68 protein-coding genes and 3 tRNA genes (2 of these 71 cut by a window edge) are annotated in these 56,467 nt (G+C 30.9%); 30 read left to right on the forward strand and 41 right to left on the reverse strand.

From position 1 onward, the window contains the following. Positions 1–281, forward strand: partial view of a hypothetical protein gene (locus tag ACW9W4_RS01700; RefSeq protein WP_457760801.1) — the 3' portion only. 211 nt of this gene lie to the left of the window's left edge; the window shows 281 of its 492 coding nt (coding positions 212–492); the start codon falls outside the window, past its left edge; it ends in the stop codon at positions 279–281. 65 nt (positions 282–346) lie between these two features. Here ACW9W4_RS01700 and ACW9W4_RS01705 read toward each other — a convergent pair whose 3' ends face one another. The 3 genes from ACW9W4_RS01705 to ACW9W4_RS01715 form a co-directional block, all read right to left on the reverse strand. Next, entirely contained in the window at positions 347–673 is a 327-nt protein-coding gene (locus ACW9W4_RS01705; protein WP_457760802.1) for a hypothetical protein, read from the reverse strand. Positions 674–751: 78 nt separating this feature from the next. After that, on the reverse strand, positions 752–1,906 hold the full coding sequence (locus ACW9W4_RS01710) for a PAS domain-containing sensor histidine kinase (RefSeq protein ID WP_457760803.1): 1,155 nt from the start codon (positions 1,904–1,906) through the stop codon (positions 752–754). A gap of 176 nt (positions 1,907–2,082) precedes the next feature. After that, on the reverse strand, positions 2,083–3,978 hold the full coding sequence (locus tag ACW9W4_RS01715; RefSeq protein ID WP_457760804.1) for a DUF4377 domain-containing protein: 1,896 nt from the start codon (positions 3,976–3,978) through the stop codon (positions 2,083–2,085). A 290-nt stretch (positions 3,979–4,268) separates the two neighbouring features. Between ACW9W4_RS01715 and ACW9W4_RS01720 the strand changes: the two genes are divergently transcribed. Then, positions 4,269–4,619, forward strand: coding sequence for a DUF1722 domain-containing protein (locus tag ACW9W4_RS01720; RefSeq protein ID WP_457760805.1), 351 nt, complete (start codon positions 4,269–4,271; stop codon positions 4,617–4,619). 272 nt (positions 4,620–4,891) lie between these two features. Here ACW9W4_RS01720 and ACW9W4_RS01725 read toward each other — a convergent pair whose 3' ends face one another. Then, entirely contained in the window at positions 4,892–6,001 is a 1,110-nt protein-coding gene (locus ACW9W4_RS01725; RefSeq protein ID WP_457760806.1) for a hypothetical protein, read from the reverse strand. A gap of 99 nt (positions 6,002–6,100) precedes the next feature. Between ACW9W4_RS01725 and ACW9W4_RS01730 the strand changes: the two genes are divergently transcribed. The 3 genes from ACW9W4_RS01730 to ACW9W4_RS01740 all read left to right on the forward strand — a co-directional run bounded on the left by ACW9W4_RS01730 (position 6,101) and on the right by ACW9W4_RS01740 (position 7,585). Then, on the forward strand, positions 6,101–6,400 hold the full coding sequence (locus ACW9W4_RS01730) for a hypothetical protein (protein WP_457760807.1): 300 nt from the start codon (positions 6,101–6,103) through the stop codon (positions 6,398–6,400). 142 nt (positions 6,401–6,542) lie between these two features. Beyond that, positions 6,543–7,019, forward strand: coding sequence for a hypothetical protein (locus ACW9W4_RS01735; RefSeq protein WP_457760808.1), 477 nt, complete (start codon positions 6,543–6,545; stop codon positions 7,017–7,019). Further along, positions 7,016–7,585, forward strand: coding sequence for a hypothetical protein (locus ACW9W4_RS01740; protein ID WP_457760809.1), 570 nt, complete (start codon positions 7,016–7,018; stop codon positions 7,583–7,585). The genes ACW9W4_RS01735 and ACW9W4_RS01740 overlap by 4 nt, the downstream gene beginning before the upstream one ends. A gap of 173 nt (positions 7,586–7,758) precedes the next feature. On the opposite strand, the gene ACW9W4_RS01745 is transcribed toward ACW9W4_RS01740, so the two are convergent. After that, positions 7,759–7,833: transfer RNA gene (locus tag ACW9W4_RS01745), tRNA-Val, on the reverse strand. A 79-nt stretch (positions 7,834–7,912) separates the two neighbouring features. Between ACW9W4_RS01745 and ACW9W4_RS01750 the strand changes: the two genes are divergently transcribed. Further along, on the forward strand, positions 7,913–8,929 hold the full coding sequence (locus tag ACW9W4_RS01750) for a glycosyltransferase (RefSeq protein WP_457760810.1): 1,017 nt from the start codon (positions 7,913–7,915) through the stop codon (positions 8,927–8,929). 45 nt (positions 8,930–8,974) lie between these two features. After that, positions 8,975–10,390 (forward strand): amino acid kinase family protein, encoded by a 1,416-nt coding sequence (locus ACW9W4_RS01755; protein WP_457760811.1) that lies wholly within the window; start codon positions 8,975–8,977, stop codon positions 10,388–10,390. Positions 10,391–10,539: 149 nt separating this feature from the next. Here the strand turns inward: ACW9W4_RS01755 and ACW9W4_RS01760 are convergent, their stop codons facing one another. Beyond that, the gene (locus ACW9W4_RS01760; protein WP_457760812.1) at positions 10,540–10,746 is read right to left on the reverse strand and encodes a hypothetical protein; all 207 of its coding nucleotides are present in this window, start codon (positions 10,744–10,746) and stop codon (positions 10,540–10,542) included. Positions 10,747–10,843: 97 nt separating this feature from the next. Here ACW9W4_RS01760 and ACW9W4_RS01765 point away from each other — a divergent pair, with 97 nt between their 5' ends. Genes ACW9W4_RS01765 through ACW9W4_RS01775 form a run of 3 tightly spaced genes read left to right on the forward strand, consistent with a single transcriptional unit; the run spans position 10,844 to position 12,552 of the window. Next, positions 10,844–11,758, forward strand: coding sequence for a branched-chain amino acid transaminase (locus ACW9W4_RS01765; RefSeq protein WP_457760813.1), 915 nt, complete (start codon positions 10,844–10,846; stop codon positions 11,756–11,758). 40 nt (positions 11,759–11,798) lie between these two features. After that, positions 11,799–11,960 carry a hypothetical protein gene (locus ACW9W4_RS01770; RefSeq protein WP_179362911.1) on the forward strand — a complete coding sequence of 54 codons (162 nt, stop codon included), beginning with the start codon at positions 11,799–11,801 and terminating at the stop codon, positions 11,958–11,960. Positions 11,961–11,997: 37 nt separating this feature from the next. Further along, positions 11,998–12,552: a class I SAM-dependent methyltransferase gene (locus ACW9W4_RS01775; protein WP_457760814.1), complete on the forward strand. Its 555-nt coding sequence runs from the start codon at positions 11,998–12,000 to the stop codon at positions 12,550–12,552. A 2-nt stretch (positions 12,553–12,554) separates the two neighbouring features. Here ACW9W4_RS01775 and ACW9W4_RS01780 read toward each other — a convergent pair whose 3' ends face one another. Continuing rightward, the gene (locus ACW9W4_RS01780; protein ID WP_457760815.1) at positions 12,555–14,354 is read right to left on the reverse strand and encodes a sensor histidine kinase; all 1,800 of its coding nucleotides are present in this window, start codon (positions 14,352–14,354) and stop codon (positions 12,555–12,557) included. Between the two features lie 178 nt (positions 14,355–14,532). Between ACW9W4_RS01780 and ACW9W4_RS01785 the strand changes: the two genes are divergently transcribed. Beyond that, positions 14,533–14,904, forward strand: coding sequence for a response regulator (locus tag ACW9W4_RS01785; protein ID WP_457760816.1), 372 nt, complete (start codon positions 14,533–14,535; stop codon positions 14,902–14,904). A 44-nt stretch (positions 14,905–14,948) separates the two neighbouring features. Here the strand turns inward: ACW9W4_RS01785 and ACW9W4_RS01790 are convergent. Together ACW9W4_RS01790 and ACW9W4_RS01795 are read right to left on the reverse strand one after the other, a co-directional pair. After that, positions 14,949–15,022: transfer RNA gene (locus tag ACW9W4_RS01790), tRNA-Lys, on the reverse strand. 59 nt (positions 15,023–15,081) lie between these two features. Next, on the reverse strand, positions 15,082–15,684 hold the full coding sequence (locus tag ACW9W4_RS01795) for an SRPBCC family protein (RefSeq protein ID WP_457760817.1): 603 nt from the start codon (positions 15,682–15,684) through the stop codon (positions 15,082–15,084). A 96-nt stretch (positions 15,685–15,780) separates the two neighbouring features. Here ACW9W4_RS01795 and ACW9W4_RS01800 point away from each other — a divergent pair, with 96 nt between their 5' ends. Then, positions 15,781–16,305 (forward strand): hypothetical protein, encoded by a 525-nt coding sequence (locus ACW9W4_RS01800; protein ID WP_457760818.1) that lies wholly within the window; start codon positions 15,781–15,783, stop codon positions 16,303–16,305. Here ACW9W4_RS01800 and ACW9W4_RS01805 read toward each other — a convergent pair. From ACW9W4_RS01805 to ACW9W4_RS01830, 6 genes are read right to left on the reverse strand one after another with little or no spacing between them, the layout of a single operon-like run. After that, positions 16,295–16,738: a COX15/CtaA family protein gene (locus ACW9W4_RS01805; RefSeq protein ID WP_457760819.1), complete on the reverse strand. Its 444-nt coding sequence runs from the start codon at positions 16,736–16,738 to the stop codon at positions 16,295–16,297. The genes ACW9W4_RS01800 and ACW9W4_RS01805 overlap by 11 nt on opposite strands. Positions 16,739–16,749: 11 nt before the next feature. Then, entirely contained in the window at positions 16,750–17,718 is a 969-nt protein-coding gene (locus tag ACW9W4_RS01810) for a plastocyanin/azurin family copper-binding protein (RefSeq protein ID WP_457760820.1), read from the reverse strand. 12 nt (positions 17,719–17,730) lie between these two features. Continuing rightward, a complete protein-coding gene (locus ACW9W4_RS01815; RefSeq protein ID WP_457760821.1) occupies positions 17,731–19,257 on the reverse strand; it encodes a cytochrome c oxidase subunit I in 1,527 nt (508 codons plus the stop codon). A 49-nt stretch (positions 19,258–19,306) separates the two neighbouring features. Further along, entirely contained in the window at positions 19,307–19,738 is a 432-nt protein-coding gene (locus tag ACW9W4_RS01820) for a cupredoxin domain-containing protein (protein WP_457760822.1), read from the reverse strand. A 2-nt stretch (positions 19,739–19,740) separates the two neighbouring features. Then, positions 19,741–20,001, reverse strand: a complete 261-nt coding sequence (locus tag ACW9W4_RS01825; protein WP_457760823.1) for a heme transporter CcmC — start codon at positions 19,999–20,001, stop codon at positions 19,741–19,743. A 55-nt stretch (positions 20,002–20,056) separates the two neighbouring features. Beyond that, complete coding sequence (locus ACW9W4_RS01830; protein WP_457760824.1) at positions 20,057–20,680, reverse strand: histidine phosphatase family protein; 624 nt, start codon at positions 20,678–20,680, stop codon at positions 20,057–20,059. A 51-nt stretch (positions 20,681–20,731) separates the two neighbouring features. Between ACW9W4_RS01830 and npdG the strand changes: the two genes are divergently transcribed. From npdG to ACW9W4_RS01845, 3 genes are read left to right on the forward strand one after another with little or no spacing between them, the layout of a single operon-like run. Next, positions 20,732–21,403: an NADPH-dependent F420 reductase gene (npdG, locus tag ACW9W4_RS01835; protein WP_457760825.1), complete on the forward strand. Its 672-nt coding sequence runs from the start codon at positions 20,732–20,734 to the stop codon at positions 21,401–21,403. Positions 21,404–21,415: 12 nt separating this feature from the next. Further along, positions 21,416–21,649 carry a hypothetical protein gene (locus ACW9W4_RS01840; RefSeq protein ID WP_179362895.1) on the forward strand — a complete coding sequence of 78 codons (234 nt, stop codon included), beginning with the start codon at positions 21,416–21,418 and terminating at the stop codon, positions 21,647–21,649. After that, a complete protein-coding gene (locus tag ACW9W4_RS01845) occupies positions 21,633–22,034 on the forward strand; it encodes a pyridoxamine 5'-phosphate oxidase family protein (protein ID WP_457760826.1) in 402 nt (133 codons plus the stop codon). Before ACW9W4_RS01840 ends, ACW9W4_RS01845 begins: the two co-directional genes overlap by 17 nt. On the opposite strand, the gene ACW9W4_RS01850 is transcribed toward ACW9W4_RS01845, so the two are convergent. After that, positions 22,015–23,199, reverse strand: a complete 1,185-nt coding sequence (locus ACW9W4_RS01850) for an aminotransferase class I/II-fold pyridoxal phosphate-dependent enzyme (protein ID WP_457760827.1) — start codon at positions 23,197–23,199, stop codon at positions 22,015–22,017. The genes ACW9W4_RS01845 and ACW9W4_RS01850 overlap by 20 nt on opposite strands. A 44-nt stretch (positions 23,200–23,243) precedes the next feature. Between ACW9W4_RS01850 and ACW9W4_RS01855 the strand changes: the two genes are divergently transcribed. Next, positions 23,244–23,318 (forward strand) — tRNA-Arg (locus ACW9W4_RS01855). A gap of 42 nt (positions 23,319–23,360) precedes the next feature. Continuing rightward, complete coding sequence (locus tag ACW9W4_RS01860) at positions 23,361–23,852, forward strand: hypothetical protein (protein WP_457760828.1); 492 nt, start codon at positions 23,361–23,363, stop codon at positions 23,850–23,852. On the opposite strand, the gene ACW9W4_RS01865 is transcribed toward ACW9W4_RS01860, so the two are convergent. Continuing rightward, a complete protein-coding gene (locus tag ACW9W4_RS01865; protein ID WP_457760829.1) occupies positions 23,816–24,409 on the reverse strand; it encodes a hypothetical protein in 594 nt (197 codons plus the stop codon). The two genes, ACW9W4_RS01860 and ACW9W4_RS01865, sit on opposite strands and share 37 nt — an antisense overlap. Positions 24,410–24,528: 119 nt before the next feature. Here ACW9W4_RS01865 and ACW9W4_RS01870 point away from each other — a divergent pair, with 119 nt between their 5' ends. Next, a complete protein-coding gene (locus tag ACW9W4_RS01870) occupies positions 24,529–24,768 on the forward strand; it encodes a hypothetical protein (RefSeq protein ID WP_457760830.1) in 240 nt (79 codons plus the stop codon). A gap of 59 nt (positions 24,769–24,827) precedes the next feature. Here ACW9W4_RS01870 and ACW9W4_RS01875 read toward each other — a convergent pair whose 3' ends face one another. Further along, positions 24,828–25,664: a hypothetical protein gene (locus ACW9W4_RS01875; protein ID WP_457760831.1), complete on the reverse strand. Its 837-nt coding sequence runs from the start codon at positions 25,662–25,664 to the stop codon at positions 24,828–24,830. Between the two features lie 144 nt (positions 25,665–25,808). Between ACW9W4_RS01875 and ACW9W4_RS01880 the strand changes: the two genes are divergently transcribed. Continuing rightward, positions 25,809–26,456 (forward strand): SDR family oxidoreductase, encoded by a 648-nt coding sequence (locus ACW9W4_RS01880; protein WP_457760832.1) that lies wholly within the window; start codon positions 25,809–25,811, stop codon positions 26,454–26,456. A gap of 2 nt (positions 26,457–26,458) precedes the next feature. On the opposite strand, the gene ACW9W4_RS01885 is transcribed toward ACW9W4_RS01880, so the two are convergent. Both ACW9W4_RS01885 and mtnA read right to left on the reverse strand, forming a co-directional pair. Next, positions 26,459–27,097, reverse strand: coding sequence for a PqqD family peptide modification chaperone (locus ACW9W4_RS01885; RefSeq protein ID WP_457760833.1), 639 nt, complete (start codon positions 27,095–27,097; stop codon positions 26,459–26,461). Positions 27,098–27,133: 36 nt separating this feature from the next. Continuing rightward, positions 27,134–28,192: an S-methyl-5-thioribose-1-phosphate isomerase gene (gene mtnA, locus ACW9W4_RS01890; protein WP_457760834.1), complete on the reverse strand. Its 1,059-nt coding sequence runs from the start codon at positions 28,190–28,192 to the stop codon at positions 27,134–27,136. Between the two features lie 83 nt (positions 28,193–28,275). On the opposite strand from mtnA, the gene ACW9W4_RS01895 reads away from it, so the two are divergent. Further along, the gene (locus ACW9W4_RS01895) at positions 28,276–29,181 is read left to right on the forward strand and encodes an NAD-dependent epimerase/dehydratase family protein (RefSeq protein ID WP_457760835.1); all 906 of its coding nucleotides are present in this window, start codon (positions 28,276–28,278) and stop codon (positions 29,179–29,181) included. Positions 29,182–29,221: 40 nt separating this feature from the next. Next, entirely contained in the window at positions 29,222–30,241 is a 1,020-nt protein-coding gene (locus tag ACW9W4_RS01900; protein ID WP_457760836.1) for an SIS domain-containing protein, read from the forward strand. Here the strand turns inward: ACW9W4_RS01900 and ACW9W4_RS01905 are convergent. From ACW9W4_RS01905 to ACW9W4_RS01965, 13 genes are all read right to left on the reverse strand, one after another. Next, positions 30,238–30,816, reverse strand: coding sequence for a GNAT family N-acetyltransferase (locus ACW9W4_RS01905; protein ID WP_457760837.1), 579 nt, complete (start codon positions 30,814–30,816; stop codon positions 30,238–30,240). The genes ACW9W4_RS01900 and ACW9W4_RS01905 overlap by 4 nt on opposite strands. A 90-nt stretch (positions 30,817–30,906) precedes the next feature. After that, entirely contained in the window at positions 30,907–32,088 is a 1,182-nt protein-coding gene (locus ACW9W4_RS01910) for a DegT/DnrJ/EryC1/StrS family aminotransferase (protein ID WP_457760838.1), read from the reverse strand. Continuing rightward, complete coding sequence (locus ACW9W4_RS01915; protein WP_457760839.1) at positions 32,085–32,828, reverse strand: cytidylyltransferase domain-containing protein; 744 nt, start codon at positions 32,826–32,828, stop codon at positions 32,085–32,087. Before ACW9W4_RS01915 ends, ACW9W4_RS01910 begins: the two co-directional genes overlap by 4 nt. After that, positions 32,825–33,499 carry an SDR family oxidoreductase gene (locus tag ACW9W4_RS01920; RefSeq protein WP_457760840.1) on the reverse strand — a complete coding sequence of 225 codons (675 nt, stop codon included), beginning with the start codon at positions 33,497–33,499 and terminating at the stop codon, positions 32,825–32,827. Before ACW9W4_RS01920 ends, ACW9W4_RS01915 begins: the two co-directional genes overlap by 4 nt. Positions 33,500–33,504: 5 nt before the next feature. After that, positions 33,505–34,071 carry a D-sedoheptulose 7-phosphate isomerase gene (locus ACW9W4_RS01925; RefSeq protein ID WP_457760841.1) on the reverse strand — a complete coding sequence of 189 codons (567 nt, stop codon included), beginning with the start codon at positions 34,069–34,071 and terminating at the stop codon, positions 33,505–33,507. A 2-nt stretch (positions 34,072–34,073) separates the two neighbouring features. Further along, positions 34,074–34,907, reverse strand: a complete 834-nt coding sequence (locus ACW9W4_RS01930) for an N-acetylneuraminate synthase family protein (protein WP_457760842.1) — start codon at positions 34,905–34,907, stop codon at positions 34,074–34,076. 50 nt (positions 34,908–34,957) lie between these two features. Then, positions 34,958–35,761: an SDR family NAD(P)-dependent oxidoreductase gene (locus ACW9W4_RS01935; RefSeq protein ID WP_457760843.1), complete on the reverse strand. Its 804-nt coding sequence runs from the start codon at positions 35,759–35,761 to the stop codon at positions 34,958–34,960. Then, positions 35,748–36,590: a sugar phosphate isomerase/epimerase family protein gene (locus ACW9W4_RS01940; protein ID WP_457760844.1), complete on the reverse strand. Its 843-nt coding sequence runs from the start codon at positions 36,588–36,590 to the stop codon at positions 35,748–35,750. Before ACW9W4_RS01940 ends, ACW9W4_RS01935 begins: the two co-directional genes overlap by 14 nt. After that, positions 36,583–37,101: a KdsC family phosphatase gene (locus tag ACW9W4_RS01945; RefSeq protein WP_457760845.1), complete on the reverse strand. Its 519-nt coding sequence runs from the start codon at positions 37,099–37,101 to the stop codon at positions 36,583–36,585. The genes ACW9W4_RS01940 and ACW9W4_RS01945 overlap by 8 nt, the downstream gene beginning before the upstream one ends. Further along, the gene (locus ACW9W4_RS01950) at positions 37,098–38,609 is read right to left on the reverse strand and encodes a capsular polysaccharide export protein, LipB/KpsS family (RefSeq protein ID WP_457760846.1); all 1,512 of its coding nucleotides are present in this window, start codon (positions 38,607–38,609) and stop codon (positions 37,098–37,100) included. Before ACW9W4_RS01950 ends, ACW9W4_RS01945 begins: the two co-directional genes overlap by 4 nt. 2 nt (positions 38,610–38,611) lie before the next feature. Next, positions 38,612–39,328 (reverse strand): glycosyltransferase family 2 protein, encoded by a 717-nt coding sequence (locus tag ACW9W4_RS01955; RefSeq protein WP_457760847.1) that lies wholly within the window; start codon positions 39,326–39,328, stop codon positions 38,612–38,614. After that, a complete protein-coding gene (locus ACW9W4_RS01960) occupies positions 39,329–39,952 on the reverse strand; it encodes an HAD family hydrolase (RefSeq protein ID WP_457760848.1) in 624 nt (207 codons plus the stop codon). Between the two features lies 1 nt (position 39,953). Next, complete coding sequence (locus tag ACW9W4_RS01965; RefSeq protein WP_457760849.1) at positions 39,954–40,505, reverse strand: hypothetical protein; 552 nt, start codon at positions 40,503–40,505, stop codon at positions 39,954–39,956. A gap of 126 nt (positions 40,506–40,631) precedes the next feature. On the opposite strand from ACW9W4_RS01965, the gene ACW9W4_RS01970 reads away from it, so the two are divergent. Beyond that, positions 40,632–41,696: a class I SAM-dependent methyltransferase gene (locus tag ACW9W4_RS01970; RefSeq protein ID WP_457760850.1), complete on the forward strand. Its 1,065-nt coding sequence runs from the start codon at positions 40,632–40,634 to the stop codon at positions 41,694–41,696. Positions 41,697–41,707: 11 nt separating this feature from the next. Here the strand turns inward: ACW9W4_RS01970 and ACW9W4_RS01975 are convergent, their stop codons facing one another. Then, positions 41,708–42,439 (reverse strand): glycosyltransferase family 2 protein, encoded by a 732-nt coding sequence (locus ACW9W4_RS01975; protein WP_457760851.1) that lies wholly within the window; start codon positions 42,437–42,439, stop codon positions 41,708–41,710. Between the two features lie 104 nt (positions 42,440–42,543). Between ACW9W4_RS01975 and ACW9W4_RS01980 the strand changes: the two genes are divergently transcribed. Continuing rightward, the gene (locus ACW9W4_RS01980; RefSeq protein ID WP_457760852.1) at positions 42,544–43,308 is read left to right on the forward strand and encodes a hypothetical protein; all 765 of its coding nucleotides are present in this window, start codon (positions 42,544–42,546) and stop codon (positions 43,306–43,308) included. On the opposite strand, the gene ACW9W4_RS01985 is transcribed toward ACW9W4_RS01980, so the two are convergent. After that, positions 43,286–43,498, reverse strand: a complete 213-nt coding sequence (locus ACW9W4_RS01985; RefSeq protein WP_457760853.1) for a hypothetical protein — start codon at positions 43,496–43,498, stop codon at positions 43,286–43,288. The genes ACW9W4_RS01980 and ACW9W4_RS01985 overlap by 23 nt on opposite strands. 99 nt (positions 43,499–43,597) lie before the next feature. Here ACW9W4_RS01985 and ACW9W4_RS01990 point away from each other — a divergent pair, with 99 nt between their 5' ends. Further along, positions 43,598–44,584, forward strand: coding sequence for a GHMP family kinase ATP-binding protein (locus ACW9W4_RS01990; protein ID WP_457760854.1), 987 nt, complete (start codon positions 43,598–43,600; stop codon positions 44,582–44,584). Here ACW9W4_RS01990 and ACW9W4_RS01995 read toward each other — a convergent pair. Then, a complete protein-coding gene (locus ACW9W4_RS01995; protein WP_457760855.1) occupies positions 44,577–45,068 on the reverse strand; it encodes a D-glycero-alpha-D-manno-heptose-1,7-bisphosphate 7-phosphatase in 492 nt (163 codons plus the stop codon). The two genes, ACW9W4_RS01990 and ACW9W4_RS01995, sit on opposite strands and share 8 nt — an antisense overlap. 88 nt (positions 45,069–45,156) lie before the next feature. Between ACW9W4_RS01995 and ACW9W4_RS02000 the strand changes: the two genes are divergently transcribed. Then, positions 45,157–46,092, forward strand: a complete 936-nt coding sequence (locus ACW9W4_RS02000) for an NAD-dependent epimerase/dehydratase family protein (protein WP_457760856.1) — start codon at positions 45,157–45,159, stop codon at positions 46,090–46,092. A 4-nt stretch (positions 46,093–46,096) separates the two neighbouring features. On the opposite strand, the gene ACW9W4_RS02005 is transcribed toward ACW9W4_RS02000, so the two are convergent. Continuing rightward, on the reverse strand, positions 46,097–47,047 hold the full coding sequence (locus ACW9W4_RS02005) for an NAD-dependent epimerase/dehydratase family protein (protein ID WP_457760857.1): 951 nt from the start codon (positions 47,045–47,047) through the stop codon (positions 46,097–46,099). 23 nt (positions 47,048–47,070) lie between these two features. Continuing rightward, positions 47,071–47,955: a dTDP-4-dehydrorhamnose reductase family protein gene (locus tag ACW9W4_RS02010; protein ID WP_457760858.1), complete on the reverse strand. Its 885-nt coding sequence runs from the start codon at positions 47,953–47,955 to the stop codon at positions 47,071–47,073. A gap of 84 nt (positions 47,956–48,039) precedes the next feature. On the opposite strand from ACW9W4_RS02010, the gene ACW9W4_RS02015 reads away from it, so the two are divergent. From ACW9W4_RS02015 to ACW9W4_RS02035, 5 genes are read left to right on the forward strand one after another with little or no spacing between them, the layout of a single operon-like run. Then, complete coding sequence (locus tag ACW9W4_RS02015) at positions 48,040–49,239, forward strand: glycosyltransferase (RefSeq protein WP_457760859.1); 1,200 nt, start codon at positions 48,040–48,042, stop codon at positions 49,237–49,239. A 53-nt stretch (positions 49,240–49,292) separates the two neighbouring features. Beyond that, on the forward strand, positions 49,293–50,525 hold the full coding sequence (locus ACW9W4_RS02020) for a methyltransferase domain-containing protein (protein WP_457760860.1): 1,233 nt from the start codon (positions 49,293–49,295) through the stop codon (positions 50,523–50,525). 25 nt (positions 50,526–50,550) lie between these two features. Beyond that, the gene (gene wecB, locus ACW9W4_RS02025) at positions 50,551–51,636 is read left to right on the forward strand and encodes a non-hydrolyzing UDP-N-acetylglucosamine 2-epimerase (RefSeq protein ID WP_457760861.1); all 1,086 of its coding nucleotides are present in this window, start codon (positions 50,551–50,553) and stop codon (positions 51,634–51,636) included. Positions 51,637–51,689: 53 nt separating this feature from the next. After that, positions 51,690–53,030 carry a nucleotide sugar dehydrogenase gene (locus ACW9W4_RS02030; protein WP_457760862.1) on the forward strand — a complete coding sequence of 447 codons (1,341 nt, stop codon included), beginning with the start codon at positions 51,690–51,692 and terminating at the stop codon, positions 53,028–53,030. Positions 53,031–53,052: 22 nt separating this feature from the next. Beyond that, entirely contained in the window at positions 53,053–53,997 is a 945-nt protein-coding gene (locus ACW9W4_RS02035; RefSeq protein ID WP_457760863.1) for an NAD-dependent epimerase/dehydratase family protein, read from the forward strand. A gap of 2 nt (positions 53,998–53,999) precedes the next feature. Here ACW9W4_RS02035 and ACW9W4_RS02040 read toward each other — a convergent pair whose 3' ends face one another. The 3 genes from ACW9W4_RS02040 to ACW9W4_RS02050 all read right to left on the reverse strand — a co-directional run. Then, entirely contained in the window at positions 54,000–54,911 is a 912-nt protein-coding gene (locus ACW9W4_RS02040) for an NAD-dependent epimerase/dehydratase family protein (RefSeq protein ID WP_457760864.1), read from the reverse strand. Between the two features lie 34 nt (positions 54,912–54,945). After that, a complete protein-coding gene (locus ACW9W4_RS02045; RefSeq protein WP_457760865.1) occupies positions 54,946–56,130 on the reverse strand; it encodes a glycosyltransferase in 1,185 nt (394 codons plus the stop codon). Between the two features lie 96 nt (positions 56,131–56,226). Beyond that, positions 56,227–56,467: the 3' end of a glycosyltransferase family 2 protein gene (locus ACW9W4_RS02050; protein ID WP_457760866.1), read on the reverse strand. It continues 650 nt past the right edge of the window; the window shows 241 of its 891 coding nt (coding positions 651–891); its start codon lies off the right edge, out of view — the gene reads right to left on this strand; it ends in the stop codon at positions 56,227–56,229.

Consider the following 56,467-nt stretch of genomic DNA (forward strand, 5'->3'; position numbering starts at 1 on the left):
TCAATTTTGCAATGATGGCATTTAAAATTAAGAGAATGCAGATGATGAATTCTGTCAAATCAAACTCATCAGCCGTATTAGGTGGAGCATTTGCAGCATTTACACCAGGATGTCCTGCATGCACTGCACCTTTAGCAGTAATTTTAGGTGCAGTTGGAGGATTATCATTATTTCCAATGCAGGGATTAGAATTAAAATTCATTTCAGTAGGAGTTTTAATTTTTTCAATTTGGTGGATTGCAAGAGGGCTACAAAGTAAAAGTTGTTGTAAAATAGGATAAAAATTAATCCATTGAACTCAGCCACCAAATTGGGGATAGAAATGAACACAGATAGGAATGAAAAATTAGATTAGTTTTCTAAGTACAGATAATGCCACACCATGTCTTTCAGGTGTAATCCATAATCTCTTGTATACAGAAAAGTCAGTTTCAAGAACGATTGCTTTTTTCTTTGTAGGTCTTGTTGCATCAAAATGAAACCAATCTCTAAAATTATTAGAACCAGATATTCTTAATCTACCTGAAAATAATCCCATCTTTTTCTCAGAGATTTTTCTAACATGTGATAATTTTACATCTTTTTTACCCCAAGGTAGACACCAAGATTTGAATCGTATTTTATCTTCAAAAATTTGAATGTGTTTATCATGATATAGAGGAGTTTTTGACATACTTTGTTAGAAAATTTTCCAAATTAAAATGAATCCTATGGATTCACCTACCTTTTTGGGGATGAAAATGGACGCAAATTATTCTAAAGGTAACAATATGTGAATCTCAGCTCCCTTTCCTCTTCCCTCAGACTCTGCCCAGATCTTACCATTATGATTATCGACAATACCTTTACAAATTGCCAAGCCTAAACCAGTGCCTCCACCTTCACGAGTAATACTGTTGTCAACCTGATAAAATTTTACAAATATTTTATCTAGTTTTGGACGGTTGATTCCAACTCCTTGATCTTTAATTACAATTTTTGCATAAGAGCCATTCTTGTTCAACTTGACATGAAGTTTATCCCCATCTTCTGAATATTTTATTGAATTTGAAATAATATTTGTCAAAACTTGCTTAATTCTGATCTTATCACATAGACATGCAATATTTCCTTGTAAATCAGATATGATTGAAATATTTTTTTTCTCTAAAAGAGGATACATACTAGAAATTGATTCATTGACTATCTCATGTAAATTATGAATTTCTTTATAAAATAATAATTTCTTAAGTTCCATTTTTTGAGCATCCAAAAGATCACTAATCATATCTAGAAGGGTAGAAGAACTTGATCTAATTATTTTAAGTTTAGATTTTATATTTTCATTCATACTTCCATATTGTTCTGCCAAAATAAGATCAAGGTATCCATTTATTGGAACTAGAGGTGTTTTTAATTCATGTGATACCATGCCAATAAATTCACTTTTTTGTAAATCTTGTTTTTTAAGTTGCTCTACTTGTTTTAAAATTAAATCATCTTTTAATTTTAATTCATCGTAAAATTTTGTCATGTCTCTTAGTACAGTATTACTTCCCATTAATTTTCCATTTTTGTCATACAAATTAATGGCATTTAGTAAGACTGGAAAAATACTACCATCTTTTCTTTCTAGATAAATTTCTACATCTAAAGATGTTCCTTTGCTCTTCCAATTTTCAAAACATTCATTCATGGTAGACAAACTTTTTTCAGCAGTGTGATCAAAAATGGTTTTCCCAATTATTTCTTTTTTTGAATAGCCAAGATTTTTTGCATATGATTTGTTACAAGAAATAATTATTCCTTTTGTATCTACAGTCCTATAAAGTCCAGGAGATTCTTCATAAAGATTCTGGTATATTTCTGGTAAATTTAAATCACTATTATTCTCAAAATTAACTTCAATCTCTTTGCTTTCTACCATGGATAATTTTACATATTTTCATACATTATAGTCTGTATGTTATTTTCAATAACATTGAACAAATTAGGCATAATATGGGCCCACGGGGATTCACCTACCAATTTGGGGGATAAAAATGGACGCAGATAGAAGTAAAATAATAATTTTTGAGTTCATCTAATCTAATTCATCTTAGATTATTGTGAACTAAGATGCTCTACCATTGCAGTACAGTGATCAGTCATGAATGCATCTAGATTTCCAAGTTTTCCAGTCCATTGTAAAATTGTATTTGTGGTGCAAGTTTCAATCGGTGTAGAATCAGATGAATCTAATGCACTTTGAGCATTTTTCATTACATCTAATGTGAATATTTTGTTTGTTTCAACATGTTTTTTTGTTGCTAAAAGTTCAGTATGTCCTGAAATTAGAACTTCAAAATCAATGGTTTGCAAAGTATCATGGGTTTGCAAATAAAGATCAATGTCAGGAGTAACTCCAAATGCTCGATATGGAGATTCTCCAGGTCTCATCAAATCATCAAGCATTGCAATTTTTTGTTCTGGCAATAAAATCAGCAAGTTTCCTTTAGAATGAAAATCACCCAAGTTGTAAAGTTCAATTATTTTGTTGCCAATTTCTAATCTGGTATAATCACCCTCAACTATTTGATTTGGAATTGGTCTGTCGGGATTATTTTCTTCTTTTAAAAGTTCTGTAGCATCTTTGTGAGCAATGTAAGTTATGTCAGAGGGAAATATTTCTCCTGCAGCACCAGTATGATCTTGATGATGGTGCGAGTAAATCATGTGAGTTATTGGTTCATCAGTTACATCTTTTATTGCATCAAGATATTTTTCTCCTATTGGGGAAGGTGCATCAACTGCAACTACCCCCTGTCCCGTAGTCATAAACATAGTCTGATATCCACTTGAGACTAACCAATACACGCCATCTGCAATTTCTAAAACAGAATAACCCTTTTCAGGATCAGATTTTAACGGATTTGATGTGTAACTAAGAATATTCTCAAACAAAGATGGAACTTCATCAGAGTCAGTTAGTGTAATGTCAGTACATTCTCCAACATGGTTTACTGCAATATGATTTGATTCTATCATACACATGTTACCATATGTTTTGCCATCAATGCCACATACTGGTGCATACTGTAATGTACATGCAAAAACGGGATAGGATGTCTGCCATCCACGTTCTAGGAATTTTTGTTTGGATTGGTCATTTACACATGCAGGGGAGCCATCATGAGATTTGAAAATTAGATTTGTTCCTTCTGAACAAATTACATCAGAGGCAGCAATTCCTGCATTTCCTTGTTGTGATGGTCTAAGGTAAGGTTGCTCTTTTCCATCCATGACACAGACTTTTCCTGGATAAATTCCAGGTCCACATCGGTCATTTAATACACAAATATTTCCAAGTGGAACAAATCCAGGAGCACAAATATTTTTGTATGGAATATGTTTTGCAAATGATTTTTTATCAAGGATTTCTACAAGTTCATATTTTTTACTTGATGCATCAGCAGGGGGGTTTGAGATATCAGTTACTTTAACTGAAATTTGATAAGATTTTCCTTCAACAAAGTCAAATCCTTCAATAGAACTATAGAAATTCTTCCAATCAGAATTAGTGTCTTCACGAACTTTCATGCATTTTTGTGGACCAACACCTACACAATCAACCAAGTTAGAGTCAACGAATAGAGTTTTGATTTCAGACGGAGTTTCTAATCCCAGATCTATACGTACTTGTTTCCTCATTTGATCAAGTTCAACTTTTGGAATATCAAGACTCACCATTTTTCTAATCTGATTCATCAAGACTAGTCCTTCTTGATCATGAGATAATTTTCCTCCTGTTTCTTCAAATGCATAATATATTTTCATAATCTCTAGGCGTTGGTTTGTATCATCCTCATCAGGATTATTCATCCAATTCTCAACCATTACTTTTAACTCCTGTTGGGTTACTGAAGGATTTTCATTTACTTTAGTTTCATCTGCTAGAGATTCCTGCATTCCCACAATCCCAAATAACACTAGAGGTAGCACAAACCAGATTAATTTCATATCATATCTGAGAATAAATGCTTTAAATGGTTTGATGAAAACCAATTTTTACCAACTTCTAATCACTTACTCTTGAAGTTGATGATAAACGTACATCAATTAACAATTAGCACTAGAAAAAGATATTAAAATTCTTCAAATACTGTAGAAAAATTTTTTGTGTGATGAGCCAAAAATCATTAAAATTTTCAGATGTTAGGAATTACGTACTAGAAAGATTCGAAGATGTAAAAACCAAGCCATCTATGAATAAACTAATAAAATTTCATACTTTTAACAAATTTCTTTTCATGGCATGTAGCCAGATAGAATTAAATAAATTAGGAAAAATTGTTGCAAATCAAAAAAAACTGCACATTGAAGACATGTTAGATAGTTATGAGAAACACCTAAAGAGTATTTTATCCAAAATACCAACTCGATCAAGACATGCAAATGTATTACGAAGGATGTATGGTCATTTTAATAAAAAAATACCAAAAACTGAACAGAAAACAATAGAACATTTAATTTCTGAATATCAAAAAGACAACATAACACTAAGTGATGTATTACACAAACTAAGAACCATAACATTTGATATTGATAATATGTATGTTGTAAAACAATCATATTTTCTTTTATTTGTAAATAAAATTTAGATGTTTTATCACAACTAGGAATACTTTAGAAAACATGGTCTCATTTTTCATCTTTTTAGATTCAATTCTATAGAGGCCAGATACTGTTTTGGGGAATTAAAAAGACGCAAAGTGGAATCCAAAAAGGTTTGAACCATTTTTGTAGATAAAAAAAGATTCGATTCAACTTCACGGGGATTCACCTACACCATCTTGGGAATAGAAATGGACGCTGATAGGCATGAAAATTGAGTTTAGAAAAATAAAAAAATAGATTGCTTTGAAAAGAAATATCATCCCTTTAGTTGTGATGTTCCTCGGTTTGTCTGATATCTCCCAGCAGAACTTGATATTGGAACTGACTCCAAATGTGCAGGATCAATTCCTGACTGCTCTGAGCTAGTTCTCTTTGCCTTTCTGTCACTAATTACAAAGAATCCTACAGCTGCTGCAACCCCAAGTCCAGATATACCATACATTGTAATTACCTGCATGTCATCTTCTTTTACAATAACTGGTGCATCATCCTGAATTGTGAATACCTCAACTTTTCCTATCCTAGATTCGCTGACATATCCTTCAATGACAATTGTTGCATCATCTTGGGACTCTATTGAGCGAATTGAATACTCTTCTCCGTCAATTGTAAATTCCTGATACATCTTTTTGTCTTCACAGAATCCAAGGTATACTGTGCATATTCCCATTGAATAATTGGTAATTACTGTGCCTGAAAACTTGAAATCTACAGTCTCACTCATCTTGGCAGTAGGATCAAACATGGATTCCCATCTATGTAGTGGAAATTCAGAAATTCCTGCAGCATCAATTAGGGGGCTCTCAAGTATCCCCATTGCCTCACTACCAGACAAATATTCTAATGCCGTACCATGAGATACTGCAAGAACACTGCTTGGAGAGTTGATATCATATTCTCCAAATTCAGTATCTACAGGTATCACTCCCTCAATTGAGAATCCCCTCCATTGAGAATCCAAAGTACTTGAATCTCCAACATAGTGGTTCTGAATTGTAGGGTTTAGTATTATTCTATACTCTATACCGATTGATTTTTCCTGCACTGATACAAGTGCAGAGTATTTTCCAGAGATATCAGTAACCTTTGCAAAAGATTTTTTCTCTAGTTCTGCATTTATCTGAGATATGATAGAGTTAGAATTTGTTTTGTCAAGATCAAATGATACCTTGATGCCGTTACCCATCAATCTTTGTAGTTCTGCATCACCATCATAGGTTATTGTAATTATTCTTGTAAATTGATATGTTGGGATAAATTCGTCTGAATCTTTTGCAATTGCTGCATCCAGTTGTGCAGCATACACATGATTAATAGATGATGCAGATAACATCAACATCAAAAATACTACAAACACTTTGTACATGTGTCATATAGGTTACAATTACATAAAACACTAGCAAGAAATTATTTTTATTGAGAAAATGATTTGGGTTTTTTATCACATGTATGCAATTACACTCTCATGCAAAAACAATCTGTTTTGTTAACAGGAGTATCACTTGCATTGCTAGTTGTTATGATACAGCCAGCCTTTGCACAGTATGATATTTCTGAAAAGGGACTATATGAAGGAATGAAAGACTCTAGAATCAAAGTAGAGATTGCAACACATAAAGATGCAACAGGTTCTGGCACTCCTGTATTTGCAGCTGATGGAATAGTTGGAGCATCCATCTTGTCTGCGGGAGTTTTTGGCGGAGTTGCAACAACATTCTTTCTTCGAGGCAGAAAAGGCAAGTATGCCGCAATGGGAAGGGGTTAAACCCCTCTTTTTTAGGCACAAATTTTTGCTTCTATTTAAGCAATAATTTTTTTTCCAAAAATAACAAAGGGTAGAATTTCTTAAGTAAGATTTTGACCTATATCATGGTACAATGCCAAACCAGTTTTCCCAACTATTATGCATGGATACAATTCGAGACGCAAACAACAATCTTGAACCAGGTGAGAGAACAATGCTTGCATGTGAGAACAAGCTTCCAAGACATGCAATAAAGTCAGCTCTTACAATAAGCAAGGATCATGACCATACCTTGTGGATTGAGCTGTATGAACACAGCCTTGCAGAAAAAATAATAGACATCTACAGTGATCCAGTAAAGCGCAAGATTCTATTGCACATTGACAAACCAATTGCAAAAGATGAGCTTCTTGAAAAATGCGGAGTCTCATTGTCTTCAGCATACCGCAAGTTCAATGAGCTGTTACATGACGGATTCATCTTGCCTGTTGGATATACAAAATCAGAAAAACGTGTTAGAGTGTTTGACAAAATAATTTCAAAGGCAGAGTTTAGTGTATCAACTAAAATCAGCCAGATAAGATTGCAGGTAAACCTATCACGTTTGCCCACAGCAAAATTAGGAGTAGTCTACCCATGACTGCAATGGAGACTCTCCTTGCCACTCCTTTTGAGAAAACATTTACAGATTTTGTAGACAATGATGATATCACAAAAATCAAAAATAATTTATTTGAGCAGTATCAGATAACACTTGCATCATCACTGAAAGACTTTGAAAAGTTTGAGTGTATCACAGAAAAAATTATGGGCCATGACGGCTCATCAACAATCAAAAAAACATTAGATAAGATATGTCATCAGGAACCCCAATCAAAACATAAAATAGAAATCAAAGATGAGTCACTAAAAAACGCAATCTTAAATGCTTATGATGATCCACTCAAAAAACACATCATGGATATTGCATTTGATTATCCTCTGACTCTATGGGAGATTGCATCAAGGGTAAGATATGGCAGCTTTTCATTATCTGAGAACATATCATATCTGATATCTCACGGATTACTCACAACACTTGACTTGAAGGATTCTGATGAGAACAAAAAATACTATTCAACAATTGATGATATCTCAGTAAAAATTGATGAGAGTGAGTTTCGTGTTTATGTCACCATTAATGATATCTCTGAAGAAACTCCATAGACTAGTTTTCATTTTCTTTTTCTGAAAAAAAAAGTCAGTCATAAAGTATACTCTTCTTAGGTATGAATCCGTTGAGACTTGAACCCTTTTAGAAAAAGAAAAACTCCACTGGCAACACATGTATCAAAATCTAATTTCTCTTTTGGGCCCACCCCCCATATTGGGAACAAAAATGGGCCCACGGGGATTTGAACCCCGGATCTTCGCCGTGTAAGGGCGACGTCATAACCGACCTGGACTATGAGCCCAGAAACCTACCTTGTTAAAATCCATTTAAACTTTGAGACAAGAGAAAATCTAGAAATTTGATAAGAAATCAAGAAAATCATGAATGATTATAGTTTTTTTTCCAGCCCAATTGGATTAGGTCATGTAACTCGAGACATTGCAATTGTAAACAATTTTGAAAACATTTCAACAGATTTTATCACTGGAAGCGGTGCTGCAAAAATTCTAAAAAAATTAAATTTCAAAGTACAAGATCTTTACAATCCACCATCTTTCATTATTGAAAATGGAACTTTAAAGAATCCAGCAAAATGGTTGTGGAATTATTATCAATATTATAGAGATTGTAAAAACATTTCAGAAAAATTACTTGAAAACAATAAACCAGATTTGTTAATTAGTGATGAAGATTTTGCATCACTAACTGTTGCACAAAATATTAAAATCCCAACAGTATTAGTCACTGATGTTTTTGAGACACGTTTCACTAAAGGCATAGCATCATTTATAGAAAAAAAAATGAATAAATCAATGCAAGAGATTATAAAAAAATGTGATGTTGTAATATTTCCAGAAAATGGAGATGACTATGACAATGTCAAAATGGTAGGCTCCATAGTCAGACAAATTAATTCAACTAGAGATGAATTAAGAAAAAAGTTTTCTTTTGAAAAAAAGACCATACTCATATCAATTGGTGGTACAAGTGCAGGATTATTTCTAATTGAAAAATCACTACAGAGCATCTCAAAAATTAATCAAGAGCTAGACATAGTTTTAGTTTCAGGACCAGCAGTAAACAAAAAATATGAAAATGTAAGAAATCTAGGATTTGTGGATAACTTACATGAATTAATTTTTGCAGCAGATGTAATCATTTCATTGGCAGGGAAATCAACTATAGATGAGGCTAAGGCATATGGTACTCCTGCAATATTCATTCCCATAAAGGGACATTTTGAGCAAGAAGATAATGCAAAGGAACTAGGTTTTGTTTTTGAAGATCTAGACAGATTACAAGAATTAATTTTAGAGAAATTAGAAGAAAAACGAATTCAAGTAAACACAACAGGTGCAAAGATAGCAGCTGAAATTATTCAAAAATTAACAAAATAACAATCAAATGCTTAATAGAAGGCGATTTTGATTTGATAAAGTACTATGACTAAGCTAATAGTTGCCAAATTCGGTGGCAGTGCACTAGGTCCAAATGGTGAATTTATTCCAAAAGTTATTCAGAGAATTGATAAATTAAAAACAGACTCTAAAGTTATTGCAGTTTTTTCAGCACCATTAACAATTTATGATGAAAAAAAACGTTCATTGACTGATGTTGTGTTAGAGCAGGGTAGAAATGCAGAGAAAGGAGAAAAACCATCTTTAGATATTGTAAAATCAACTTATCAAAAAATTCTTGGTAAAGTAGATGAGAATAACAAGGAAAATTGTATAAAAACAATTGATTATCATCTAGAAAAAGCACAAAGTGCACTAGATGAGGCCTATACCAATAAAGAATTTGCAAATGAAGTACGCTCTAAAGCATTAGCATTTTCAGGGGAGATTTTGATGTCTCACGTCATGAATCATATTCTACGAAGCAATGGCATCAAATCTGAAGCAGTGAAATTTGATGATTGGCCAATAATTACAGATAAAAATATAGAATTTACAAATTTTCTTGCTGCAGAATCTAGAGAGAGAATGAACAAAACCGTAGATCTTGTAGAGAATAATGAGGTAGTTACCATAGGTGGATTTATTGGAAAAACCATAGAGAATATCACTACAACATACGAGCGTGGCGGTTCAGATAGAACAGCGGCTGATCTAGGGATATTATTTCATAAAAAATATGAAACCAGCATTGATTTTGAAAAAGACAGTTCAGTGGTTTCAGCAGATCCAAAAATTGTTAATTCTGATCTAAGAGAAATTACTCAATTGTCATATAACGAGGCAAGACTTGCAGGAATGTTTGGAATGAAAATTTTAGATCCAATTGCAATTAAAGAAATTGTAGAAAATGGTGTAGACATACCAATTACTATCACTAATATGAAATTTCCAGAAAAAACTACCACTATTAAGAGAAATTTAGAGGAACAAAAAGGACACCCAATAAAAATAGTTACAGGAAAAGAAAACTGTGCTATTTTTAGAATTGAGACAAGTGCTATCCAAAAATTATTAACATCTCTAGAAAAAGACAAACATTATAGTGAATTTGTAATTCTATCACCATTTACAAAAGATGGAATTGAATTTTCAAGAATATTATTTTTAGATGGAGAATATGTAAAAAGAAATGAAAAATATCTTTTAGCATTTGATTCACTTGCTACTATCACATACAACAGAGGAGTCATTACATTAATCGGAGATGAAATGTGGAGAGTTCAGCAAGTTGTATCTAGAACTAGTGCAAAAATTGGAGAATCTGGACTAAACATATTGAACATGGATGCACAAGAAGAAACATCACGAATAATTATTGTTGTAGAAGATACACATGACAATATTGCAAAAGCCATCAAGGCAATACATCAAGAAATATCAAACATAAATTTTGAATAATGTAAAGTGGCGTTACGGGCTTTCACCTGTAAACCGCCATCATGGGTTTATTCTTGGACCTTTATCTAGAGTTAGTCCGGCGTTACCCAAAACACGCGATACTACAAGTTGAAGTTTCTAGTATATAGACCTGATCCATATAGGTCTGTTCACATACGCTCAGCTACATACCAAAGAACGATACCTATACCCAACAAGGCATACCACTTGTAATTCCTTTTATTCATGAAAATATTTGCTGAGCCTAAATCTTCATCTTTGTATGCAGTTAATCGAATTTTTCTCATTTCAAATGCCTGACCAACTAAGCCTATCACAAGTAAAATTATTCCAGCAAAGCCCAAAATCCATTCCATGGTAATAATTTACGACTAATCAGATATGTAGTTTAAGATGGCTCAAAATCAATAAGAAAAATAATTCTTTAAATTAGCATAGATTTTTTGCTCTCCTATGAAAGAGATTGGTAAAATATGGATGAATGGAAAACTAGTCCCATTCAAAGATGCCAAAGTTCATGTTTTAACTCACGCATTACACTATTCAACATCAATTTTTGAAGGAATTAGATGCTATGATACCCCAAATGGATCTGCAATTTTTAGATTACCAGAACATGTTGATAGATTTTTCAAATCTGCAAAACTATATTCTATGAAAATGCAATTCTCAAAAAAAGTAATTTCAGATGCAATTGTAAAAACAGTTCAAGTGGGAGGACTCAAAGAGTCATACATTAGGCCACTGGCATATTATGGATACGGAACAATGGGATTAACTCCTACTACAAACAAAGTAGATATTTCAATTGCTTGCTGGGAATGGAAGATGGGAGAATCAAAAGCAGGTAAATTTTCTGGAGCAAAATGTAAAGTATCTAGTTGGGCCAAAATAGATTCAAGATCTCAGCCAATGCAAGCAAAAGCTGCATCAAACTATGCAAATGCTGCACTTGCAAGAATGGAAGCATTAGAAAATGGATATGATGAAGCAATCATGTTAAACTATCATGGCAAAGTTGCAGAGGGTAGTGCTGAAAATATTTTCATAATTAAAGACGACATTATTCAAACTCCTCCACTTTCAGCTGGTGGATTAGAGGGAATCACCAGAGATAGTATTATTCAGATTATCGAAGAGAATGGTGGATTTGTAATTGAACGTGATTTGGAACGAGATGATCTTTACAATGCAGATGAAATTTTCATGACAGGTACTGCAGCAGAAGTAAAGTCAGTAACTCAGATAGACAAAGTAAAAATTGGAAACGGAAAGATGGGCAATATTACCAAAGCACTACAAAAATCATTTACTGATGTAGTCATGGGTAAAGATGAAAGATTTTTGCCTTGGTTGACATTTATCTAAATTCCATGAAGTTTTTTACCTGCAATAAGGACTAGAAATTATGGATTCATGCTCTCCAGGAGAAACACAAGAAATTTGCTGGTTTTGTAGAAAAGGCCGTCATGATGATTGCATGAAGGAAATTCCCACACAAGGAAAATCAGATGGACCTCATGATTGTACATTTGATACAAAACTTATCCCTTGCAAATGTCAGCACTAACAACTAATATCAAATACATCTTTGTTTGAAAAACACTATGAGTTACAATGAAGAGTTTTGGAATAGATATTCAGATGAGAATGAATCAAGATATAATGAAGAATTTGCAAAATTTGTGAGAGATTTAGCTACATCATTACGTTGTGCAAGTGTTTTGGAGATTGGTTGCGGTACAGGAATAGATCTAAGACTATTTCCAGACACAATTCAATTTGGAGGTATTGACCTAAATGATCATGCATTAGATATTGCAAAAGAAAAAGTACCAAATGGGAATTTCAAAAATGGGTCGATAACTAATCTGCCTTTTGAGGATTCGTCAATAGATTTTGTTTTCACTCATGGATTAATGAATTATCTAGATGATGATACATTAGAGAAAGGAATTGCAGAAATGTTCAGAGTTTCAAGACGATGGATAATGAATTGTGAAAAATTTGATGAAATTGAAAAGCAGATCGATGAGAATCAAAAATCACGCAACATGCAAAATAGATGGTTAAACTATAAAGTCAAATTTGTCAGCAATGTGGATATGCATGAAGATATAGAACCAGATAAACCCAGATTTACATTACTAAAAAAACTATAATTTTATTTTGATTGTAGTTTTACTTGCGATATTGTAAGAATTTTAGGTAGAATTATTGTAAAAGTAGTAGGGTTGTTTTCTATAGAGATTTCTCCCTGATGCTGCTCAACAATATTTTTACAGCTGGCCAAGCCTAATCCAGTACCTTTTTGCTTAGTTGTAAACAAAGGCTCAAAGATTTTAGATTTGTTTTCATCAGAAATCCCCTCTCCTGAATCAATGAATTTTAAAACTGCCAAGTTACTTTGTTCAGATATTTTAATTTCAATTTTTCCACCATTAGGCATTGCTTGAATTGAATTAACTATTAGATTGATAAACACGGCATCAAGTTTGACTAAATCACAGTCAATATCTACATCATTTTTATCCAATTTAATTTGTACATCATTTGGAATATTCACTTTATCTATAGAACTTTGAACAAGTTCCTTTAATGAAACATTTTTCAGATTTAGAGGAGAGTTTCTAACATAGCCTAAAACATCATCAACTTGATGAGAAATTCTATCAATGCTTTTTTCAATTAAGTTTATACGTTTTATGACAGTCTCATCTGATAATTTTGAATCGGCTGGTGATTGTTTGATTAAATCAAGAGACATTTTCATTACGGATAGTGGGTTTCTCAAATCATGTGCAAGACGACCAGATAATTCACCTATTGCAGATAATCTTTCAGATTTTAGAATTTGATGTGTTTTCTCTTCAACAAGATTTTCTAAATTATCCCGTTGTTCGATGAGTTCAGTTGTTCTCATTTTTACTAGACGTGAAAGATTTTTGTTAATTGTGAGAACTATGGCTGCAAAAACTCCCAACATTGCAACAATGCCCAACATTATTGTTTGATTTGAAGAGTCTGGATCAGTTTCAATAAATATTGAATGCACTAGAGCCATGAGAATTACCATACAAACTATTGCTAATGTTAATGGAATTCCAAATTTAGTAATGGTTTCAAACTGTACATTTTCAGAAAAAAATATTGAACTATTTTGTTCTCCTGGAATATTTGCAATTTTTAGACGAATGTGAAAAGCAAAAACTATCAGAACATAGGTGTAAAGCCATAACAAATCAACAGGATGTCCATCATAGTATGTTCCATCAAGTTCTGCAAATAAGAAAAATGTGTCAGCTATTGTATAAATAATGAAACCAAACAAAATTAACATCCATGAAAGACTTGCTCCCTGTTTTGTAAGATACATGATACCAACAATTGCTGGAACAACTTGAATAGCACCTAAAATTGGATATGAAAGGGCGATTGAGGTTGCAAATATTTCTTCTCCAAACATATCATCATATGCAGCTAAAACAGACGGAATCAAAAATGAAATGGACAATCCAATTGCAAAAAGCCAAACATTTCGTCCAGTTTTTCTTAAAACAGGTTTCAGGGACATGAATAGAAAAATTGTCATTAATGGATAAGCTGCAGTATAGAAAATATCGGCCTCAGATGGAAATGGGGCTCCTTCCCACACATGATCATACAATTGCCAAATTTGTTCGGCAATAAACCAAAATGCAGCAGCTATAGCAAATAAAATAAATCCTTTTGCCTGATAGCTGTTTCGTTTGTAAAGTTTTATTGCAAGTAAGGAAGAATAAATTGCAACTAATGCTGGAAGAATTGCATATGCAGGAATTGCAATATATGAAAATTGAGTATCATCTAGAAAAGGTCTCAATTGATAGATTGCAGTAATTGCAATCATCACTATAACTAAACCAACAATAGTAGTCTTGTTACTATCAAGTGCAATTTTTGATATAGTATCTTTTTGACTCATTTCATGTATCCTCTTAACTTCATATCTTTTCCAAAATTTCTAGCATATACGTTTTCAAGTAATTTCAATTGCATTTTTCCTTAAAAACCATTGACAAAATCCATAGATAATTTGTAATGTGTCATATTTTTTACTTACGTATTATTTAATAATAAAGTATGAATATACTATACTGGGCATGGGTAGAACAATACTAGTAGTAGAAGATGATGTAGATTTGATTGGAATCTACAAAGAAATTTTAGAATTACATGAATTTGATGTAGATACCGCATTTGATGGTGAAGAAGGAGTTAAAAAATACATAGAGAAAAGACCTTCTCTTGTAATAATGGATGGGGATATGCCCATTCTTGATGGATATCAAGCATTCAAGCAGATTAAGGAAATAGATGCAAATGCCAATGTCATTATCGTAACTGGTTTCTCAGAGTTTGAACCTAAAAGTCAAGAAGCAATCAAGGAAGGGTTGATCAAAGTAATTTCAAAACCACTTGGGATTGATGAACTACTAGAGTTGGCAAAAAAATATACAGAAATTAAAGTATAACAATAATTTTATTTTTCAAAAAAATTACTTATAGAAATTAAAAGCGGGTCTAAAGGGATTCGGACCCTTGACAACCGGATTAAGAGTCCGGTGCGCTACCTGGCTGCGCCATAGACCCACCAAAATAGATATGCCCAGAGTTGTTATTAATCTTAAGATTTTAAAATAAATGAAAATTTAGTTTTGTGTTTTAGCTTCAATTTCATTGTATTTTTCAATGATTGCAGTAAGTGCAGTTGAAACTGGAACATCATTCATCTTTTTCTTTTCGGCTAGAAGTTTCTGGTATGCATCTAGTGTAATGTATACTGGAATTGAACCGTTTCCTTCTAGCAATCCTCTAACGTTGTAAAGAGCAGTTTCCATTCCTTTTTCAGCAGATTTTGCAAATTTTGCTTTATCCAAAATTGCTCCCAGAGGACCAAATGGCATATCATAGTCTACTGACATGGTTACTCTTGTAAGATTATTACCTAATGCTTTGAATTCATTGGTAATTTGCCAGTTCTTGAAAGGACCTTCAATTTGCTTGGCAGTGATTCTCTCGTTTTTAATGAATTCAGTTGTTTCACAATCCCACTCTAATCGTTTTCCGCTAAAGTCACCGATAATTCTAAAGGTTGTACCAACACCCATTCCTTCTTTAATGTCCATAGGAACGACTGTCATGCCTACTGTGTCATTTTTGATTTGATCAGAAACATGTTCCGGTCTTGCAAAATAGGTGAAAACATTCTCTACAGGTGTTTTGATATCGATTGATTTTGTTACGAGGGTCAACGATTGAGTTTCTTGCCAATAAGGATTTAAAGGTTTTGAAGATTTTCCTATAAAAATTGATTTACAATATATTCATCAAGTTTGCAGATATTTTAAATGGCAAAAAAGCGATCAGTTTTCTTGATTTTTCTTTTAATATTTTCATCGTATTCTGGATTGGATTCAGTTTATGCGCATTCTATGTTTAATTCTGCAGAACAATCACTTGGAGATTACAGAGTTCAAGTAGGGACAGCGCCTGAATTTCCACAAATTGATGAGCCATCTCAATTTCTAATCAAAGTGACAAAAGGATTTGATTATGAAGAAGTTGATAATTTTACAATGGGAATTAGAGTATACTATAACGATCAACAAGTAGATGCAATTCCCCCTACATTTGTAGAAGGTTCTCATTGGGATTTTGATTATGTCTGGAGAAACATAGGAAATCATATTGTAAAAGTTGATTTGTATGACATGGAAGGATCGAACAGAATTTTGACTTATACATTCAACATGGGAACACAAAGTCCATTTGGAATACTCTTCATAGGTGCAATAACTACAGGCGCTTTTGTATTTTTAGGAGTAATGTTGTATATTTACCTGCCAAAAATATTAAAAAAATCTAAGCGGTAATAGATTTTGAAGATTTTGCTATTCTAAATGCAAATAATACAGTTAGTAATACCATAGCAAATAACCAAATCCCTATCCCTAAATGAATTGCAACCAGAACTGCGTGAAGTTTAGTATCAATTACCAATGCACCTAATGTAATTTGAGTAATGACTAATCCAGTTGCAAGGGAACTGGTGATTTTGATTTTCATGTCAGAATTCTTGTTGATAAGACTTGCAACCATAGTTGCAATTACTAATGCCCCAGTAGTTGCAGCAGTTGTTCTATGAACCCATTCAACAAGATATTCTTCAGAAGGCATTACGCCGTTTGGACATAATGGCCACTCAGGACAAGTTAACCCAAGTCCTGCTGCTGAAATATATCCACCAATAAACATCAGCGAATACAAAACAATCAATGTTGTTAATGCAAGATATTGTATTGCCAATATTTTCTATTCTAATTTACTGTTATTATACCTGTCATCCAAGGATGTACCATACAATAGTAAGGATACTCACCTGCATCATCTAGTGTAACTGAGAATGTACCGCCAGCCATAAACAAGCTACTATCAAAGATTCCATCAGGAGCTCCTGGTAATCCACTTGTAACGGTATGAGCTGCAGAGTCATCATTTGACCATGTAATTTCTTCACCTGCTGAAACTGTAACATGATATGGAATATAGCATTCATTTGTTTCATCACATCCCGGAACTCCGGAACCATCTGGAAGAGATATTGTACCATCAAATGCTACAGGTTCTGGGGCCATTACTTTTTCCATTACCTCTGGTTCGGGAGTCATTTCTTTTTCCATTACTTCTGGTTCTGGTACTGCCTCCATTACTTCTTCTTCAACTGAAACATCTCCTACAATGATTTTACCTACCATTCCTTGTTCTCTGTGACCTGGAACTGTACAAATGTAATAGAAAACTCCTTCTTCACCTGCAATATACTCAGAAGTTCCACTTTGACCTGGTTTTAGTGGATTTGACGCTGTTGCAACTTCACTTCCTGCAACAACGCCTCCAAAGCCTTCATCTAAAGTTGTTACACCAAATGAGTGGAAAGATTTTCCTGCATTATCTACATTAAAGATTACTTTGTCTCCAACTGCCATTTTGATTGTTGGATTATTATCAGGTTCTCCAGGTAACGCGTTAAATGCCAAAGTCCTAAAGTCAGATGATTCAATAAAATGAAGATCTTGTGTCATAGTTGCACCAGTGTGTGCTGCCGGACCTGCTGTTGCTGAATCACCTGCCATCATTGCTACAACTGGGGCTGGTTCTGAAATCCAATAGTCCCACATTGAAAAGAAAATTACTCCACCAACAAGACAGATACCTAACATGATAATCATCATTTTTCCAGTTCTAGCTGGAGTTGTTCTGTAAATTTGGGAATTATCGTGACTCATTTCATATATCTCCTAATGTGATGGGTTCTTTGCCTCAAATGGATAGTAGTACTTGCCACCGACTCCAAATGGATCTTCGGTATTTGCAAGTTTTCCTTTTCCAGAACTGTAAATCATGTTTGCTAAGAAGATTGCCATACTGACACCAATAATCATTGCTCCTACTGTTGCAATTTGGTTCATAGCAATCCATTCTGGGATTGGCGGATAATCAAAAATTCTTCTTGGCATTCCATACAAACCAAGTACGTGTTGTGTAAAGAATACTAGAACAGTTCCTACAAAGGACATTACAAAGTGAACTTTACCCATCGTTTCATTGTACATTCTTCCAGTTACATATGGGAACATGTAGTATAGGAAACCTATTGATCCAAATGCAATCGTACCCATCACAAAGAGATGGAAGTGACCTACTACCCAGTATGTATCGTGTGTTGTAAAATCTAATGGCATAGCAGCGTTTGCAACACCACCTGCACCTGCAGAGAAGAATAATGCAATACCACCAACTGCCCACATCATTGGGGTTGAGAATTTAATTCTACCATTCCACATTGTTGCTACAAAGTTGAATACGTGCATAGCAGATGCAGGAACTGCTGCAAGAGTTCCTACCATAAATACAGTTTTTTCAGTAAATGACATTCCGGTTGCGTACATGTGATGAGCCCATGAGGAGAAACCGACAATAGATAACAGAACAAATGCAAAGACACCAGAGTTGTAACTGTAAATTGGTTTTCTTGAAAATCTTGGAATAATTTCATACATCATACCAATTGCAGGAATTACCAACACATACACTTCAGGATGGAATGTAAACCAAAACAAGTGGGCATATGCAATTGGATCTCCACCCATTGCAGGATTGAAGAATCCACTTACTCCAAGTCTATCAGTTAACAACATCAAAAGTGCTGCTGCAAATGTTGGAATTGCAACAAGGATAATCAAAGATGAGGATAAGAAAGACCATGCTAACAATGGAACCTGACCAATTGACATGTCAGGATGTTTACATTTGAGAATTGTTACTACAAAGTTGATTGCACCAAGTACTGATGAGATACCTAAAATTTTTAATCCAAATATCCACATGTCAGCAGCTGGACCAGGTGCGCTAATAATAGAATACGGAGGTGTTGCATACCAAGTAAAGTCTGCAAATCCTAACCAGATGAGTGCACCAGCTGGAGGAATCATCCAAAATGCAATTGCATTAAGTTTTGGATAAGCCATGTCTTTGTATCTGACCATAATTGGAACATAGTAGTTACCAACTGCAGATGCAAACGGAATGATAAACAAGAAAATTAACGTTGTACCGTGAACTGTAAAAATTCTGTTAAAGGTCATAGCATCACCAATAATTTGTGCACCAGGTAAGAACAATTCTGCTCTAATTGCAAGAGCTAAGGAACCACCTAAGAACAAGAATGCTAGTGATGAAATTAGATAGAGTAAACCAACATCAGTGTGATGTGTTGAGAACATTATTTGCCAAATTGGACGTGGCTTTTGTAATTCTAGAACCATTAGATAATCTCCTCAGAGTTGGACATTGAAAGTTGTGATAAAAGCGTTGTCAAGCCTTTGGATCCTCCACAATTAAAGTTCCACGCATGTTATAGTGAATTAATCCGCAATATTCTCTACATTGAATATCATGAGTTCCTGCTTCAGTTGGAGCAAACCATACAGTGTTTACTCTACCAGGAATTGCATCCATCAAAACAACATAATCGTGAATGTTAAAAGAATGGTTTACATCTTTAGAATGAATTTCAAATTTGTAAGCTTTACCAACTTCAACATGTAGTTCTCCAATTTCTTTGGTACCATCCTCATGTTCAAAAGTCCAGAACCATTGTTGTCCTGTTACAATAATTATTTTAGCATCTTCAGGAACATGCTCTACTAATCTTTCTGCTTCCCAAGCTTCTGCTCCAACCCAACACATCAATGCCACTACAACACCTACGTAAATCCATTCTGGCCAATTAGAGTGTCCGCCCATTATTACCAGTCCGTGCCCTCATATGGGGTTGGTTTTGCGTTTGGATGAGATTCTCTGAATCTCCAGCATTGCCAAATGATTGTTCCAGATACAACTGCACCTACAGTAAATCCAACTGTCATTAATCTATAAAATAAATTCCAAATAACCACTCTACGGTCAAGATACTCTCCTGGTTCATCACCTGCAGCAAATGCTAAGTCTATAGCTGGCACTACCATCAAAACTGCCAATACTAAGAATAACCCAACGAATTTCTTCATAGCGATTGAATGACGTGGTCAATAATTTCTATTTAAGGGTTTTCAAGATTATTATCTACCAACCCTGATCGAATCGAGATGGATGCATTACGTTAAGTCCAGATAGTGAGAATTTTTGTTCTTTTTCTCTAAAGATGTTAAGAGAAGCATTTGCAATGATTAATTCAAAAAGATTGGTAGGTGATAAATCTACAATAGTTGAAAGCATTGCTTTGATTGGATCCATATGAGTTACAAGAACTACATTTTCATCAGGGTGCTTTTCAATTACATGATCTACAATTCCTAAAACTCGTTTTTTGACTTGATCAAAAGTCTCTACTCCATTATGAGCAATTTCTAATTCTCCATTATAAAATTTCATAAAAACATTACCATGACTGGTAAAAATCTCATCATATGGCATTCCAGTAAATTTTCCCATGTCAAGTTCAATTAATCGCTCATCAATTGTTACATCAATTGAATTATGTTTACCAACAATTTCTGCAGTATGTTTTGCTCTTTGTATAGGACTGGAATAAATTGCTGAGACATTCATGTGTTCTAATAATTCAGCAGTATGTTCTGCTTGTTGAATTCCAGTATCAGTTAATGGGACGCCTTCTGTTCTTCCAGCTAGTATTCTCTCAGTGTTATTTGTTGCCTGCCCATGTCTAAGGAAGATAATCTGTCCCAAATTGATCGATTTTCAAATAGAGATAATAATAACATTGTCAGATAGATCATCATGAAAGTTGGAATTATTGGTGGAACCGGTGGAATGGGCAAAGGTTTTGCTCTAAGATGGTCTCAAAACAATGATGTCATAATTGGTTCAAGAGATGCTGCAAGAGCATCTGAATCAGCTCTAGAATATACTAATCTTGCAAAAGAAGCATTTGGAGAAATTAAAGGAACAATTAGTGGAAACGATAATGTTTCAGTTGCAAAAGAAAGCGATGTTTTAATTTTATCAATTCCGTATGAAAATATTGATACAGTATGTTCAGGAATATTATCACAAGTAAAAGATAGTTGTGTGGTTGTATCACCTATTGTTCCAATGACAAAGACTGATGTTGGATTTGAGTGTGTCTCAATTAAAGACAACAAACCATTTTCATACAAACTAGTTTTAGAACATATGAAAGATAAATCAAAACTTGTATCTGCATTTCATGTAATTTCTGAAAAAAAGTTAATCAATCCAACACTGGAATTAGATTATGATATCTTTGTTTGTGGAGATGATAAAGAATCAGTTGCAGTGGTTAATGGTTTGATTGATGAAATCAAAGGATTAAGAGCAATTTACTTGGGACCAATCGAGTTATCATATCTTGCAGAAATGTCTACACCATTACTACTTAATGCAATGATTAGAAACAAGATAAAGAATCCAGGTATCAAAATTATCTAAGTCTCATTTATCATGAGTCACGAATATTATAGACGTGGTAAAAATTGGTTTACTGCAATTGGTTTGCTTTTCTGTGTTATGGGAGGAATAGTTCTCATACAGCAATTACTCATATGGGGAATAGATTTTGTTGAAGATTTTTTATTTAATGCAGAATTTACAAATGAAAAAGTGTCAGTTGCAATGCTATGCTTTGGGATTTTTATGATAGCGTTAGGGTTTAGAAAACATGAAGAAAAGAGATGAATTTCTTAAAGATCAAAAGATATTACGATTAGCAACAATTGGTAAAAATAAAACTCCCCATATTGCGCCTGTCTGGTATAGATATAGTGGAAAAAAATTCTACATTGGGACAAATACTAAAACACAAAAGGCACAAAATGTTAAGAAAAACCATAGAGTCTCATGTTGTGTAGATGTCGGAGTAAATGCACCAAACATTTACGGAGTACTAGTACAAGGAAACGCTAATCTTATTTTAGAAAAAACAAAAGTCAAAAACATTGCAAAAAAAATTCTATCAAGATATTTTAAAGATTTAGAGAACAAATCAGCAAAGAAATTACTAGATGATACTGATTGTATCATAGAAATTGTTCCTGAAAAGTTTACTGTTTGGAATTACTAACAAACTCTTCAATTTTGTTCATTGCAGAATTTAACACTTCAAGATTTGGTAAATACACTAATCTAAAATGTCCACTTCCATATTGTTCACCAAATCCAGAACCATGAACAGTAAGTACGCCTTTTTGTTCTAGCAGTTTAGTTACAAACTCCTTATCAGTTCCAAATTTGTTATCTTCAATTTTTGGGAATGCATAAAATGCACCTTTGGGATTAGAACATGACAAACCAGGTATTTCATTTAGTCGTTTTACAACCAAGTCTCGATGTTTTTTCATTTCTGAAACAAACTTACCAATGTATTCTTGAGGCCCTCGTAAAGATTCCAAAGCGGCATACTGAACAGGAAGGCTGGTTGCAATTCTTACTCTTGCTAGTTTTGGTAAATGTTCTCGTAACTCGACAAGTTGTGGAGATTGGTTAAATGCAATATATCCAATTCTCCATCCAGACATTAGATGGACTTTGGAGAATCCATTTAGAACAATTACAGGTGAATCACCAGCAACTTTTCCAATTCCTACAAATTTTTCATCAAATACTATTTGATCATAAATCTCATCACAAATTATGTAGAGATTATGCTGATTTGCAAGATCTACAAGATCTTTGAGTGCTTTTTCATTGAATACAACTCCAGTTGGATTATTAGGACTAATCAAACAGATAGCCACAGTCTTTGATGTAATTTTGGATTTAATGTCATCAATAATCGGTATAGAATTATTCAAGTCTACTGCAAACTCTACAGGAACTCCACCGTGTAATCTAACATAGGAAGCATATGGTGGATAGTAAGGTCCAGGTAGTAATACCTCATCACCTTCTTCAACAATTGAAGATATCACCATATCAAGTCCTTCAGAAACTCCATTTGTGATTAGAACATCATCAGCATTAATTGAAAGTCCTTTAGCGTTTTCTTTTTTGGCAATTTCTTGTCTTAATTCTAAAAGACCTTCAGATGAAGAGTAAAAATTATTTCCGTTGTTAATTGCATCAATCAAAGCTTGTTTTACATTATCAGGAGGCTGAAATCCAAATTGTACTGGGTCACCAATGTTGAGATAATCAACTTTCATTCCTTTTTGTTCAACTTTTCTAGCGGCTAGAACAATATCTCTAATTGCATATTCAACTCCAACTACTTTTTTTGATACCTTCAAAGTATCTAGACAGATATTTAGACCCGTTAAAATCTTACTTGTTTGGACTCGTTGCACAGTCTGGATAGTGCGAGCGGCTTCGAACCGCTAGGTCGAGGGATCGAAGCCCTCCGAGCCCTTTAGATTATCTTATAAAGTAAATTATTTCTCAACATGGTGAAATGAAGATATCTCCATTCAAACTGGGACTAGTATTAGTAATAGTTGGAATAGTGTGGACGGCATTTATTTTTGATGAAACTGAAAAAAAATATGATTCAATTATACTAAAACAATCAAATTCTTTTGAAGTAAAAACAGAATTTTTTGGAATAGATATTGGATATTACAAATTATTCATGCCTGAATTTTCAGGAGAGGAGATTTTTGTTCAAATATTAGATACCAAAGAGAATGTAATTGCAGAGCAAATGGTAAAAACAAAATTATCAGTAGGGTATTTTGATTTTAATGAAAATGGAGAATATACATTAAAGATTACAAATATTGCCAAAAATCAAATTGACATACAAACAGAATTTGGAAATACAAACTCTCAAAAAATGCTTCCATCAGGAATAATGGTTCTTGTTGGTGCTTTAGTAATGATGACTATGTCATATATAAAAATAAAAAATTATAAAATAGAGCAACCAGAAGAAAATATCTCATAGATTTGGATACATTGTATAGTATGTCCAAAAAACAATACTAGATTAAAAATTAACCAAGTGGTAAAAAACAAAAAGGCTACAATGGAGAAGGGTAGAAATATTTTGAGTTTAGTATGTTCTCTATTCTTTAATATCAAAACGGCTCCAAGTGATGCAAGTACTAGTCCTAATTCCAATGGTTGATGAGACCATGAAATTAATCCATCAATACCAAATACATCATGAGACAAAGAATCCCCAAAACCTGAAATGATTTGTAAAATAGAACCTGCAATGACTAGTTTAATTCCAGTTTTTAGAGAACCATGTATTGATTTTCTAATGATCAACATGCTTCCCATAATTGCAGCACAACTAGTCATTGAAACTCCAAAGTATACTACAATGTGAGAGGGACTCCAGAAAAATTCTGGTTCTTTTTGAAGATGGGAAATAGCATCCCAAAATCCTGCTGAAACAATTACAATTGGACCAATAACTGCTAAAATTGAAACTAGTGAAACAAGTGTACTTGATTGTGCAAATGTAGAATTTACTAGTCTTGTAATTAGTTTCATTTTGTTTCTACAATATCATAGAGCTATTTGAAATATTGTAAAGATATCAATTAGAAAAATTCAATGCTGTGGGTAATTTCATGAATTAACTATATTAGATAAAACAATGTGAGAAAAACATGAGTCCAGGAATAGGATTAATGAAAAGACGCCTAGAAAAAGAAAAGGATGCAATTGCACTTGCAATTTCAGGTGTTGCCAAAAAATATGATGCAAAACCTGATGATATCAAAACACTTGAGACAAAGTATCATGACGATGCAGGTGATTGGTATGTTGCACTAGGATGGGATGAAAAAAAGGCAATCATTAAGATGGATTCAGTATTAGGAACTATAACAGAAATTAAAGAAATCTAAATAGTAAAAATATTCTAATTAAATCACAATTTTAGTAAAAAAAATAAAAAAATGTTGGATTATTTGAGTTCCTGAATATTCTTAATTAGATTATTCATCTCAAAAACCATTTTCTTTTGTGTTATAACATCCCTTGATTCCAAAAATTTACTTTGAAGTTCTGATAAAGAATCTCTTAGATCATTAATTTTTGTAGGTTTTTGTTCTAAAACAACTCTCTTTATTGGAACTGATTGTTCAGAGCTAATCTGCACTTTGGATATTTTCTCATCACATCCATAACATGGTGATTCCAAATCATTATCATATCTTGGCAATTTTCCGTTAATGTCAAAATATGACTGAATTTTAGCATCTGCAAGATTATGCTTTACATTGAGATCGCGAACGATATTTTGCATTTCAACTTTAGGCATCTTTGCATACTGAACATATTGTTTCATGGCTTCAGAAAATGTTCCACCTCGTTTGAGAACAGAGTCTCTTGCATCTTTTGCTAGAGTGATTTTTGCTTGAAGATAATCAAATTGATCCCAAAATATCCCATGATCTGTAGCATTTAGCTTTGAAACATAGCTTGCAAAAGCATTCTTTGGCGTGAATGCTTTGTAACTTTGATTCATTCTTTGAATTTCTTCTTCTAAAGATTTTTCAGCAATAATTCGTTGCTCATCAATGAACTTTTGGTGAGCATTACGGGTTTTTTCAATCTCTTTTGCTTTTAGAAACTGTTGTTTTGAGAATTCTATTTTTGCAAGTATGTCTTGTGAGATAGAACTATTTTTTATTTCATCACCGTCAATTCTATTAAAATCAGACTGTGCAAAGGCATTAGGTATCAAAACAGACATTGTAATCACGGCAGTGAGAACTGAGGCGTAAAGTAGATTCGTCATTAATTTGAGAAATGAGAAATTGTTTAAGAGCTATTCGTAGAAATTCATAGAATTAATCATACTAATTGTTTTAATATGACATTCCAAGCGTGATTTAAGAAAAGGTGCTAAAGAAATTTAATTATCAAAATTTTAGAGAATAGTATGACTAGAGCAATTGTTCTTGGAGGCTCACGTGGAATAGGGAAAGCAATTTCAGATGCACTAAAATCAATAGATATTGATGTCTTTGCAACATCAAAAAAAGACATTGATACATCAAATTTAGATAGTGTAAAAGAATTCTTAGAAAAAAATACTCAAACAGATATTCTAGTTCTAAACACAGGAGGTCCTGCTCCAATACCATTTAATGTAATCACAGAAGAGGATTGGAATCTATATCACAATCAACTATTTTTAGGATTTGTTACTATCTTGCAAAATATTAAAATTAACGATGGAGGATACATCTTTTTAATTAGTTCTAGTGTAATAAAAGAACCAAATGCAAAATTAATAATTTCATCAGCATATCGTGCAGCCTTTTCGGAAGTATTCAAAGTATTAAGTAAAGAATACGCTCAAAAAAATATTAGTTGTGTGAACATTGCACCAGGTCCAATTAACACAGATAGAACTCAGAAGTTAATAGAAAATATTCAAGAATTTGAGAAAACATTACCTATGAAAAGATTAGGAGAGCCAGATGAGATCGGAAACTTTGTAAAATCAATAATTGAAAATAATATAAAATATCTTTCAGGAGTTACAATAAACTTTGATGGCGCAAATTCAAACTATATTTTTTAAGATTATTTTTTAAATTCAACATTTGGAGTGTCTTGCTGACCTGCAATTGCAATTAATCCACCATCACGTAGTTGCTGTAATAATTGCATAACTTCTTTCTCAACTTGTTTTCTTTGCAATCCAGTTTGTTGAGCAAATACTTCAACTAGTTCTGTAACTTTACGTTGACCATTACAAGACTTCCAAAAGTCAACAATTGCTTGATTGACCATAAATCCTTGTTCATGTTCATTAGCTAGTACCATTGAACCATCATCTTGTTGGACTAGTTTTCCAACTCCTTGAGGTAATGCAGTTTCATAGTTAATTGGGGCAGGTGTATTCATTGCAGCACCCATATTTTTGATCTTCATTTTTCCTTCTTCAGTCATTTTATCCATTGACCATGCAGGTTCCCATACAATGTCAATTTTTACATTATTTACTCCAGGAACTTTTTTAGCAAATCTTGTTGCATCCTCAACTAGAGTCTCATGTAAAGGACAACCTTGTGTGGTCATTGTCATTTTGATATTAACATCATTATTTTCAGTAACATCAATTCCATAAATTAATCCCATTTCTACAATGTTTAATGGAACTTCTGGATCCATGCATTGTTTTAAAGAATCCTCAATTGCTTGTGGAGAAACTGTACTCATATTGTATACGGCAGTTTGAAAATCAATAAAAACTTTCTAATTATTAGCTTCAAATAATTTTGGGATTGATTCCTCATATGGGGCTTTAGCCACACCTTTTTCAGTGATTATTCCTGAAATTAGTTCAGGAGGAGTCATATCAAATGCAGGATTGATTACTCCAATATCATCAGGAGCAGTTTTTCTATCACCAATGCCTGTAACTTCAGATCCATTTCTCATCTCAATTATTACATCTTCAGCCTTTGTTATGAGATCAATTGTAGATAATGGTGCGGCTACATAAAATGGAATTCCGTGTTGTTTAGCCATTGTTGCTACCTGATAAGTTCCAATTTTGTTAAAGACATGACCAGTCTTTACAATTCTATCAGCACCAACTACAACCTTGTTTACTAGACCATTTGCCATTGAATAACCGACTGCTGTATCAGGAACCAAACTAACATCAAATCCATCATGTTTCAACTCAAATGCTGTTAATCGTGAACCTTGTTGAATTGGTCTAGTCTCAGTTGCTATGACTTTGACATTTTTTCCGCTCTCTCTTGTAGCTCTAATTACACCCAATGCAGTTCCATATGCAACAGTTGCCAATGCACCTGCATTGCAATGAGTCATTATAGTATCATTATCATCAAAAAGAACAGAACCATTTTTACCCATGGCTTTGTTAATCTCAATATCTTCTTCTGCCATTTTTTTAGCAGTAGAAATTACTATTTCTCTAATTTCTTCTACTGTTTCTCCAGTTTTTGCAACATTCATGATCTTTTCTAATCCCCAACCCAGATTTACTGCAGTAGGTCTAGTTGCGAAAAGAATTTTTCTTGCATCTTCTAGATCTGAAAGTAATTCTTCTTTTGTTGTTGCCTTACTTTGTAAAGCAGCTAATCCCAATCCAAATGCTCCAGAGACTCCAATTGCAGGTGCACCTCTAACTATCAAAGTTTTGATAGCATTTGCAACTTGGTTAAAATCATCATATTCTACAAAAATTAGTTCATTTGGTAATTTGGTTTGCTCAATCATTATCACTTTGTTATCTTTCCATTCAACAGTTCTCAGCGATGAATCAATTGCAACTTTATCCATAAATAGCCTGAAAATTAGGCTTTTTAAAAATCAATAGGAGTAAAACAATCACAAAATATAGTCCTATTTTATAGCACAACATTATGAGAATTCTGATTACAGGGGGAGCAGGTTTTATTGGAAAATATCTTGTAAGATATCTTTTTGAAAAGGGTCATATTGTAACAATTTTTGATAATTTTTCCAATTCTACAAAAGATTCTATTTCTTATCTTGTTGAACTTGGTGTTAAAGTAATAGAGGGAGACATTAGAAAATCTCTAGATATTCAAAATGCTATAAAAGACCAGAATATCGTAATTCATCTAGCTGCAAAAATTTCAGTATCAGAATCAATAAAAAATCCTACAGAGACACTTCAGGTTAATGTGGATGGAACTAGAAATGTTCTTGTTGCTTGTGAAAAAAATAATGTCAAAAAATTAATTGCAGCATCGTCAGCAGCTGTATATGGAGAAGGATCATCTAATGTTAAATTAAATGAAGGGTCAGAGACAAATCCAATTTCTCCTTATGGAGAAAGTAAAGTAAGAATGGAACAAGAAATAAGAGACTTTGAATCAAAACACGATATTGATTGCATCATATTAAGATTTTTTAACATTTATGGTATTGGGCAATCACCTGAATATGCTGGAGTCATAACAAAATTCATGAAAAAAATTAAACAAAATGAGCCACTGGAAATATTTGGCGATGGCATGCAGATAAGAGACTTTGTTGCAATAGATGATGTAATTTATTCAATCCACAATGCGATATTACATGGGAAATCTGGAACATATAATATTGCAAGTGGGAAAATTGTTACGATACAGGAGCTTGCAGAGTTAATGGTTTCAATTTCTGGAAAGAGATTAGAGATACAACATGTTACTGCATTAAAAGGTGATATTAGGAATAGCCAAGCAGACATATCTCTTGCAGAAAAAGAGTTAGGATATTCTCCTAAATTTGAATTAGATAAAATCAAAGAATTACTAGAATAAAGTAGACATTTTATTACTAGTTATTTTACTGGTTTTTAGATTGCTTGATCTAGTTACATTAGAAAAGGTGGATACTCAGAAAATGTTTGCAGTATATGATAGATGGCCTCAAATTGCAAGGGAATCATTTGAATCAGATCAAGATTCGGTTAATTTTGATGTCATTAATCATATAGTATTTGCAGGAATGGGAGGATCGGGTACAATAGGTGATGTCTTTGCATCCATTTTATCAAAATCAAAAATTCATGTAAATGTTGTAAAGGGATATGTTTTACCCAAAACAGTTGATTCAGATACTTTGGTGGTGGTGACAAGTGTCTCAGGAGACAGTGTAGAGACTTTATCAATTTTAGAGCAGACTCTAAAATTGAATTGTAAAATTATTGCTTTTTCATCAGGCGGTAAAATGTTAGACTTTTGTATAAAAAACAAGATTCAACATAGAATTGTCTCTCAATATCATTCACCTCGAGCATCATTTACAAGTTATTTGTATACAATATTGAAGTTGTTACATTCTACCCTTGGAATTAAACAAGAAGAGATCTTGGAATCAATATCAGAGTTAGAAAATCTTAATGAAGAGATCAATTCATCAAACTTGACTAATAGTAACTCAGCACTTAATTTAGCTGAATGGATTACCGAATTTCCCATAATTTATTATCCTTCAGGTTTACAATCAGCCAGTATAAGATTTAAGAATTCACTTAATGAAAATGCCAAAATGCATACTTTTGCAGAAGATGTAATTGAAGTGTGTCATAATGGAATTGTGGCATGGGAAAAAAAATCAAATGTTCAACCTATTCTGATAAAAGGTCAAGATGATTATATCAAAACTAAAGAAGTATGGGGTGTACTAAAAGAATTTTTTAAAACAAACAACATAGAGTGTAAAGAAGTAACTTCGATCAGCGGTAGCATTCTATCAAAAATCATAAATTTGATCTATCTTCTGGATTACGCTACAATATACAAAGCTGTTTTAGATGAAATTGATCCTTCTCCTGTTAAATCAATTGATTTTGTTAAATCAAAATTAGAAAATAATTAATCTTTTAATTGAAGATACTCTTCTCGTAATAGTCCAAAAACAATAGCATCAGTTCTGTCACCTTTATAATCTAAATAATGATCTCGTAGTAATCCTTCTCTTTCATACCCCATTTTTTCTGCCAACATAATTGATGGAAAATTTAATGGATTTGCATATCCTGTCAATTTATGTATTTTTAAACTTTTAAACAAAAAATCCATCGCAAGTTTCACAGATTCAAAGCCATATCCTTTACCTTGAAATTCAGGATTAAGACCATATCCAAGGCAACATATTTTTTTCCTAACATCAATATCAGTAATTCTAATAGTTCCAATAATTTTCTCTTGATCTTTTAATTGTATGCACCAATAATGTTCCCCCTTATTCATTCTAGATATCATTTTGTCGAGTTGTTGTTTAGTGTCCTCAATATTTTTAGATGCAGGAAATTCCAAATAATTAAAAAATTTAGGATTTGTAGACCACACATGCATATCAGGTAAAATAGATTTTGTTATTTTTTTTAGATTAATTAAATTAATTCTATTTCCATGTAAATCCTCAAAATTAAAATTTTTTTGTTCAGTCAACAGTTTACTTATTTTGATGCTATTAAAAAAGATTAATAGTTAATTAAATTTAAAATATTATGATTTTTTAGAATATAATGATAAAACATATTATTTTTCTTTAAAATATTTCAACGTTTTAATCAAAGCATTTTGTTGTATTTTTCTTTCATCACCATCTTTTTGATTAGTTGTAAAAAGCATCAGTTCTTTTTGAAGTTTTTCAGCTATGGGAGCTTTTCCATATCCTATTTTATTTTCATAAAAAGCAGGTTCATTATACAATACTTGTAATGCAGCATAAATCCCATCACCACCAAATTCAATGTATTTTTTTCTAAAATCTTGCCAACTAATTCCTTTAGTTTTGCCAATAAAACGTGCCGGAAATGTATAGTAGGAATTTTTGTATTCATTTTGAATGTGTGCAGGTACAAGAAAATCATTATTTTCTTTTAATATTTCTAAATAATCATCTGCCATTTTGACTCGAAGATTTACAAATTCTTCTAATCTCTCACATTGTGCAAGACCTACGGCCGCACACAATTCAGGCATTCTATAATTATATGCCATCATATTGAATCGTTTCCAGTCAGGATCCTGGAATTTATCACGTGAAATTCTTACTTTACCTGATTCAGCATTAGTATTTTTGTACCCTACTCCACCAAATTGTCTCATCTTAGTGGCAATTTCTTCATTATTTGTAACAACAATACCTCCATCACCAGTTGAGAGATGTTTAGAGTTCTCAAAGCTCCAACTTCCAACATCTCCAATAGTACCAGATTTTTGACCTTTTTCATCAGTTGCAAAAAAACATTGAGCAGAATCTTCTAAAACATATAATGAATTTTTTTGGGCTATTTCCATTATAGATTTCATGTCACACATTCCTCCAAACATATGAACAGGCATCAAGGCTTTAGTTTTTTTAGTGATTTTTTTTTCTATATCATCAGGATCAATCAAAAAAGTGTCAGACAGAGAATCGGCAAATACAGGAGTTGCCCCACATTGCCACACTGCATAACCACACATTGCAACACTTAGTCCAGGAATAATGACTTCATCTCCAGGACCAACTCCAAATGCATTTAATGCCATATGTAATGTTGAAGTACCTGAATTTGCAGTAATTGCATATTTCACATCATGAATTTTAGCAAATTTTTTCTCCAATCTTTCATTCATAGAACCTGATTCAGATGCACCAAAACCACTGTCGAGAACTTCATCGATATACTTCCTTTCATTACCAGTGAATCTCCAGCCCTTATTTTCGTTCATTGTATTTTTTCATTAAATTTAATTTTATTTTCTAAAAAATCTGCGTGCCTAAATAAATTAATCTTAACAATATTTTCATTTTTTTCTAAAAATTTCACAATTGTTTCACCATCATCTAAAATATCAAGATGTTCATATAGTTTTCTAAAAAATTCTAAATCTTCTACATAATCTAAAGTCAATCGAATATTCTTGTTTTGTTCATGAGGTTTTAATATCACAAAATCAGATTTTAAATTTGCTTTTTCAATAAATTTATCAATAACATCCGTGTCAATTGAATCAGAATTTGCAATAGTGTATAATTTTTCCACAGCATTAAATGTCATAGCATATGTGAAAAAACCAGGGACTATATTTTTTGTATATGTGATTAATTCTAATGAAGACGATGTTAATTGGTCAATAGATCTTATTCCAATATCATAATCAAAACATAGATCATCTCCATCTACAATCAAAGCATTTTGAATTTCAAATGTTTTGAAACAATCATGCCAACGTTTAATTTTATTTTTTAAAGAGCCTCGAAAAATAGCAATAGAGTGTTCTTTAGCTATATCTACAAATACATCATCTGAAGGATCAGTACTAGTAGTCAATATAACAAAAAAATTTGTTTTTTTTGCTCTTTCTATCACAATATCAATCGAACGTAAATTATTTTTTACGATCTTTAGCGATTTGTTAGGAAGTCTAATAGAACTGTTTCTTATTGGAATAAAAACCGCATTAGTCACCAAAATGAATAACCACCATCGATGGTGAATCCACTTCCCGTAACATATGAAGATTTTTCACTACATAGGTATTCAATTAATCCATTGAGTTCAGTTTTTTTCATCATACGTTTCATTGGTATATGCTTTGAAAGAGCAGAAACAAATTTTTTCTTTTGATTAAATAAAACACCTCCAGGAATTATATAATTTGCTCGAATATTTGGAGCAAGATGGATTGCCAAATATTGCGTCAAACTTGCCACACCAGCTTTTGATACACAATAACCTACATCCTTGTGTGAACCATCATAAAGATCGGGTCTAGGTGAAAGAGTTCCATAAACTCCAGAGAAATTTACAATTCCACCATTTTTGTTATTTCGTGCAAATTCCCGACATACAGAAAATAGTGAAGTTAGATTTACATCCATATATTGTGAAAAGGATTCCAATGTAGAGTTAAACAAGGTATTTTTTTTTCTCTCATTATCGACATGATCATTTAAGGCAAAGCAATTTACAAGATAATTTGATTTATTTTTCTTAAACCAATTTTTTACAAATAATTCATCAGTAAGGTCATGACCTAATTGTAAATCCACCTCAATTATTTTATTATTTTTTTTTAGGAATTTACAAAGTTCTGAACCAATTAGCCCTTGTGAACCAGTTATAGTAATTGTATTCATAATTATTATTTACCTACTATCTTTTCTACATTTTCACATATAATATGATAGATAACTCGATGTCCCTCTTGTATTCTAGGAGTTGAAGATGATGCTACAATAATTGGAATATCTACCAAATTCTTTATTGTTCCACCTTTATTTCCAAGCAGTCCTATTGTAATTGCACCATTTTTTTTTGCAGTAATTAATCCTTTTTTTATATTTTTAGAATTTCCACTTGTTGAGATTCCAATCACTACATCTCCAGGAGAAACTAAACTTTCACATTGCCTGCTAAAAATAACATCAAATGAATAATCATTTCCCAAGGCGGTCAATATTGATGAATCAGTTGTTAATGCAATTGCAGGATAGCTTTTTCTTTCTTTAAGAAATCTTCCAATTAATTCAGCTGCTATATGTTGTGCATCTGCTGCACTACCACCATTTCCAAATAAAATAATTTTGTTACCATTCTGAATACAATTAACTATAGCATTTACAGATTTTTCAATAATTGAAGTTAACTTGGAGAGATCACTTATTGTTTTAGAACTAGAAATAATTGACTTGACAATATTATTTTTCATTTTTATGCTAGAATATCCCTTAATTTTTTCTGTGCAGGTAGCTCAGAATCCCAGATTCGTTTCTTGCCATCACCTAATATTTTATCAATTTGTCTAATCCCACGAATCATCTGTTCTAATCCTTTAGGTTCTAATGATGCGGATTGATCAGAACCATACATTGATCTATCTAAAGTAATATGTCGTTCAATTGATGTAGCACCCAAAGCAACTGCCGTATGGCAAACTAAGTATCCTGCAGTTTCATGACCGCTATATCCAACATTGCATTTAAATTCATTTTGTAAAGTCTGAATCATCCTAAGATTTGCTTCTTCAATAGGCATAGGATATGCACTGTGTGAATGCATTAGTTCAAAAGGACAATTAAATTTTTTAAAAATTTTAACAGCTTTTTCAATATCTTTCATAGTACTCATTCCAGTTGAAATAAAGGTATGTTTGCCTTCTTCTGCAATTACTTCTAAAAGTTTTTGATGAATTAGCATGGCAGAAGCTACCTTGTTAAATTTTGTTTTAAATTTTCTCATCTGAATTTGACTATCAACATCCCAACAAGATAGATACCAGTCGATTTTTTTCTTTTTACAATAGTCATCAATAATTTTAAATTCTGCCATAGAGAATTCTAATCCTAACTTTTGTTCTCTAGTGGTAGTACCCCATGGACTTTCTCTTACAGAATCCAAAGTCTCTTTAGAATATACTTTTTCAATAGTTCTTTTTTGAAATTTTACAGCATCGCATCCTGCATTTTTGGCTACATCAATTAATTTTTTGGCAATATCGATATCACCATTATGATTAATTCCAATTTCAGCAACAATGAAAACCAATATTAGAAATCAATTAGTCTTGTGTTATAAAATTTGTGTCAAAATAAAAATTACCAGATAGTCCACCCTCCATCAATTACAATATTTTGACCAGTGATGTAAGATCCTAATTCAGTAGCCAATAGCAGTATTCCTCCCTTAAGTTCCCAAGGTTGGCCAGTACGATTTAAAGGAGTCATGGATTTCAATTCTTTTTCAAACCATTTTTTTCCAACAAAAGTACCAGGTCGTGGGAAGGGTCCAGGACTAATACAATTTACTCTAATATTCCATTTTGAACAAGAAACTGCAAAATATTTTGTCATTTGGATCATTGCAGCTTTTGAAGCATTGTAAGCAACTGCATTTCCCATATTTGGTTTATTACGATATATTTTAAAATTCGGTGAAACCATTCCATACATAGAACCAATATTGATAATACTTCCACTATCAAGAGTTCTCATTTTTTTGATAGCTAATTTTGTAAAATAAAATGGAGACGTAACGCCAGATGTTAATGTATCTTGAAATTCATCCCAACTAGTTTTTTCAAATTGTACAGTTTTTGGCCAAGTAAACCCATTATTGATTAAAACATCAATATTCCCATCATAATGTTTAAAAAAAGTATCAATTGAATTTTGTGAATTCAGATCTACTTTTTCAAATTTTACTTTTATTTTGTATTCTTTTACTAATTTTTTTGCAAATTTTATACCTTCATTTTCACGTTGTCCAATCAAAACAAGATTAGACCCCATTTCTCCAAGAGCTTCAGATATAGATGCACCTAAATGACCAGAGCCGCCAGTAATAACAGATGTTTTATTTTTTAAAGATATTAAATTTTTAATTTTTTTACTTTGAACCATTATTTACAGTCATAATCATATTATTAATAAAGTTAAGACTATTTTGTAATACTCTAAAATTATCAGAATTTTTATTTCTATATACTTGAAATGATATGGGACCATTAAAATCTAACAAATCTAAAGATTGAAACACTTCATGAAAATTTACATCCCCTTTTCCCAATGAGAAAGATCTATCTTGAAATTTTCTATCTTTAACATGAACAGAACCTAAATAATTTGAAATTTCGCGTAAATGTTTTCTAGGATCATACCCAAAACTTGCACTGTTGCCCATATCAAAACAAATTTTTAATTTTTCATTATCTAAAAATTTAAGAAGTTTAAATTCTAACTTTGAATTAAGATCAGTTTCAAAATGCATTTCAATATTGTTTTCAATTAGCGCCTCACAGATTTTTTCTTTAAAGATTTTTTTAAAAATCCTGAGTTTTGAAGGGGAATTGATACTATTATCCTCAAGGAGAGGGAATATTATTCGTTTAAAACCAGTAATTTTACTCTGCTCGATTAGAAAAATTAGCTTTTCAACAACATGATCATTATGTTTACTAATCAGTGGGTATTTTAAAAACCAGTCAAACACTATATTTTCTAATTTAATGTGATATTTTTTTGAAAATAGTTTCATTTTTTTAATTCCGGATTGATTTATGATTGGATTGTTATTTTCAGAAAAAGCATCATAAATCCATTCTATGCCAGAAAATCCTAGTTTTTGCATAATTGGAAATTCTAATTCCCAATTGTCTGGAAATCGTTGTAAAAAAGAGTCAGTTTGTGGAAGAGTCCTACCCTGAACAAGTAAAAATTTGGATTTAATCATACCACTTTACATTTTTGCCAAATTTGATTTTTAAAATTAAATCTACAATTTCTCTAAATGATCCATCACCACCGTTATGAGAGCAAACATAATCTGCATTATTTTTGACTTCATCAATTGCATCATTGGGCGCTGCTGAAAAACCAACTAGTTTCATTAATTTAATATCATTAACATCATCACCAATGTATGAAATTTCAGAATTTTGATAGTTGTATTTTTTACAGATTTCTAGCAATGTTTGTTCTTTATGTTTTTGTCCCATAAATAATAATGAGACATTCATCTCATCTGCCCATTTTGAAACTATTTTAGATTTCTCTTTCGTTATTATTCCAGTCTTTATATTATTCCGTAACAGAATGTTTACACCCATGCCATCTCTAGTATGAAATTTTTTCATAGATTCTCCATTGTTTCCATAATATCTTCCACCATCAGTTAAGACTCCATCTACATCGGTGGTGATTAATTTCAATTTCATGCATTTTTTTATTAAATTCTTGTTCATTTCAAATCACATTTTTTATGTTCTTCAATCTTTTTTATCAATTCAGAACCCCAAATATCAATCAGATCCTTTTTACTATCAAGATATTTCTTCAAATTGTCATTTGGGATGTAAACATCAGTAGTAAACCCATCATAGAAAAATTGTTTCATCATTGGCGCCATTATACCATAGAAATCAAGTTCAAACGAATTTTCAAAAACAGCATTAACAAACTCGTTTAAATCATAAATTTTAACCTTGTCTGCTAAAGCAGATTTTATAATTAAAGGTAAATCCTCTAATGTTTTTACTTGATATACTGAGGGCAGATCTGAAAATAATACATTGCCAAAAACTAATGAAGGTTTTTGATAAAATGCTGCCATAAATGCGGTTGTTCCGGTAATAGCTGCAACTAAAGAACAATTAGATAACAAATCTTCGTTTGAAAAACTAGGATGTAACAATTCAACATTTGGCATTTTTGAAATTTCTTTGTAGAAAGAAATTTTTCTCCACCCATTCACTATTTGGATAGGATGCTCCTTAACATATAATTTGTAATTTATCGGTAAGGATTTAGCAATATGCCTGATTGTCTCTATTTGATTAGAAAAATAAGGTGCTGCTGATAATGTAGAACGTTCTGGGACTACATGTAGTGGGAATAAAACGAATTGTTTTTTAAGATCAATTTCTTTTTCGAGATTTCTGTCAATATATAATCTTCTGAAAAATCTTTTTGAAATTTTTGAAATCTCATTATAAAAAATTTTAAAACGTGTTCTACCAAAATTAAAATAAAATTTTCCATAATCATCATTTAGAACATAAAAAAAATAATGTAAAAATCCTTTAATTTTTGTTTTATAAGAAAGCATTATTCCAAGTTCCTCAGGTGCAATAGATTTGTAAGAATTTGTTATGAGTGTCTTTAATTCTTCAAAAGATTTTAAATTAAATTCATTTGCAACTGAAAAAATTGATTCTTTATCATCAATCTGATCTGTAGTTTCAGATATAATATACCGTTTAGGAAATCTTGCACTGCTTAATGTTAAAATTTTAATTCCTTTAGATTTACAAAGTTCATACAAAAGTTCTATGTGAAAATAATCAGGAACATGAATCCAAACATAGGAAGGGTTAATTTCTTCAAGAATTAATTCAAAGAATCTTGCCGTTTGTTCTACAATTCTTAAAATTTCATTGTGATTAAAAATATGATAATCATTGAAAAAATATAGATTCCTATCTGTGTATACTAATTTCCATAGATCAATACCATGTTTTTTTTCAAAATCAATTAAATATTCTTCATCAATTTTTTTTGTGAGTGAATCTTTCATATGATCACGAAAATACCATGTTTTTTGATATGTGACGATTTTTTGCTCTTTAAAGGATTTTTTGAGTAAATCAGGAACGTCGATTATTCCATAAATCTCAAATCCATGATCTTCGAGATATTTTCCAAGCTGTAAATCCGTAGGAACATTTGCAAAATACAGAATTTTCTCTTTCAATCTCAAATATCTCCATAGTTTTTTAGATATAGATCAAGATCCTCAGGGGTTCCTAGTCCATACATTTTTTTCACATTATAAGTACAAATTTTTTTGCCATTTTCAATCATTTCATTATATACTGGAGCAACATAAAATTCATTATTTATGAGAATATTTTTTCTAATCATTTGTTCAGCTGCCTCAACAAAAAATTTCCCTTTTTTATAATAGTAAATTCCCACTGTAGCAACATTGCTAATAGGTTTTTTTTCTGCAACTTCTGTAACAAACCCCAATTCATTTACTTTAGCAAAACTCCACTTAGAGTCATACGCCTCAAATGTCAAAATTCCGCCATCAGCATTTTTATCTCTCAAATAAGAAACAAAATTGTTAGAATTCCATTCTACGAATTGATCAGAGTTTGCAATAATCAATTCATCATCATTATTGATAAATTTTTTTGCTGACAGGACTGTTGATGCAGGGCCGTCTGTAATTTCATCAAGATGTATGATATTACAGTTAGGTTTTATATAATGAAGAAAATCTTCTACTGAGTATTTTTGATCATGTTCTCTTTGACAAACAAAAGTGTATTGTGCATCAATGCAAAGATTTTCAACTACTAATTGAATCATGGGCTTTCCATTAATTTCAATGAGTGGTTTAGGTTTTGAAAACCCTTGTTCAGCAAATCTTTTCCCCCTACCTGCCATCGGAATTACTATTTGCATTTATCCATTCCTGTTAAAATAATTAATTTTAGCTAATATGTGTTCTAATGTTACATCATGATATCCTTTTACTTCATATACATTTGCACCAGAACATTTAGCAGATTCTAATCCCTTGGGTGAATCTTCCACAATCATGCATTCTTCTGGAGGAAGTTCAAGTTTTATCATTGCTTTTATGTAACCTTCAGGAGATGGTTTTGGAAGCCGTACATCCTCATTTGAAATCACAAATTCCATGTATTCTAATTGTCCAGTTTTTTCTAGCATTAATTTTGCACTTTTATGTATACTATTTGTCACACATGCTTTTCTCAAGTTTGAAGTTCCTTTATGAAGTCGAATTTTTACATTGTCAATAAATGCATTATTTTTAATAACATCAAATGTTTTTTCTTGTTTTAGTTGCCAAATTGACTCTATTTGATTTTCAGATATTCTTTCTTGTTTTAGCAAAATATCTAATTTAGTATTTGTGGGAATTCCGTTAAATGTGGAGATGTGTTCTTCGCGTCCTATCTCAAAACCAACAATTTCTTTTAACGCCATATTTAGGGATTCATAATGCCATTCAGTAGCATTGACTAAAACACCATCAAGATCATAAAGTATAGCCTTAATCATCTTACCAATATTCAGGATTATTAGTACAAATAGCATCTGCTAATCCAGTATTAACAATCTTCTCAAATTTTTCAAGGTCATTTTTTCTTCCATGAAGTTCGGGGGATACTAAAGCTAAATTGTAACCTTGATCTTTTAAATTTAAAAGTATTTCTTCGTCGTACCATATCTCATTAAATGAATCAACCCATATCCATGAACATTTTGGGAATAATTCTTTTTCATATTCACTTAATCTGAATGCACAATTCAAACCATTATTTTGTGCTTTTATCAATGATGGAATGGGCCAATCAAAAGTAAAATAATTCTTTAAATTTGCATTGGAAATAATCTCTTCAAGTTTTTGTTCAATCTCTACGCTTTTAATATTAATTGCAGTCAATTTATTTTTATTCAATTTTTGAAGAAAGTCTTCAAGTTTAACACAGGAGGTGACAGGTAAGTCATGAGATATAATCAAATCACCATTTTGATCACGAACATCTAATTCTACACCAAAATTATCATTAATATCAGCATACGAATTTACTCTATGTTTAAGAATATCCATATGTATGATTCAAATTCTATGTATTTTAATTATTTATCAAAAAGAATTATGTAAGGTAAAATCAAATAAAATGAATTGAATCAATGTCGAATTTGCTCATCAGATAAGATTGAAAAAATCTTTTCCTTGCCGTCATTTCCTATATTTATCGGATGTACTGATGATAAAAAGGAAGATGATAGACTATATGATTTTGATATATGGCATTGCAATAATTGTGATGTAGGTCAACAAATTTCTATTCCTCCTTTTGAAGAATTATATAAAGAACAACGATGTTTTGGATTTGGCAAAATCTGGCAAACTCACTATGAAGAATATGCAGAATTTATTAAAAGAAATTCAAATCAAAAAGAAATTGCATTAGAAGTTGGAGTTGGAAATGCCATAGTGTTTAAAAAATTAAATGAATATTTTACTAAACTTCAAGGAATAGATGCAATAGATAATCCAGAATACAAAAATTACAATATTCATGTCGGATTATTTTCAAATGATCTTTTTGAAAAAGAGAGCTTTGATGTTATTTATTCATCACATTTTATTGAACATTTACCAGATCCGATTGAATTTCTAAACGTATCTAGAAAATTATTGAAAGAAAATGGACGCTGCATAATTGCATGCCCAAATATTTTAAAGAGTTTTGAAAATTTACATTTTAATGCATTTACAAGTGATCATTTGAATTATTTTTCAAAAAATTCATTAGAAAATATTGCTAGTTCTTTAGGGTATGAATTAGTTGATTTTTTCCAATATCTAGATCATGGAATGTATCTAGTGTTACAAAAAACAAACAAAACAAGTAGAGATGTAAAAGAGAAACAGTTTTTGGAGAAGTTTGGAAAATATAAAAAAAGAATTTTTGATTATGTGCTTAGTGCAAAAAATGAATTAGAAAAAAAAGAATCAGTATATGCTTTTGGTGCTCATGGTCTAACTGTCACTTTTTTAAAAATTTTAAATGATTCTAAATTAGAAAACAAAATAAAATTTGTTTTAGATAACGAAGTAACAAAACAAAACAGAAGATTGTGCGGTACAAATCTAATATGCAAATCACCGTTAATTATTGCAAAGGAAAAAAACCCAATTATTTTATTATATATGGGAGCATATGAAAAAGAAATTTCACAGCAACTAAAAGAAATAAACCCTAACTGCAAAATTATAACATCTAAAGAATAACTTTGTACAAATCAAGATTCAGTTGAAATGATTTTATTTGTATTTGCAACAAACTTTGATACATCTTCAGGAGTTCCTAAACTCCTCATTTCTGGAGCAGGATAAGAATAAATTTTTTTTCCAGTTCCAATTAGTTCGTTAAAAGATGGTGCATAATAAAATTCGTTATTAAACCTGATATTTTTTTCAATCATTTGTTCTGCTGCCCAAACAAAGTCTTTACCATGTTTAAAATAGTATATTCCAGCTGTTGCAATATTACTAATTGGTTTTTTTTCTGCAACTTGAGTAATTAATCCATCATTATCCACTTTAACAAAACTCCATCTAGGATGAGTTGAAATGAATGTAACAATTCCACCATCAGCATTTTTACCACGTAAAAATGATAAGAAGTGATTTTGATTCCAATCTAACCACTGATCAGAATTTGCAATAATCAATTCATCATCATTGTCAATTAGATCTTTTGCAAGTAGTAATGTTTTTGCTGCACCTTCTGTTTTTTCATTCACTTGGATTATTTTACAATCAGGATTAATTAAATTCAAAAGATCATACATAGAATATTTTTCATAATGATCTTTTTTACAAATAAAAATATAATTTCCAACCAGATTTAAATTTTCGACTACAATTTGTATCATAGTTTTTCCATCAATATCAATAAGAGGTTTAGGAAATGAATATCCTGCATCATGAAATGATTTTCCTTCTCCTGCCATTGGAATTATTATATTCAAAAGTTATCACTTATTACCAAAATTAGAAATATAAAAAGTGAGTAGGTGTATTTTTAAAAAATGAACACAGGTATATTTTTTAGGTCAATCTATTAAAATATCATATGAAAATTGGTTTCATCATTTCTATGTACGATGAAATCAAAAAAGTTAATGAGACTATCAGAGTTGTTAAAAGGAACAATTGCCCTGTAATCGTAATTCAATCAGATCCAAAAAATGAGAATGAATTATTGGATGAAAATACGGTTGAACATTATGAATTATTAGAAGACTTAGCTGGAAATAAAGAACAATACGTAGAGGAAAGAAAACACATGGATAAAGGGACAACAATTCCCGCATATGCATTGAGTAGAAATTATAATCAAGGATTTTCTGCTGCAAAGAAATTCGATGTTGATTGGTGGGTAGCTATTTTAGGAGATGTTGAAATTTCTAATTTATTAGGCATAGAAAAAATTATTGGGAAAATATCTCAAAATAATAAACTTGTTGGAGTCACTAGGGCAGTGGGTCAAATATGGCCTGATGATAATTTTGAATTTACACGTATTCAAAAAAAGACCACTACTGATTTTATGCCACAATTCTTTATTGTGAGTGAGGAATTAATCAAGGAAAAAACATTTGAACAAATCAAAGTTACTAACAAATATGCTTCTGAACAATGCTTAGGTGATGCAGTAGTTCAATATTGTAAAGATAATTCAACTACGTTTGATAATGTGGTATTCTCTATTTGTGATTATGCATATCCAAAGTTTATTGCGGGATTGAAATACAATCCAGTTCAAGCACGCTTGCCCAGATATGTTGACGGAGCTATAAATGCAGTAAGAAGGATTAGAGTAAAATTCCAATATTAATTCCAAATTTTTTTAATCTTTTTTCATGTATTTTACTTAATTCCATCCATAAATTTGAGGGTTGAAAAATTTTTGGCGAATGTTCTAGTTCTTCATACATAGATTGTAACTCATCATAATCTATTGATTCAATAGAATCATTGCTAAATTTTGGATCATTGACTTTGAAAGTATTTAAATAAAAATCCATTAGTCTTTTCTTTATCATAGATTTTTCATCTTCTAAAAATAGTTAAAATTTCCCCGAATTATATGTAACAGATAAATCAATACAAATCTCAAAATATTCATGATTATTTCAAAAACACCTTTACGTCTTTCTTTAGCAGGGGGGGGAACAGATCTTCCAGAGTATTATTCACAGTATGGATCACATATTGTGACATCAGCAATTGACAAACACATCTATATTTTTGTAAAAAAATGGTTTGAACCAGCAATTAGGGTTTCATATTCAAAAACAGAAATTGTAGAAAAAGTTAACAAAATTCAACATCCATTTATTCGTGAATCATTACGATATTTCAAGATCAAATCTAATTTGGAAGCAACAATTATGGCAGACTTGCCAGCAGGTACTGGAATGGGTTCATCAAGCAGTTTTGCAGTGGGTCTACTTAATGCATTATCAACATATACAAAACAAAAAATATCAAAACAGGATCTTGCAGAATTAGCATTTAAACTTCAACACAGTATTTTGAAAGAAGCAGGTGGAAAACAGGATCAATATGCAGCAGTATATGGTGGAATTATTTCTATGAAAATTAACAAACAAGGAAAAGTTGATGTAGAAAAATTAAAAATCAAAAAAGAAAAAATCAAAAACATTGAAGATAATTTATTATGTTTCTATACAGGAATAAAAAGAAGTGCTCCAAAAATTCAAGATAAATATTGTAAATCCATTATTAAGAATGAAACTTCAGTAATAGAAAGCTTACATGAAATAAATAAAATGTCTAAACCTATGATATCATATTTGAAAAAAGGAGATATCAATGAAATTGGAGAATTGTTTGAATTACATTGGAATTTAAAGAAAAAACTTTCTGATGAAATAACAAACCGAAAAATTGATCGATTATACAATCATGCAAAAGATACTGGTGCTATTGGAGGGAAAATACTAGGAGCAGGTGGCGGTGGATATTTACTATTTTTATGTAAAAATGGCAAAAAAAATGCAGTAAAACAAAAATTGAATCAAAAAGGGTTGATAGATGTTCCAATTACATTCAATACAAATGGTTCTATAATTGACAAATCTATTTAGTATTTGTAAGAATTTTTGATATATCAAAAAGACTTTGGTTTTTCAAAAGATATGAAGTTACTCCAATAGCATTACCTGCTTCAACATCAGTTTTAGAATCACCAATTAATACGCAATTTTCAGGCAATAAATCAAAACATTCAAGAGCTTTTTTAATTAAACCTGGTTTTGGCTTTCTACAATCACAATATTCATCAGGTTTATGAGGACAGTAAAAAATTCCATCTATTGTGATTCCTTTTACTTTTAAAATATTTTCCATTCTTTGATGAATTAACTTTAATTTTTCTTCAGGAATTATTTTTCTATTTATAATAGATTGGTTTGTAACAATAATTATTTTAATTCCGTGTTCTGAAAATAATTTTAATGCCTTATCAACGTCATCTAAAAATTCAAATTCTTCCCATGATTTTACATAATCATCTTTTTTTTTGTTAATTACCCCATCTCTATCTAAAAATACAGCATGAATTTTATTCATATAAGATATTTTAACTTTAGATAGTTATAGTTTCACATATTTTCAGAACATTGAATAAGTGCTAAAAATGCATGAAATATAGAAAAATATGACTAATATTTTAATCACAGGTGGTGCAGGTTACATAGGTTCAGTATTAACAAAAACGTTATTAGAAAAAAAATTTGAAGTAACTGTTCTTGATAATTTCAAGTATGAACAAAATAGCTTGTTGGATTGTTGTCATCATAAAAAATTTTCAATGATTAGAGGGGATTATCGAGATAAAAAAATTCTTTCTAATGCATTAAAAAACAAAGATGTTATAATTCATCTTGCAGCATTTGTGGGAGCACCACTGTGTGAATATAATAAAACGGATGCAAAAACTACAAATCTAGAGGGAGTTAAATTGCTTCTTTCATTAAGAAAGCCAAATCAAAAAATCCTTTTCCCATGTACTAATAGCGGTTATGGAATTGGACAAAAAGATACTTTTTGTACTGAAGAAACTCCACTAAAACCAATTTCATTTTATGGAAAAACAAAAGTTGAGGCAGAAAGACTAATTTTAGAATCAAAAAATTCAATCAGTTTCAGATTAGCCACAGTTTTTGGTACATCTCCAAGAATGCGATTAGATTTACTTGTAAATGACTTTGTTCACAGAGCTGTAAATGATGGAATAGTAGTAATTTTTGAAGGACATTTCAAGAGAAATTATATTCATGTTAGAGATGTAGCTGATGTATTTTTACATGGTATTAATAATTTTGATAAAATGAAAAATCAGGCATACAATGTTGGATTGAGTAAAGCAAACTTGTCAAAAGTTGAACTATGTGAAAAAATCAAAAAAAGGATTTCAACATTTAATTTTATTGAATCTCCAATTGGAAAAGATCCTGATAAAAGAAATTACATAGTTTCAAATGAAAAAATTGAGAAAACAGGATTCAAGCCAAAATATTCACTTGATGATGGAGTAGATGAGCTTGTAAAAACATTCTCAATTTTAAAAAACTCGAAATACTCAAATATTTAAAAAATTAATTTTTAGTAATATTTTCTTTATACCAATTAATGGTATTATGTAAACCATCTTCAAGACTAATTTTTGATGTATAATTCAAGATTCTTTTAGCTTTTTCTGTACTCATTAATTTCATCTTTGGGCCTCCAGGTTTTGATTTATCATATTCTAATTTTGCATCTTCAAAGCCATCAATTTTGCAAATTAATTTTACAAGTTCACTAACACTAGTATGAATTCCAGTTGCAATATTTATGGGCTCAGCAGTATGATATTTTTCCATTGTTAACAATATACCATCAGCTAAATCCTGACCATGAATATAATCACGTAATGCACTTCCATCAGACCAAATCACCATAGGGTTTTGTCTTTCGACTACTTTTCGTATATTAGCTGGAACAGTATGTGAAGTTATAGGATCAAAGTTGTCATGAGGCCCATAAGCATTTGCACCACGCGTTATAGAAATTTGAATATTTTTTTTATCATAAAGATATCTACAATGATTTTCAGCTAAAATTTTAATTTGTGAGTAGTGGGATGCAATTCCGCTTATGGGGACTTGAGCTTCATTTTCTTTTAGTGGCCAATCAACATCAGGATATATGGAATTATTACTAGAAAAATGGAAAACATCAGGTGGGTTTTTTTCTACTGCTTCCAGTATATTCAAATTCATTCTAGCATTAGGAATCAAGGTTGAGATAGGATCATTTTGATTTTTGGCCAATCCACCAGTTTGAGCTGCTGCATGAATAATAAAATCAAAATCTTTTAATAATTTATGACAAGTTTCAGGTTCTGTAAGATCACCAGAAATTTCTTCTACCTGATCTCCAAAAAAATTGGGTTTTTTATGAGTAAAAATTGTAATATTTGTATTTTTTTTCAATAACGCCTCAACACAATGTGAACCAACAAGTCCTGTTGCACCTAATACCAAGACTCTTTTATTTTTCCACATGATTTTTTTTGTATTCATTCACTTTAGAATCTTGTGTTAAGATATTTTTCAATTGATTTTTTAAACGATTCAGGTTTTTTGTCAAGTAATAAACTCGCTTTGCCTGTATTCAATGAGGAATCAGTTGGTCTATCAGTTTTTTCAAATGATTTTTGTGAAACAGATGTTATATCATAAGAAATTCCCATGATTTTTAACAATTCAACACAAAATGTATATCTTGAAAATTTTTGAGGGCCACTTAAATGGATTTTCCCCGTAATATTCTTTTTAATAACTTCAATCAACATATCCATCAAATTTTCAATATAAGTTGGAGTCATGAATTGATCAGAAATTAACTCTAGTTTTTCTTGTTTTTCAATTTTATCTAAAATCCAGTCAGGCAAAGTTTGTTTGATTGGGGATGTCCCATATACCATCCCTGTTCTTATTATACAATAATCATTTGCAAATTCTTCAACATGTTTTTCTCCAATAACTTTTGATTTTCCAAAAAAGTTGATGGGATTAACAGGATGATCCTCTAAATAATTACCATTTATTCCATCAAACACATAATCACTAGAAAAATGGATTAAAGAAGAAGAAAAGTCATTACATATTTTAGAAATTGTTTTGAGAGAATCCCCATTAACGGCCATGACAAGATCTTTGTTTTGCTCACAAAATTCTGGATTTTTGTATACGGAACAAAAATTTAGAACCAGATCAGGTTTAGAGGATTGAAAGATTTTTTCAAGACTATTAACAGATGTAATATCAACAAAGGTGCTATTTGCATGAATTTTTTTTTGATGGTGTGTTGGAATTAATATAAAATCATTTTTATATCTATTAACAAAAAAATTTCCTAAAAAACCAGAACTACCTAAAACTAAAATTTTTTTTAAAGTTGAATTAGACAATGTAAATCATTGATATATTATTAGTTAAAAATGCTTAATTAAGGAATCTTAAAGAATTAATATAAAATCATTTTTAATAATAAAATGCGGATTCTTCAAGTTATTTCTCAATTATCAGATTTCATGGGAGATTCAGGTCAAGTATTACATTTTGCAGAATATTATAAAAAAAAAGGTCATGATGTAACCATTGTGACAACTGATGGAGATCCTTTCTTCGATAATCCTGAAAATAGTAAAAGATATGAAATAACTAGGAACAAATTTTTAGAAAACCAAGAAAAAAAAATTGAAATAAATGGAATATCAGTAATTCCTATTCATTGTAAATTTCCAAAACTCGGGATGTATTCTCCAAAAGCAACAAAATTTGCTAAAAAAATAATAGATGATTTTGATGTTGTTCATGTCTATAGTTGGTATCATCACATAGGGTTAGTTTTTGCAAAACAAGCAATATTGTTAAAAAAACCAGTATTTGTTTCATTTTGGGGAACATTACAACCAGAGGCCCAAAAATATCATAAATTATTCAAATCAATGGTAGATTTTTTGTACACTAAAAAAATTATTCATAATGCTACAGGATTACATTCAATAGGAATTTCAGAAACCGAAATTTATCTAAAGTTAGGTGCAGAAAAATCAAAAATATATGAAATAGATAACGGGGTAGTGTTATCAGATTTTGAAAGTAAATCAAAATCAACAATTTTTGAAAAATTAGATGTCGATAAATCAAAAAAAATATTTTTGTACTTGGGAAGAATTCATGAGAAAAAAGGTATCGAATTATTTTTAAAAGCAATAAAAAAATTAGAAAAAACAAATGATCAATTTGAAATAATTATTGCAGGTAGTGGTGAGGAGAAATACGTATCAAAGATCAAAAGTATAGTAAAAGAATTAAAACTTGAAACATTTGTGAAATTTACTGGATTTGTTTCACATGATGATAAATTAGAATTATTAAAAAATTCAACAATTTTTGTATTAACATCGTTTAGTGATATACATCCAAGAGCAGTCCAAGAAGCATTAACTATGGGATTACCAGTACTAATTACAGAAAATTGTGATTATCCTGAAGTTGAAGAATATGAATGTGGAAAAATCGTTCAAGCTAATATAAATTCAATTTACAATGGTATAAATGAAATATTAGATGGTATAGAAAAAAAAGAATTTTCAAAAAACGCTAAAAAATTAATTCTAGATAAATTTCAAATGGAGGTGCAAATCAAAAAATTTGAGACAATGTATCAAAATTTTATTAGATCATAAATTAAAAAACATAATTTCACAAAGTTTTTGAATGGGTTAGAAGAATGGAATTGATGAATTGTAGATTTTGTAAGAGTGATGATTTAGAATTATTCCTTGATCTTGGACATTCACCCTTAGGAAACAGGTTTTTGACTAAAAAAGAATTACAGGAACCAGAGATTTACTATCCTCTACAGGCTTATTTGTGCAAAAATTGTAAATTATCTCAATTAGGATATGTGCCATCTCAAGAAACAGTATATAATGAAAATTATGCATATGAGGCAGGAAATACAAAAACGAGGAAAAAAAATCACTATGAACTTGCAAAAAATGCATATGAAAAATTTTCTTTAGATTCAGAATCATTGGTTGTAGACATAGGTAGTAATGTCGGAATGTTACTAACAGGGTTTAAAGAATTAGGAACAAAAATTCAAGGAGTTGATGCATCAGAAAACGTTGCACAAATAGCAAGGAATAATGGAATTGAGACAATCACAGGCTTTTTTGGAGAAGTGATTTCAAAAGAAATTCTTCAAAAACATAATCAAAAAGCAAAAATCATCACTGCAACAAATGTATTTGCGCACATAAATGACTATGATGATTTTTTGAATGGAGTTAAAGAATTACTTGCTGATGACGGTGTATTTATTTTCCAAGTTCATTATTTTGTAGATCTTGTTAAAAAATTACAATATGATATGATTTTTCATGAACATATTTTATTTGAATCCATCAAACCACTAGTAACATTATTTGAAAATCATAACATGACATTATTTGATGTTGAAAGATACGAGATTGATGGTGGAGTGATTAGGTGTTTTGTAAGTAAAAATAATATGCAAAAACCATCCCCAAAAATCAATGAATTAATTAAAGAAGAAGAAGAAATTGGTATTCATACTATAGAAGGTTTAGAAGATTTTTCAAATAGGGTAAACAAACACAGAGATGAATTAGTGTATTTGTTAAATGATTTAAAAAAGCAAAACAAAAAGATTGCTGCTCTAAGTATGCCAGCAAAAGGAGTAGCATTACTAAATTTTAGTAAAATAGATACAAGATTAATAGAATTTGCCACTGAAAAAACTAGTTTAAAAATTGGCAAATATGCTCCAGGAAGTCATATTCCCATTAAATCAGATAATGAGCTTACTGTATCTAATGTAGATTATGCATTATTATTAGCATGGAATTTTGAAAAGGAAATAATTGAAAATAATCAGAAATTTTTAGAAGACGGAGGTAAATTTATTGTGCCTATTCCAAATTTGAAAATAATTTCAAAAGATTAATGAAACAACAACGGAGTTAAAATACATGAAAACTGCAATAATTATTGGAACAAGGCCTGAAATTATTAAATTATGTGAGTTAACAAAAATTCTAAATAAAAAAAATTCAGAAATTGTATTTACAGGTCAACATTACGATTACAATATGAGCTTACAATTCATCAAAGAGTTAGGAATGAGAGAACCAGATTACAAAATGAAATTAACAAAATTACAAAATACAACAACAGATCGTGCTACACAAATTGGAGAAATTATTCTCAAACTTGCAAAAATTATTACAAAAATTGATCCTGATACAGTAATTGTTCAAGGAGATACAAATACTGTTTTAGCCGCATCAATTACATCGATAAAGTGTGGAATACCAATTAGTCATGTGGAATCAGGTCTTAGAAGTAATGATTGGCGTATGCCAGAAGAACATAACAGAATTGCGGTGGATCACATTTCAGAAAATTTATTTGCGCCTACAAAAAATGCACGGAAAAATTTAGAAGATGAAAATGTACACGGAAAAATTTTTGTTACTGGAAATACATCAATCGATACCATTGAAAACAATATTCATAAAATAAAAAAAAAATCAGTATTAGTAGTAGAAAAAGATGAATTTGTGCTTTTAACGCTACATAGAGGGGAAAATGTAGACAATCCCAAGTCTTTGTTACATATTACAAAAGCACTTATTTCAAGCAAAACAAATATTGTATTTCCTGCACATCCACGTACAATCAAGCAATTACATAAATTTGGATTATATAATAAAATTAAAAATTCAAAAAATATTCAGATTATTCCTCCTGTAGGGTATTTTGACATGATAAATTTGATGAAAAATTGTCAATTCATAATATCAGATTCGGGAGGGATTCAAGAAGAAGCTACAGCACCATCAATTAGGAAAAAAGTTATAGTAATTAGAAAAACAACAGATAGACCTGAAGCGGTGAAATTAGGATTTTCTGAACTTGTTGATGTAGATGCACAAAAAATTATTCAAGTAATCAACAAAAATCTCAAAAATTGTAAGATTATTTCAAAATCTAGCCCATATGGAAATGGAAATGCTAGCAAAAAAATTGAAAAAATTCTAAGAAATAGATTTTAGAAATCTAATTTTTACTATGATATATTAAGTTGAAAAATATTTTATGATTTAACATGAAAAGCGATTCTTTATTATCATCAATTGATAATTTAAATGCAAAAATTTGCGTGATTGGATTGGGTCAAGTAGGTCTTCCAACTGCTTTAACATTCTCCAAAGCAGGTTTTAAAGTAATAGGACATGATACAAATAATGAATTACTAAATAAACTAAATATAAAAAAATCTCCGTTTAAAGAAGAAGGATTAGAATCATTATTAGAAGAATGTATTGAAAAGAACAAATTTTCTACAAAACAAAAAATTTCTGATGCCGTTGAAGAGTCAAATGTTGTGATAATTTGTGTGCCAACGCCTCTAACAGAAAATATTTCTCCAGATTTAAATGCATTAGAAAATGTGTGTAAATCACTTTCAACATTAGTTCTAAAAAATAAACTTATAATTATTGAAAGTTCAATTCCTCCTGGAACATTTACTGAATTAGTAATACCTATACTAACAACAAAATTAAATGAAATTAAGGATTTTTCAATTGCATTTGTTCCAGAACGATTATCACCTGGACAAGGTTTAACAGAAATACAAACAACACCAAGATTAATCGGGACATTGGATCAGAATTCAGAAGTCCTTACAAAAAAATTGTATGAAAAAATTGTAACATCTCAAATTTTATCATCTTCAGTAAAAATTACAGAAATATCAAAGCTGGTTGAAAACACTTTCCGTGATGTGAATGTTGCATTTGCAAATGAAATAGGAATGATGTGTGAAAAATATGGGATTGATGTAAAAGAGTTAATTGAAGTATGTAATTCTCATCCTAGAGTGAATCTATTAACTCCAGGACCAGGTGTAGGAGGTCCGTGTTTACCAAAAGATCCAATTCTTTTATTGAATCCACAAAAAGGAGAAAAATACGATTCTAAACTAATCAATCAATCAAGACAGATCAACGATTCGATGCCAAAACATGTTGTAAAATTGTTAGAAACATCATTAAATAAAACCAATAAAAAAATTGAAGAATCTACTATTTTGATATTAGGTACAGCATACAAAGGAAACGTAAGTGATACTAGACTTTCACCATCAAAAAATATCATTTCTCAATTAATAGAAAAGGGTGCAAATGTACTTGTATTTGATCCTATAACATCTGAAACATTTGGTGGAATTCAAATTGAGGATATTTTTAAATCTGATTCAATTTATGATGTAGTGTTAGTTTTAACAGATCATGATGAATTCAAAAAAATTGACCTTGGGAAACTTAAATCCAAAATGAGTGATTGTAGAATAATTGTGGATACGCGAAGGATTTTTGATAAGAATAAAGTAGAAGATTTAGATATTCAGTATATATCAATAGGTTATCAAAAACAAACATAAATCAAATAATTGGAAATTTATTATGAGAAATTTTAAAAATTCTTCAATATTAGTAACTGGTGGTACAGGAGCAGTTGGGACAAATCTAGTTAACAAACTTTTAGATTTTGGTGCCAAAGTAATTGTTTTAGATGACTTTTCACAAAGCAAAAAAATTAATCTTAAATCATCAAAAAATTTGACCATAATAAAAGGAGATATCAATAATAAAAAAATACTTGAAAAAATATTTTTAAAAAAAATAGATTATGTTTTCCATTTAGCAGCTCGTTTTGCAAATGAGTTATCAGTAAAAGATCCTGTAGAAGATTTGCATGTAAACATTCAAGGTACATTACAAGTTTTGCTTTATGCATCAAAACAAAAATTGAAACGATTTGTATACACATCTTCAAGTTCTTTATATGGAAATCAAAATGAGACTATTAATGAAAAAACCATACCAAATCCATCAACTCCCTATGCAGTTAGTAAACTCACAGGAGAATACTATTGTAAAGCTATGAATCAATTATACAATTTAAAATATACAATTGTAAGATTGTCTAATTCATATGGTCCATTTGATCCTTCAGGAAGATTTAGAAATGTTATTCCAAACTTTTTTCAGTCTGCTTTATCAAACAAAAATATCATAATTACAGGTACTGGGAATGAAACAAGGGATTTTACATATGTGGATGACACTGTAAATGGAATACTATTAGCAGCAATATCAAATAATAGTATTAATGAAGTTTTTAATTTGGGAACAGGAAAAGAAACTTCTATTAAAAATATTGCAAAAATGATTATAGAGATAACTAATAGTAAATCAAAAATTATATTCAAACCTAAAAGAAGTTTTGATCATATAAACAGAAGAAAAATGAATATTTCAAAAGCTCGTAAATTAATAAAATACAATCCTAAAATCAACATTAACGAAGGATTAAGAAAAACATATGATTGGATGTTACAAAATTAATTTCATAAATTATAAATTTTCTTAAACCATTCAATAGTTTTTACAACTCCTTCTTCAGGAGTAGTGATTGGTTTATGATCTAAATCTTTCATTGCTTTTGAATTATCAATTACTTTATCTTTTGTTGTAAATGGTTCAAATTCCTTGTATGTAACAAGTGAATCATCTTTTCCAAGATAATTTAGAATTAAATCTGAGATATATTTGATATTAGTGTCTTTGATTCCTCCAACATTATACACTTCGCCAGGAATAAAATTATCTATTATATTTGCAAATGTTTTGCATGTATCTTCAACATAATCAATAGTTCTAGTATGTTTTGAATAAACAGTATAAGGTTTGTCAAATAATGCACAGTAAATAAATTTTGGAGTAAATCCTCTGTAAGGATTGTAATGCTCAAAAGGACCATAACAATTGATCGGTCTAACTCTAACTGTTTCTGTTCCAAACATATCTGATGAATTTAAGACTTGCATTTCATTTACCCATTTAGTCATCGCATAATCATTCATTTGTTTTATCTCAAATTTCTCCATTACATCTTCACTCATTATTCCTTCAAAATCACCATACACCTCAGAACTGCTAAAAGCAATCATTTTGAATTTGTGTTTCTCTTGTACTCTAAGCATATTTTTTGTACCAATAACATTAGTATTCCACAAATTTTCATAATAATCCTCACCATTCCATCTTCCATATTCTGCGGCCAAATGATATACAAAATCAAATTTTTGTGATTCAAAAATTTTTTCTAATTGTCGAAATTTTGATACGTCACAACGAATATAGTTCTCCATATTATGATTTAACAAATCACAAATCCAAACTTCATGACCCCTGTTTTTTAATTCGTTTACTAAATTAGTTCCAATAAAGCCCGTGCCACCAGTAACTAATACCTTCATAATAAAACTAGAAAAATATCATTATTAATATTTCTTAACTCTTAGTAATATTTTTCATAGAATTCATTTGATTAAGAAATTTCTCAGTTACTTTATTCCAAGTAAAGTTTTTTTGAACATAATCACGTCCATTTTTTTCAATTTCTGCAATACTGTCATTCTTAAATAAATCAATGATCTTAGTATGGAAATCTGTTAAATTCTCATATTGAACAGTATTTGATTCATTAGGGAAATCATATAGAGAACCTTTCAAAGGAGTTGAGATGACTACTTTGGCACATGATAGCATATCAAATATTTTTACAGGGGAAAGTTTGATTGTCATATCATTTACTCTAAATGTATTTACACATAATGATGCAATTGAGCAATATTTTGGTACGTCAAAATATGGAACGTATCCAGTAAAAATGACTTTATTTTGTAAATTTAATTTTTTTACTTGATCTTGTAGATTTGTAAGGTGAGACCCCCCACCAACAACCAATAATTTGAATTCAGGTATTTCATTTAAGATAGTAGGAATTTTATCAATTAATGAATCAACACCTGAAAAAGATTCTACACTACCTAAAGATAAAACAATTTTATCAGTTTCAGATAAACCAAGTTTAGTAAGAAGTTGTTGATCTTTATCCATGGGTTTCATGATATTAGAATCGACTCCTTGTGGAATCAAAATAACATCAGTAGCACCCATATCTTTAGCCCATTGTTCCATAGATGGTGTATTAGCTATTACTTTATCAAATTTAGGATAAACATCTTGCTCAATTTTTCTAACTTTCTTTCTAAGATAATTTTCTCTAATCAAATCATGAATAATATCAAATGTTCTATGAACGATAGGGATTTTAAATTCATTGCAGACTTTAATTGCAGCTTTTGCATTTGTTACAATTGAGTAGATTAAAACAAAATCAATTTTGTTTTCCTGAATAATTTTTTTAATAAACTTATATGAAAAAAAACTTGCTGAAATTCTATTCATCCCTTTAAACGGAATTGAAGGGGTTCGGTATAGGGTTATAGATGCATTCTCATAAATTCTATGATAATTTTCTAACTTTTGTTTATTGACCAAAGAATAACTTGGTTCTGGAACATCAATAGCAAATACATTATGGCCTTGTAATGACAATAATTCAGATAAATGATGAATTTCAAATGATACTTTTTTTAACCAATCAACCTCATGTATTATTAAAATATTCATTAAGAAATTTTCTTATGATGACACTTATAAAATTATTAAAATAAAATTCTCTAGTCATAATAAATTATTTTCATCATAAAGATTTAACTTAAAATCCTAATTATTTTTTTCACGTACTAAGTTAACAATTGAATATAATAAAATGGATGTCATCATCAACATGGTTCCAAAAATAATTGTTCCAATAGCCAACAATGAAACATTAGTAATTATCTCACGAGTTTCAGAAAAAAGTTGTAATGTCCAAACTGTAAAAAATAAACCCACTATCAAAAATGTAAGGCCAGGGATTCCATAAAATTTTAGAGGATGTTCAATTGAAATGAATTTTAAAGTA

The organism is Candidatus Nitrosopumilus sp. bin_7KS (genome assembly GCF_054095835.1).

Bases quoted from the DNA above. Each gene is read 5' to 3' on its own strand.
- ACW9W4_RS01705 (WP_457760802.1), bottom strand. From the start codon at position 673: ATGTCAAAAACTCCTCTATATCATGATAAACACATTCAAATTTTTGAA.
- ACW9W4_RS01710 (WP_457760803.1), bottom strand. From the start codon at position 1,906: ATGGTAGAAAGCAAAGAGATTGAAGTTAATTTTGAGAATAATAGTGAT.
- ACW9W4_RS01715 (WP_457760804.1), bottom strand. From the start codon at position 3,978: ATGAAATTAATCTGGTTTGTGCTACCTCTAGTGTTATTTGGGATTGTG.
- ACW9W4_RS01720 (WP_457760805.1), top strand. From the start codon at position 4,269: ATGGCATGTAGCCAGATAGAATTAAATAAATTAGGAAAAATTGTTGCA.
- ACW9W4_RS01725 (WP_457760806.1), bottom strand. From the start codon at position 6,001: ATGTACAAAGTGTTTGTAGTATTTTTGATGTTGATGTTATCTGCATCA.
- ACW9W4_RS01730 (WP_457760807.1), top strand. From the start codon at position 6,101: ATGCAAAAACAATCTGTTTTGTTAACAGGAGTATCACTTGCATTGCTA.
- ACW9W4_RS01735 (WP_457760808.1), top strand. From the start codon at position 6,543: ATGGATACAATTCGAGACGCAAACAACAATCTTGAACCAGGTGAGAGA.
- ACW9W4_RS01740 (WP_457760809.1), top strand. From the start codon at position 7,016: ATGACTGCAATGGAGACTCTCCTTGCCACTCCTTTTGAGAAAACATTT.
- ACW9W4_RS01750 (WP_457760810.1), top strand. From the start codon at position 7,913: ATGAATGATTATAGTTTTTTTTCCAGCCCAATTGGATTAGGTCATGTA.
- ACW9W4_RS01755 (WP_457760811.1), top strand. From the start codon at position 8,975: ATGACTAAGCTAATAGTTGCCAAATTCGGTGGCAGTGCACTAGGTCCA.
- ACW9W4_RS01760 (WP_457760812.1), bottom strand. From the start codon at position 10,746: ATGGAATGGATTTTGGGCTTTGCTGGAATAATTTTACTTGTGATAGGC.
- ACW9W4_RS01765 (WP_457760813.1), top strand. From the start codon at position 10,844: ATGAAAGAGATTGGTAAAATATGGATGAATGGAAAACTAGTCCCATTC.
- ACW9W4_RS01770 (WP_179362911.1), top strand. From the start codon at position 11,799: ATGGATTCATGCTCTCCAGGAGAAACACAAGAAATTTGCTGGTTTTGT.
- ACW9W4_RS01775 (WP_457760814.1), top strand. From the start codon at position 11,998: ATGAGTTACAATGAAGAGTTTTGGAATAGATATTCAGATGAGAATGAA.
- ACW9W4_RS01780 (WP_457760815.1), bottom strand. From the start codon at position 14,354: ATGAGTCAAAAAGATACTATATCAAAAATTGCACTTGATAGTAACAAG.
- ACW9W4_RS01785 (WP_457760816.1), top strand. From the start codon at position 14,533: ATGGGTAGAACAATACTAGTAGTAGAAGATGATGTAGATTTGATTGGA.
- ACW9W4_RS01800 (WP_457760818.1), top strand. From the start codon at position 15,781: ATGGCAAAAAAGCGATCAGTTTTCTTGATTTTTCTTTTAATATTTTCA.
- ACW9W4_RS01810 (WP_457760820.1), bottom strand. From the start codon at position 17,718: ATGAGTCACGATAATTCCCAAATTTACAGAACAACTCCAGCTAGAACT.
- ACW9W4_RS01815 (WP_457760821.1), bottom strand. From the start codon at position 19,257: ATGGTTCTAGAATTACAAAAGCCACGTCCAATTTGGCAAATAATGTTC.
- ACW9W4_RS01820 (WP_457760822.1), bottom strand. From the start codon at position 19,738: ATGGGCGGACACTCTAATTGGCCAGAATGGATTTACGTAGGTGTTGTA.
- ACW9W4_RS01825 (WP_457760823.1), bottom strand. From the start codon at position 20,001: ATGAAGAAATTCGTTGGGTTATTCTTAGTATTGGCAGTTTTGATGGTA.
- npdG (WP_457760825.1), top strand. From the start codon at position 20,732: ATGAAAGTTGGAATTATTGGTGGAACCGGTGGAATGGGCAAAGGTTTT.
- ACW9W4_RS01840 (WP_179362895.1), top strand. From the start codon at position 21,416: ATGAGTCACGAATATTATAGACGTGGTAAAAATTGGTTTACTGCAATT.
- ACW9W4_RS01845 (WP_457760826.1), top strand. From the start codon at position 21,633: ATGAAGAAAAGAGATGAATTTCTTAAAGATCAAAAGATATTACGATTA.
- ACW9W4_RS01860 (WP_457760828.1), top strand. From the start codon at position 23,361: ATGAAGATATCTCCATTCAAACTGGGACTAGTATTAGTAATAGTTGGA.
- ACW9W4_RS01865 (WP_457760829.1), bottom strand. From the start codon at position 24,409: ATGAAACTAATTACAAGACTAGTAAATTCTACATTTGCACAATCAAGT.
- ACW9W4_RS01870 (WP_457760830.1), top strand. From the start codon at position 24,529: ATGAGTCCAGGAATAGGATTAATGAAAAGACGCCTAGAAAAAGAAAAG.
- ACW9W4_RS01875 (WP_457760831.1), bottom strand. From the start codon at position 25,664: ATGACGAATCTACTTTACGCCTCAGTTCTCACTGCCGTGATTACAATG.
- ACW9W4_RS01880 (WP_457760832.1), top strand. From the start codon at position 25,809: ATGACTAGAGCAATTGTTCTTGGAGGCTCACGTGGAATAGGGAAAGCA.
- ACW9W4_RS01885 (WP_457760833.1), bottom strand. From the start codon at position 27,097: ATGAGTACAGTTTCTCCACAAGCAATTGAGGATTCTTTAAAACAATGC.
- mtnA (WP_457760834.1), bottom strand. From the start codon at position 28,192: ATGGATAAAGTTGCAATTGATTCATCGCTGAGAACTGTTGAATGGAAA.
- ACW9W4_RS01895 (WP_457760835.1), top strand. From the start codon at position 28,276: ATGAGAATTCTGATTACAGGGGGAGCAGGTTTTATTGGAAAATATCTT.
- ACW9W4_RS01910 (WP_457760838.1), bottom strand. From the start codon at position 32,088: ATGAACGAAAATAAGGGCTGGAGATTCACTGGTAATGAAAGGAAGTAT.
- ACW9W4_RS01920 (WP_457760840.1), bottom strand. From the start codon at position 33,499: ATGAATACAATTACTATAACTGGTTCACAAGGGCTAATTGGTTCAGAA.
- ACW9W4_RS01925 (WP_457760841.1), bottom strand. From the start codon at position 34,071: ATGAAAAATAATATTGTCAAGTCAATTATTTCTAGTTCTAAAACAATA.
- ACW9W4_RS01935 (WP_457760843.1), bottom strand. From the start codon at position 35,761: ATGGTTCAAAGTAAAAAAATTAAAAATTTAATATCTTTAAAAAATAAA.
- ACW9W4_RS01940 (WP_457760844.1), bottom strand. From the start codon at position 36,590: ATGATTAAATCCAAATTTTTACTTGTTCAGGGTAGGACTCTTCCACAA.
- ACW9W4_RS01945 (WP_457760845.1), bottom strand. From the start codon at position 37,101: ATGAACAAGAATTTAATAAAAAAATGCATGAAATTGAAATTAATCACC.
- ACW9W4_RS01955 (WP_457760847.1), bottom strand. From the start codon at position 39,328: ATGCAAATAGTAATTCCGATGGCAGGTAGGGGGAAAAGATTTGCTGAA.
- ACW9W4_RS01960 (WP_457760848.1), bottom strand. From the start codon at position 39,952: ATGATTAAGGCTATACTTTATGATCTTGATGGTGTTTTAGTCAATGCT.
- ACW9W4_RS01965 (WP_457760849.1), bottom strand. From the start codon at position 40,505: ATGGATATTCTTAAACATAGAGTAAATTCGTATGCTGATATTAATGAT.
- ACW9W4_RS01980 (WP_457760852.1), top strand. From the start codon at position 42,544: ATGAAAATTGGTTTCATCATTTCTATGTACGATGAAATCAAAAAAGTT.
- ACW9W4_RS01985 (WP_457760853.1), bottom strand. From the start codon at position 43,498: ATGGATTTTTATTTAAATACTTTCAAAGTCAATGATCCAAAATTTAGC.
- ACW9W4_RS01990 (WP_457760854.1), top strand. From the start codon at position 43,598: ATGATTATTTCAAAAACACCTTTACGTCTTTCTTTAGCAGGGGGGGGA.
- ACW9W4_RS01995 (WP_457760855.1), bottom strand. From the start codon at position 45,068: ATGAATAAAATTCATGCTGTATTTTTAGATAGAGATGGGGTAATTAAC.
- ACW9W4_RS02000 (WP_457760856.1), top strand. From the start codon at position 45,157: ATGACTAATATTTTAATCACAGGTGGTGCAGGTTACATAGGTTCAGTA.
- ACW9W4_RS02005 (WP_457760857.1), bottom strand. From the start codon at position 47,047: ATGTGGAAAAATAAAAGAGTCTTGGTATTAGGTGCAACAGGACTTGTT.
- ACW9W4_RS02015 (WP_457760859.1), top strand. From the start codon at position 48,040: ATGCGGATTCTTCAAGTTATTTCTCAATTATCAGATTTCATGGGAGAT.
- ACW9W4_RS02020 (WP_457760860.1), top strand. From the start codon at position 49,293: ATGAATTGTAGATTTTGTAAGAGTGATGATTTAGAATTATTCCTTGAT.
- wecB (WP_457760861.1), top strand. From the start codon at position 50,551: ATGAAAACTGCAATAATTATTGGAACAAGGCCTGAAATTATTAAATTA.
- ACW9W4_RS02030 (WP_457760862.1), top strand. From the start codon at position 51,690: ATGAAAAGCGATTCTTTATTATCATCAATTGATAATTTAAATGCAAAA.
- ACW9W4_RS02035 (WP_457760863.1), top strand. From the start codon at position 53,053: ATGAGAAATTTTAAAAATTCTTCAATATTAGTAACTGGTGGTACAGGA.
- ACW9W4_RS02040 (WP_457760864.1), bottom strand. From the start codon at position 54,911: ATGAAGGTATTAGTTACTGGTGGCACGGGCTTTATTGGAACTAATTTA.
- ACW9W4_RS02045 (WP_457760865.1), bottom strand. From the start codon at position 56,130: ATGAATATTTTAATAATACATGAGGTTGATTGGTTAAAAAAAGTATCA.